The following is a 56,839-nucleotide window of genomic DNA, read 5'->3' as shown; positions in this document are numbered from 1 at the left end:
CCCCGACGCGGTACCCGTGCGGTGCTACGGCTACGTGCGGTCGGAGCCGGGTGGGCCGGACGTCGACACAGGCGACCTGTGGATCGGCACCACCGCCGCCGCGCACCTCGTGGTGCACGAGGCCCAGCCGGGCTGCGTCTACGGCATCAAGTGGGAGTGGGAGTAGCGGCCCTCGCTCGCTACTCCCACGACTGCACATCGAGGGTTCTGTTCCCCTAGTTCCCGATGTGCAGCAGCCTGTTGGGCGAACCGGCGCGGAGGTCGCGGAGGTTGGCCGTCGTCGTCGCGTTGTTCACGAGCGCGTCGCGCACCTGCTGGTGCGTCGCGTTCGGGTTCGCGCCCAGGTGCAGCGCCGCAGCACCGGCCACGTGCGGGGTGGCCATGGACGTACCGCCCCTGGTCTCGGTGACGAGGTCGCCCCTGGCCGAAGCGGCCTGGACGTGCCCGCCCGGCGCCCAGATGTCGACGCAGCGGCCGTGGTTCGACGACTCGCGCCAGCTGAACACCGCGCGGATGTCGTTGCGGTCGGTGGCACCGACCGTGATCGCTTCCTCGATACCCGCCGGCGAGTACTGGCATGCGTCCTGACCGTCGTTGCCGGCCGCCACCACGTAGGTGAACCCGGCCGCGATCGACCGCCTGAGCGCATCCGTCTGACCCTGGTCCTGGCCGAAGCCTCCGACGCTCATGTTCACCACGGCGGGGCGCACACCGTGGTCGGTGACCCAGTCGATGCCGGCGATGATGCTGTCGCCGACCGAGAAACCGTTGCAGTCGACCGCTTTGACGCCGATGACTCGTGCCTGCTTGGCCACGCCGTAGGTCCTGCCGGCGATCGTGCTCGCGACGTGGGTGCCGTGCCCGTTGCAGTCGTCCGCGATCGGGTCGTTGTTGACGACGTCGTATCCGTGCGAAGCGCGCCCCTGGAAATCGACGTGGGTGGTGCGAATTCCGCTGTCGATCACATATGCCCGCACGCCCGCGCCCGCTTGATCGGGATAGGTGTAGCGGCCGTTGAGCGGCAGAGCGCGCTGATCGATTCTGTCCAGGCCCCACACGGGGTTGAACTGGTTCTGCTGGATCTTCGTCCGGAGGTTGCGCTGCACGTAGGAAACCCGTGAGTCGGCCGCCAGTCGCCTCGCCTGCGTCTCGGACATGTCGTGCACGGAGAAACCGTTGAGCGCGGCGCGGTAGGTGTGCTTCAGCGTGCCCTTGTACTTGCTCAACAAGGTCTGCGGGGAGGCTTTGACGCCGTCCTTCAGCACGACGATGTAGCTGTTCGCGACGGCTTCACCGGTGCCGATGACGTCCTTTTCCGCATTGGCGGTGGGAGTGCTGACAACGGTCGCGATCAATGCCGCAGCAATGCAGATCTTGGTTCTCATCGAGTTCCTCCTGGCAGGGTTGAACGCGATGAAACGTAACTTCACGTGTGGGTGAAATGACAGGTGAGAAAATTTGGTCCCCAATACTGTCAAATCTGTGGCGAGCTGGAGCAGCTCCACGTGGCACAATGCCGCGCCGCGAGGCAGGGTGGAGGACATGGAATACACCCACCTCGGCCGCAGCGGCCTGTCCGTCTCCCGGCTGTGCCTCGGCACGATGAACTTCGGCCCCGAGACGTCCGAGGCCGACAGCCACGCGATCATGGACCGCGCGCACGAACACGGCCTGAACTTCTTCGACACGGCCAACGTCTACGGCTGGAAGCAGGGCGAGGGCGTCACCGAGCAGATCATCGGCCGGTGGTTCGCGCAGGGCGGTGGTCGTCGAGAGAAGACGGTCGTCGCCACCAAGCTCTACGGCAGCATGGGTGACTGGCCGAACGACAACAAGCTGTCGGCGTTGAACATCCGCCGCGCCGCCGACGCCTCGTTGAAGCGCCTGCAGACCGACTACATCGACCTGTACCAGATGCACCACGTCGACCGGGACACGCCGTGGGACGAGATCTGGGAAGCGTTCTCGGTGCTGCGCCAGCAGGGCAAGGTCATCTACTTCGGCTCGTCGAACTTCGCCGGCTGGCACCTCGCGCAGGCCCAGGAAGCCGCTCTGGCGCGGAACTTCCTCGGGCTCGTGTCTGAGCAGTCGATCTACAACCTGATGACCCGCTGGGTCGAGCTGGAGGTCCTGCCGGCGGCCAAGCACTACGGCCTCGGCGTCATCCCGTGGTCGCCGCTGCACGGCGGTCTGCTCGGCGGTGTGTTGCGCAAGCAGCGCGAGGGCGGCGGTTCTCGTTCGTCGTCCGGACGTTCCGCGGACGCGTTGGAGAAGTACCGCGACCGGATCGACGCCTACGAGAAGCTCTGCGCCGAGCTCGGTGAGGACCCGGCCAACGTCGGCCTCGCGTGGTTGCTGCACCAGGAGGGTGTGACCGCGCCGATCATCGGCCCGCGCACCGCCGAGCAGCTCGACAACTCGTTGCGTGCGGCGGAGCTTCGGTTGGACGCCGAGGTGCTCGGCAAGCTCGACGAGCTGTTCCCGGCGCCCGCGCCGAACGGTTCCAAGCCGGCCCCGGAGGCTTACGCCTGGTAGGGGCCTAACGCGGGCGTGGGCGCCACCAACTCGCACTTGGTGGCGCCCACGCCCGTTTGTCAGGTCAGACCTTGTTGCGCGTCCACTGCTGCGGAGCTCCGCCCCAGCAGCGCCACTGCCAGATCTTGCCGCCGTTCCAGTTCTCGTTCGGGTTGGCGTCCAGGCACCTCAGGCTGTGCTCNTGGGGGCCCCCCACGCCCGTTTGTCAGGTCAGACCTTGTTGCGCGTCCACTGCTGCGGAGCTCCGCCCCAGCAGCGCCACTGCCAGATCTTGCCGCCGTTCCAGTTCTCGTTCGGGTTGGCGTCCAGGCACCTCAGGCTGTGCTCGTTCTGCAGCGTGCCGGGCAGGCCCGGCGCCTGTGCCCACTTCTGGAACGAGGTGCCGTTGCACTGCCAGACCCAGACCTTGCCGCCGTCCCAGTTCTCCTTGGGGTCGGCGTCGAGGCACATCGAGGTGTTCAGCATCGGCCTGATGGTGCGGTCGTCGTAGAACATCCACTTCTGCTGGTTGGCGTTGTCGCGGGCGTACTGGATGACCTTGCCACCGTTCTTGCTGACCTCGTTGGGAAGAACCTCCAGGGCCCGGCCCGGCGGAGTGCCGACCGTGAGCACGAAGGGACCGTCGATGGCCTGCGCACCCACCGGCGCCGCGGACGCGACGGCCGGCAGTGCCGTCAGCGCGAGTGTCGCCGCAGCGATCATGATCTTCTTGAGCAAGACTCCCCCTCAGGAGTTCGTTGATCGAACGAATCGATCATCGCTAGGCCCGAGGGGGAGCGCCTGAGCATCGGGATGCTCAAAAACGTTGGCAAATAGCCAAAAGCTGCCAAAAGGTCAGGACACGGCTCAGGGCACCTTGCCGCCGTTCTGGTGCACGGTGTCCGGGTGCGCGTCCAGCAACGGGCACGGCGACAGCCCCGGTCTGCAGGTACTGCGCCGGTACCGCGTTCGCGGTGCCTGGCAGGGCGAGTGCGGACGCCGCGAGAACGTCCGTCGTCTTCCTGAAATGATCAAAAGGTGAGGCCTGGGGCGAGACTTCGTCAGTCCTCGAAGTCGTCCTCGTCGTCGCGCGCCAGGTAGGTGGCGAGCCGCTCGACGGCCGTCTCGAAGTCCGGGTTGGCGTCGACGAACGAGCGGAGCTTGTCGGCGAGCCACGCGAGCGTGACCTCTTCCTCGCCGCGCCGCTTCTCGAGCTCCTCGATGCCGCGATCGGTGTGGTACATGCTCAAAACTCCTGTGTAGTCCTAGAAAACGAGCCGCCGGACCCTTCAGGAGGGCCCGGCGGCTCGGTTCGGTCAACCAGTGATCACTCGAACGCGCGGGTGATGATCTCGCGCTGCTCGACCTCGTGCACCTTGCTCGAACCGGCCGACGGAGCGGCCATCGGGCGGCGCGACACGCGGCGGACGGTGCCCAGGTGCTCGGGCAGCAGCTCCGGCAGGGCCAGACCGTAGAACGGCCAGGCACCCTGGTTCGCCGGCTCCTCCTGCACCCAGCGGACGGTCTTCGCGTTCGGGTAGCGCTCCAGGGTCTCGGTCAGCTTGCGGGCCGGGACCGGGTAGAGCTGCTCGACGCGCACGATCGCCACCTCGCCGCTGCCGCGCTTCTCGCGCTCGGCGTGCAGCTCGTAGGAGATCTTGCCGCTGCACAGCAGGACGTTCGTGACCGCGTTCGGGTCCTTGATCGTCGGGTCGTCGATCACGGACTGGAAGCGGTCGTTGATGAACTCGTCCGTGCCGGACACCGCGGCCTTGAGGCGCAGCATCGACTTCGGCGTGAACACCACGAGCGGCCGGTCCACACCGTCGAGGGCGTGGCGGCGGAGCAGGTGGAAGTAGTTCGCCGGGGTCGACGGCACCGCGACGGTCATGGAGCCCTCGGCGCACAGCTGCAGCCAGCGCTCGATGCGGCCCGACGTGTGGTCGGGGCCCTGGCCCTCGTGGCCGTGCGGCAGCAGGATCACGACGTCGGAACGCTGACCCCACTTGGCCTCACCGGACGAGATGAACTCGTCGATGATCGGCTGCGCGCCGTTGACGAAGTCACCGAACTGCGCCTCCCACAGGACCAGTGCCTGCGGGTTCGCGACCGAGTAGCCGTACTCGAAGCCGAGCGCGGCGAACTCCGACAGCACCGAGTCGTAGACCATGAACTTGCCCTGTTCGGGCGAGAGGTGCTGCAGCGGCGTGTACTCGTCGCCGGACTTGCGGTCGATCAGGGTCGCGTGGCGCTGCACGAACGTGCCGCGGCGCGAGTCCTGGCCGGCCAGGCGGATGTTGCGGCCCTCGAGTGCCAGCGAGCCGAACGCGAGCAGCTCGGCGAACGCCCAGTCGATGCCGCCCTCGCGCGCCATCTTCGCGCGGCGCTCCAGCACCGGCTTGACGCGGGCGTGCGGCGTGAAGCCCTCGGGCAGGTTCACGTGCGCGTCGGCGATGTACTCCAGCGTCTCGCGGGAGATGCCCGTGGGCAGCTTCGCCGGGATCTGCTGCTCGGCCTCGACCGACGGGCTGACCGTGACCGGGTGCTTCTCGAGCTCGCGGACCTCGTTGAAGACGTGCTCCAGCTGGCTGGAGAAGTCCTGCAGCGCCTTCTCGGCCTCTTCGACCGTGATGTCGCCGCGGCCGATCAGGGCCTCGGTGTAGGTCTTGCGGACCGAGCGCTTCTGGTCGATCACGTCGTACATCGCCGGCTGCGTCATCGAGGGGTCGTCGCCCTCGTTGTGGCCGCGGCGGCGGTAGCAGACCATGTCGATCACGACGTCCTTGTGGAACGCCTGGCGGTAGTCGACGGCCAGCTTCGCGACCCAGTAGCAGGCCTCGGGGTCGTCGCCGTTCACGTGGAAGACCGGCGAACCGATCATCTTCGCGACGTCGGTCGAGTACTTCGAGGACCGCGAGTGCTCCGGCGCGGTGGTGAAGCCGACCTGGTTGTTCACGACGATGTGGACCGTGCCACCGGTGCGGTAACCGCGCACCAGCGCCAGGTTCAGCGTCTCGGCCACGACACCCTGGCCCGCGAACGCCGCGTCACCGTGCAGGGCGACCGGCAGGACGGGGAAGAAGTCGCCGCCGCGGTCGATCAGGTCCTGCTTGGCGCGCACGATGCCCTCGAGCACCGGGTCGACGGCTTCGAGGTGCGACGGGTTCGCGGTCAGCGACACCTTGGTCTCGCCGTCGCCGAACATCCGGAAGTACTTGCCCTCGGCACCGAGGTGGTACTTCACGTCGCCGGAGCCGTGCGCCTGGCCGGGGTCGAGGTTGCCCTCGAACTCGCGGAAGATCTGCGAGATCGGCTTGCCGACGATGTTCGCGAGCACGTTCAGGCGACCGCGGTGCGGCATGCCGATGACGACCTCGTCGAGCTCGTGCTCGGCGGCCTTGTCCAGCACCGCGTCGAGCAGCGGGATGACGGTCTCGCCGCCCTCCAGCGAGAAGCGCTTCTGGCCGACGTACTTGGTCTGCAGGAACGTCTCGAACGCCTCAGCCGCGTTCAGCTTGCTGAGGATGTACTTCTGCACGGTGGCCGGCGGCTTCTCGTGCGGAACCTCGACGCGGTCCTGGATCCAGCGGCGCTCTTCAGGCTCCAGGATGTGCATGTACTCGACGCCGACCGTGCGGCAGTACGAGTTGCGCAGCACACCCAGGATGTCGCGCAGCTTCATCCGCTCCTGGCCGGCGAACCCGCCGACCGGGAACTCGCGGTCCAGGTCCCACAGCGTGAGGCCGTGGCTGAGCACGTCCAGGTCCGCGTGGGAGCGCTGGCGGTAGTTCAGCGGGTCCGTGTCGGCCATCAGGTGGCCGCGGGTGCGGAACGCGTCGATCAGCTCGATGACGCGGGCCGTCTTGTCGACAGCGCCCTCGGGGATGTCGGCGACCCAGCGGATCGGCTCGTAGGGCAGCCGCAGCGACGCGAAGATGTCGTCGTAGAAGCCGTCCTCGCCCAGCAGCAGCTGGTGGATGCGCTTGAGGAACTCGCCCGACTCCGCACCCTGGATGATGCGGTGGTCGTACGTGGAGGTCAGCGTGATGATCTTGCTGACACCCATGTCGGTCAGGGCCTGCTCGCTGGTGCCCTGGAAGTGCGCGGGGTACTCCATCGCGCCGACGCCGATGATCGCGCCCTGACCGGCCTGCAGTCGCGGCACCGAGTGGTTCGTGCCGATCGTGCCGGGGTTGGTCAGCGAGATCGTGGTGCCGGAGAAGTCGTCCGTGGTCAGCGAGCCGGAGCGCGCCTTGCGGATCAGGTCCTCGTAGGCCTGCCAGAACTGCGTGAACGTCATGTTCTCGCAGCCCTTGACCGACGCGACGACCAGCGTGCGCTGCCCGTCCTTGCCCGGCAGGTCGATCGCCAGGCCGAAGTTCACGTGCTCCGGCGTGACGACGAACGGCTTGCCGTTGTCCTCGGCGTAGTGCCGGTTCATGTTCGGGTACGCCTGCAGCGCCCGGACCACCGCGTAGCCGATGACGTGCGTGAAGGAGACCTTCCCGCCGCGCGTCCGCTTCAGGTGGTTGTTGATGACGATGCGGTTGTCGGCCAGCAGCTTGGCGGGCACGGCACGCACGCTGGTCGCGGTCGGAACGGTGAGCGAGAGCTCCATGTTCTTCGCGATCGCGGCGGCGGCACCGCGCAACTGCTTCTGCTCGGGCTGCGCACTCGGCTTGACCGGCGCGGCCTTCGCGGCCTGCTGCGGCGCCGGCTTCCCGGTCTGCGGCAGCGAGGCGGCGGGCTTGGGCTGCGGCTTCGCGGCGGCGGGCGCGGCGGTGCCGTTGTCCGCTGCGGGCGGCGTCACGGTCGTGGTGGTCGTCGTACCACCCGCGCTCGCCGTGGCGGCGCTGCCGTTGCCGCCGGCACGCTTGTAGTCGGCAAAGAAGTCATGCCATGCCGGGTCTACTGATGACGGGTCCGCGAGGAACTGCTCGTACATCTCCTCGACGAGCCACTCGTTCGGCCCGAATTGTGACGCAGGACTGCTGCTGGACACGGCTGGCGCTCGCCTCTATCCATCTCGCTCTTGGTGTTGACTCATGCGGTAGTCAGGCTAGTCCCCCTGGCCCCGGCCTTCACACGCTGGAGGCACCTGGCAAGGAGTGCTCAGTCACAGGATCGATCAGGACGGGCCTGGCGTCACCCGCAGTTGAGCAATTCTTGATGTGCGTCTCACTACGTCGCCTCCCTTTCGGGCAATGTCCACTGGGCTGTTGGACGGGCATACGCACCGAGAGCAGTGATCAGTTCACGATAGGTACAACAACGGCACTCCGCCGATTGATCCTGTCGATCTTGTCGGGTGGCCGGGTGCCGGTTCAGAGGTTCAGTTCCTGGTTCAGGTCAGTGAACGGCGGATCGAGTCGGTCATGGCTTTGACGAACCTCTGCCTGGTTTCGTCGCTGGTGCGGTCCAGGGACAGGTACGGGTTGAGGTCTTCCAGCTCCACGAGCAGCAGGTCTCCTGCTTTTGTGCGGCAGGCGTCCACCCGTTGGATGCCGTGGTCGAGGGTGTTCCAGTCGATGAACTTCTGTGCGAAATCCAGGTCTGCCGGGGTTGGGGTGCAGGCCGTCAGTTCCCAGCGGTGAGCCGGGTCCGGGGCGTGGAGGGCGTACTGGAAGTCGTGGTCCACGAAGTAGAACGAGACCTCGTACTCGAAATCGATCTTCGGCTGGATGAGCAGGTCTCTGGTGTCTGTGTTGTTCAGCCTCGCTGGGAGGGCGTCGTGGGGGACGAACTCCAGGCCGTGTGAGTCTGCGCCGGCTTTGGGTTTCACGACGTACTCGGCTGATGCGGGGAGGCGGGGTAGGTCTTCGCGGTGGTCGACGGTGGGGATCACCGGGTAGCCCTCGGTGGTCAGGTCGACCAGGTACTGCTTGCCGGCCATGTCCGCCTTGCCGGTCAGGGGGTTGTAGATGCGGTGGTTGGTGCGCTTGGCCTGGGTGCGGAAGTTGGCGTAGGCCTCTGGGTAGTCGATCACTGGGCCGCTGTTGCGGACGATCACCGTGTCGAAGTTCGCCATCAGGGAGGCGGCGTCTTCCGGGTGGCAGATGGCCAGGTCGAAGTGGGGTCTCAGGTTTTTGGTCAGGTAGATGTCCTCGTCGCAGTAGCGCCTGCCCTTTGCCGGGTAGGCGAGGTCTGAGACGTAGAGGAGTTTGGGGCGGGGGGTGGAGCGCGGTGGCATGGCGGGGACTCCTTTGACCTGCGGCGGTCTGGGGAGTGGTTGTACGTCATGGGTGGGGGTGGCGACGAGGGTTCGTGTTCTGGGCCACGGGGTGGCCTGGTGCGCGCATTGAGGTGGTGTGCGCGCAGTAGTCGTGCGGGTGGTCGCCTTGCGGTGGCGGGCTCGCGGTAGTCGGCCGGGTGGTCGCCTTGCGTTGGCGGGCGTCGGTTCCCTGGCGGGCGGGTCGGCTTGCGTGCGCTGGTCACGTTCCAGCGGAGGGGTCGCGTGGCGTGCGGGCGGTCGCCTTGCGTGCGTGGCTGGGCGGGTCCTTAGACGGGCCGGGTCATTTCATCGCCGCTTCGCGACGATTGCGATTGGGGCTTGACTTCGGGGCCCTTACGAGGCGCTGGTCGGCCTTAAAAAGCCGGGCTGATAAAGCGCCCGGCCGATCCGAACGGTAGCGCCTCGAACCCAAAGTCAAGCCCCAATCGCCGTCGTGCGTGGGCACGTTGACACCGGACGTCACCATCACCGCTACCCATGCGGGCAGCAGGCCCTTACGGGCTCGCTTCGCTTCGCCCCTGGCGGAAGGCGGTGGCTTGGCTTCGCCGTTGCCCTGCGTGGCAGCAGGCCTGTCCGGCTCGCTTCGCATCGCCACTGGCGGAAGGGCGGCTCGCCTTCGGCTTTGCCCTGCGTGACAGCAGGCCGTTTCGGGCTCGCCTTCGGCTTCGCGGGTGCGTGGCGCGCGGGTGCGTGGGGCGTGGGTCAGGCGGCGGCTTCTGGGGTTGTGCCGTGGCGCCACAGGCGGGCGTAGGTGCCGTTGGCGGTCAGCAGGTCGGTGTGGGTGCCCTGCTCGACGATCTTGCCGTTGGCCAGGACGACTATTCGGTCGGCTCGGGCTGCTGTGGCCAGGCGGTGGGCCACCACGAAGGTGGTTCTTGTGCCGGTCAGGTGGTCGCTGGCTGCCAGGACCGCTGATTCGGTGGACGGGTCCAGGGCTGCTGTGGCTTCGTCCAGGAGCAGGAGGTCCGGGTTCACCAACTCGGCTCTGGCCAGGGCGAGGAGTTGGCGTTGGCCTGCGGAGAGGTGGTTGCCGCGTTCGCCCACCGGTTGGTGGAAGCCGTTGGGGAGGGTGGCGACCATGGGGAGGGCGCCTACGGCTTCTACTGCTTGCTGGATTTCTGTTTTGGTGGCGGTGGGGCGGCCGTAGGCGACGTTTTCTGCCACGTCGCCGCCGAACAGGTGGGCTTCTTGGGGGACTACTCCCAGGCGTTGGCGGTAGGCGCTCAGGTCGTAGGTGCGGATGTCGGTGCCGTCGACCAGGACTGTGCCGTTGGTGGCGTCGTAGAAGCGGGCCACGAGTTTGACCAGGGTGGATTTGCCGGCGCCGGTTTCGCCTACCAGGGCGACTGTTTCGCCTGGGGTCACGTGCAAGGTGACGTTGTCCAGGGCTGGGTTGTCGGCCCCCGGGTAGGTGAAGGTGACGTTGCGGAGTTCCACCTCGCCGCGCAGGCGGGGTGGGACCGGGGTTGGGGTTTCTGGCGGTTCGACTGTGGTCGGGGTGCGCAGGAGGTCGCCGATGCGGCGTAGGCCCACGCGGGCTTGTTGGTAGCCGTCGAAGACGCCGGAGAGTTGCTGGACCGGGTTGAAGAAGAGGCCCAGGTACAGGAGGAAGGCCAGTAGGACGCCAGGGGTCAGGGTGCCGTCGGCCACTCGGTGGGCGCCTGCGGAGAGGACCAGGGCTTGGGCCACGCCGGAGAGCATTGCCACGAACGGGAAGTAGGTGGCGATGTAGCGCTGGGCTCGCAGGCGGGTGCGGCGGTAGGCGTCGCTGCGTTCGGCGAAGGCTTCTGCTGAGCGGCGTTCGCGGGTGTAGGCCTGGGAGACGCGCAGGCCCGAGACGTTTTCTTGGAGGTCGGCGTTCACCGCGCTGACGCGTTCGCGGGCTTCTGCGTAGGCGACGGAGGAGAGGCGTTGGAAGATCACCGTGGCGATCAGCAGGATCGGGAGCACGGCCAGGGCGATCAGGGCCAGGGACGCGTCGGTGACCACCAGGGCCGCGGTGATGCCCACGACCGTCAGCAGGCTGATCACGGCGGTGACCAGGCCGGTTTGCAGGAACGTCGAGAGGGCGTCGACGTCCGTCGTCATCCTCGTCATGATGCGGCCGGCCATCTCGCGCTCGTAGTAGTCGAGGCCCAGGCGTTGCAGGTGGGCGTAGCTGCGGACGCGCAGCAGGTAGAGCAGGCGTTCGCCCAGGCGGGCGGCGAAGATCGTGCTGCCCACCGTGGTCAGCCAGCCGGCCACCACCAGGCCCACGCCGAGCGCCACGGCCAGCCAGAGGGCGGATTCGGCGCCGGTCAGCACGCCGCCGTCGACGCCCAGGCGCACCAGCGCGGGCAGGCCCATGCCCACCAGGGCGTCCAGCACCACCAGTGCGCCTACTCCGGCCATGGCCCAGCGGACCGGGCGCAGGAGCCGGGCCAAGCGGAAGCCGGGGTCGGGGGCGCGTGGGTCTTCGCCGTGCAGGACCGGGGTTTCGGTTGCCGGGGGCAGCTTGCGGACCTGGGCCAGCAGTTCCGGGGTCGGTGGGCCGCCGGCCAGCGCGGACATCCCGCCGCCACCTCCGCCGCCACCGCCTCTGCGGCCTCCTGAGCCGCCCGGCGCGGGGGCCCTGGCCTCGTCGATCAGGCGCTTGTCCAGGTCTTCCCGGCTCAGCTCGGGCCAGAGCTCGCCGGTCACGGCCGGGGGCGTGCTCTCGATCGCCTCGTCCGGGCCGGCCAGCAGGTCGCGGTAGAGGGCGCAGCGCTCGGTCAGCTCTTCGTGGGTGCCGACGTCGATCACGCGGCCCTGATCGAGGACGGCGATGCGGTCGGCGAGCGAGAGCGTGGAACGGCGGTGGGCCACGAGCAGCGTGGTGCGGGTCGCGGTCACCGAGGCCAAAGTCGCGTGGATGGCGGCCTCGGTCGCGTTGTCGACGGCGGACGTCGCGTCGTCCAGCAGCAGGACGCGGGGATCGGAGAGCAGTGCGCGGGCCAGGGCGACGCGTTGGCGTTGGCCGCCGGACAAGGTCAGGCCGCGCTCGCCGACCACGGTCTCGTAGCCCTTCGGCAGGGCCTCGATGAAGTCGTGGGCTTCGGCGGCCTTGGCGGCGCGCTCGACGTCCTCCCGCGACGCGTCCGGGCGGCCGTAGGCGATGTTCGCGTACACCGTGTCGGAGAAGAGGAACGCCTCCTCGAACACCACGCCCACCGCGCCGCGCAACGACTCCAGGCGCAGCGTCCGCACGTCCGCGCCGCCCACCCGCACGGCACCGGCGTGAACGTCGTAGAACCGGGGCACCAGCAGGGAGACCGTCGACTTGCCCGAACCCGCGGTGCCGACCAGCGCCAGCGTCTCGCCGGGTTCCACGGCGATCGAGAAGTCCTGCAGCACCGGCTCGCTGCGCGTGTAGCCGAACGTCACGCCCGAGAACGAGATCCCGAGCGGGCCGTCCGGCACCTCGCCGGGGCCGTCGGTCACGTCCGGCTGCGAGTCGATCAGCTCGTAGACCCGCTCGACGCCGGCGCGCGCCAGCTGCGCGGACACCATCAGGCTCGACAGCAGCCTGGTCGGGCCGACGAGGTTGGCCACGTACGTCGTGAACGCCAGGAACGTGCCCAGCGTGACGTTGCCGTTCAACGCCAGCCAGCCGCCGAGCCCGAGCACCCCGACCTGGCCGAGCAGCGGCAGCGCCGTCACGGTCGCGAGCGGCCGCGACGACAGGCGGGCGGTGCGCATCCGTTCCGCGAACAGCGTGCGAGCGTGCTTCTCCAGCCGGGCGACCTCACGCGCCTCCTGGCCGAAGCCCTTCACCACGCGGACGCCGGTGACCGTCTCCTCGACGTGCTGCGCGAGATCGGCCGCCCGCTGCTGCGCCGACCACGTGGCCGGGAACAACGTCAGCCGCGTCCGCCCGGCCAGCCACGCCACCAGCGGCAACACGACCAGGGCGACGATCGTCAGCGGCACCGACAGGTAGAACATCGCGGCGAGAGCGGCCAGCGCGAACACCACCGTGCCCACCGCCAGCGGCGCCATCATCAGCAGCGACTGCACCAGCTGCAGGTCCGTGATCGACCGCGACACGATCTGCCCGGTCCGCATCTCGTCCTGCTTCGCGCCATCGAGCCGCTGCACCGCCGAGAACACGCCGAGTCTCAGATCGTGCTGCACGCCCAACGCCAGCCGGCCGCCCAGGTAGCGGCGTAAGAACGCCGACCCGAACGTCAGCAGCTCCAGCACGACCAGCACGACCGTCAGCAGCCACAACCGGTCCGTGCGGCCCGCCGTCGAGTCGTCGACCGCCGTCTTGAGCAGCAGCGGACCCGCCGCCTGCAGACCCACGCCGACGACCGCCGCGACCACCGACAGCACCACCAGTCGGGGGTGCTGCCAGCACGCGGCGATCAGTCGGCGGATCCAGCCCTTCGTCACGTGTCTCAGGCTACGGACGAGGTCCGACAGAAAATGGTGACCTTAGTGACCGCAGGTCAGGTGATGTCCTTGCGAGCCACCAGCGCCCAGCCGCCACCGAACACGGCACCGACCCAGCCGAGGAAGATCAGCCCGGACAGCCACCACGCCTGCGCTCCACCCGCGCCCGCGAACATCCGCAGCACCTCGATGGCCTCCGGCGGCACCACACCGGCCTTGGACAGGAACAGGTCGACGACCACCGATCCCGTCAGGCCGTCCACCGACCCGTTCGGCAGGAACCCGACGACCGTCTCCGGCACGCCGCCGATCCGCAGGCCGAGCTGCAGCGCGTTCTCGACCACCAGGAAGTACATGATCAGCAGCACGACCACGCCGGCGGTGTGCGGCACCAAGGCGCCCAGGCCGACGCCGAACATCGTCATCAGCACCGACGCCAGCACGCAGACCAGCGCGATCATCGCCCAGCCGCCCGCGTCGGGCCGCTGTCCGGGCTCGCTGGTGAGGATGACGCCGATCGCGACGGAAGCCATGATCGCCAGCCCGTAGATCGCGCCCCACAACGCGTAGACCAGCATCTTCGCCAGCATGGTGTGCATGCGTGACGGAGCGGTCAGGAACGTCGTGGTGATCGTCCGCTGACCGATCTCGCTGGAGATCGCCAGCGCACCGAAGATCAACGGGAACATCGTGGCGAGGTTGATCGACCGGGCGATGCCGAACAGCGAGAACTTCCACTGGTCCGGCGTTACCCCGAGCATGTCCGAGAGCTGCTCGGCGTCCGAGGTCGACGTGAGATCGACGAACCACTGGCCGATCAGGCCGGAGAGCTGGCCTCCGCCGAACGCCACCAACACGGTGGGGATCAGCAGACCCCACCACAGTCCGGTCGTCGTCGTCTTGCGGAGCTCCGCCTGTACGAGGTTGCCCATCAGGCCCAACCACCCTGCTGTTGCTGCTGGTACGGCGCCGGGGCGTAGCCGGCGTACTGGCCACTGGTGAGCTGGAAGAACAGCCGTTCGAGGTCGACCTGCTCCTCCTGGATGCCGTAGACGGACACGCCCGCGCGCAACGCGACGTCCGCGACGTGCTTCGAGTCCACTCCGGACACCGCGAGCCGGCCGTCCTGGAGCTGCTCGATGTGCTGGACGCCGTCCTCCCGCAACGCCGCCGCCAGCGCGTTGATGTCCGACGGCTGCACGAGAACGCGGCGTTGTTGTTGCTGGCGAAGGTGATCCAGCGGCCCGTAGTACATGGTCTGCCCGCGGGAGATGATCACGACCTGGTCGACGGTCTGCTCGACCTCTGCCAGCAGGTGGCTGGAGATCAGCACCGTGCGGCCCATGCGCGCGTACGACTGCAGGAACGTGCGCAGCCAGGCGATGCCCTCGGGGTCGAGGCCGTTGGCGGGCTCGTCCAGCACCAGCACCTGCGGGTCACCGAGCAGCGCAGTGGCCACCGCCAGCCGTTGCTTCATGCCCAGTGAGAACCCACCCACGGAACGGTCGGCCGCGGAAGCCAGGCCGACCAGGTTGATGACCTGGTCGGCCTGCGAGTCCGGCACACCGATCGCGGCCGCGTAGACCTTGAGGTGGTTGCGCGCGGTCCGGCGGGGGTGGAACCCCTGCGCCTCCAGCACCGCGCCCACCACCCGGCCGGGCTGGCCGAGCTGGTGGAACGGTCGCCCGTTGATCGTCGCGGTGCCACTGGTCGGCGTCACCAGTCCCAGCAACATCCGCAGGGTCGTCGTCTTGCCGGCGCCGTTCGGGCCGAGGAAGCCCGTCACGCTGCCGGGGGACACGGTGAAGCTCAGGTTCTGCACCGCGGTCACCGAACCGAACTGCTTGGTCAGGTTCTGCACCGCGATGAGGCCGCTGCCGTCATGCATGCAGCCCATCCTGCCTGATGGCTCAGTCCGGCAAGGCGTGCTTCGGCCGTGTCACCACCGGTGCGCGATGCACCACGGGCGGTGCGTCGGTCAAGATCGGCAGCTCAGCCGTGAGCTCGACCGGTGTCTCTTCCGGTATTTCGATCGTGCCCGATCGGGTGAAAGGGTTGCGCAACGGCTTGCGGCGCTCGCGATGCGGCAGACCCTCGCCGATCAGGTGCTGGTGCGCCATGTTCCAGACCTGGCACGGCCACCTGCGCCGTCGCAACCAGCCGGGACACGCCTTGCACCGGCCGTCCTCGTCGGGTTGGTGCACCGTGAGCAGCAGCCGCCAGCCGTCCGCCAGGCGGTGGATCTCCGCCCGTGCCAGCGGAACCAGCGCCTCGGCCTCGCCGTGCTCAGCGACTTTGTCCAGCAGCGCCAACCTCTGCAGCACCGCGTCTCGCAGAGCTTCGTCCATCACATCTTCGCCGTGGCCTGGTCGAGCAAAGAGCCCAGCCGACGCGTCTGAGTGGCGGACATCACAGCGGTCTCGCCCGGTGGCGTGACCAGCAGAACTCGGTCGTTCTCGACCAGAACGGTCATCGATCTGTCCCGACCGAACGGGTCGTGGCAGTGGATCCATCCCTGTGGTTCAGCCATGGAATCTCCCTTCGAGGGACACCCGACTCCGTGTTCATCGGCCGTTGGCCCTGCTCGCCGCACCGCGCATCCCGGAATTCACTCGTTTGCTGGACCGTGTGAACACGGGCAGTGGTCCAGTCGGGGAAACTTTTCGGTCGCGTTTGGGCGGGGGTGCTGGGCGCGGCTGCCTGAAGCCCGCTATATTTGGTGACGGCGGCCCCGCTCCCAGTGACCCCCAGGCTGGTTGAGCGCGGCCGCCCTTTACGTGGCGGGCCGAGGCGGGCTTTCCTGCTCGTTGGCCTTCGGCCAACTTCGCCGGAGCCCGCAGTATTTGTTGGAGGGACGACCCCTCAAACCCCCGAGGCTCAGGCGCGTTGCGCCTGCGCGACTCGTTTAGCCCCTTCGCGACTCGTTAGCCCCTTCCTCTCTCAGTGAAAACGGCTTGTGTGCGTGTGTCTCGTACGCTGTATGGTCCTCGTACATCGTAAGGGGGACTGATGACGACTGGGGTGACCGAGAAGGTCGGGGTGCAGCCGCACCCACAACGCTGGGCCGTGCTCGGCGTGCTCTGCCTGTCCGTGATGGTCGTGGTGCTGGACAACACCGTGCTGAACGTGGCGATCCCGTCGATCTCCACCGGTCTCGGCGCGAGCACCGCGGACATCCAGTGGATGATCAACGCGTACTCGCTGGCCCTGGCCGGTCTGCTGCTCACGACCGGCGCGCTGAGCGACAGGTTCGGCCGCAAGAGGGCCCTGCTGGCAGGCCTGGTGCTGTTCGGTGCCGGCTCAGCGGTCGCGGCTTACGCGGGCTCGTCCGAGGCGTTGATCGCGGCCCGCGGCTTCATGGGCATCGGCGCCGCGATGCTGATGCCGGGCACGCTGGCCGTGCTGATGCAGTTGTTCGACGAGAAGGAACGCCCGAAGGCAATCGGCATCTGGGCCGCGGTCACGAGCCTCGGCTTCGCGGCGGGCCCGGTGATCGGCGGCGCGCTGATCAAGCACTTCTGGTGGGGCTCGGTGTTCCTGATCAACGTGCCGGTGGCGGTCCTCGCGATCGCGGCCGTCGCAACGCTGGTGCCGGAGTCGAAGGACCCGACCGTGCGCAAGCCGGACGTCCTCGGCTCGGTGCTGTCCGTCGTCGGCATGGTGTCGATCGTGTACGCGGTGATCTCGGTGCCGGAGCACGGTTTCGGTTCTGCGGAGTTCGGTGTGCCGATCGCACTGGGACTCGTGGCCATGACGGCGTTCGCCTTGTGGGAACGGCACACCGCGGAACCGATGCTCGATCTCGGCTTCTTCGCCGACCGTCGTTTCACCGGCGCGGTGGCGTCGGGCGTGCTGGCGGCGTTCGGCATGGCGGGCTCGCTCTTCCTGCTGACGCAACACCTTCAGGGCGTGCTCGGCTACAGCCCGCTGGAGGCAGGCATCCGCGTGGCGCCGATGGCGATCGCGTTGCTCGTCACCAGCAACACCCTGGGCCAGCTCGTGATGAAACTGGGCGCCAGCAAGGCGATGCTGCTCGGCATGACGATCGTCGCGGGCGGCGTGGTGCTGCTGTCGATCGGCACCAACTACCCGCTGACGCTCGCCGGACTGATCCTCATCGGCGTGGGTGTCGGTGTGGCACAACCGGTTGCGGTCAACGCGTTGATGGGCTCAATCCCACCGGAACGGGCCGGCATCGCGTCCGGGTTGTCGGGCACGCTGTCCGAGCTGGGTTCCTCGTTCGGCATCGCGGTGCTGGGCGCGCTGCTGTCCGCGCGGTTCGTGGCTTCGCTGCCCGACGGCGTTCCCGGACGTTCGCTGTCCGAGGCGTTGGGGAGCGGTGCGGACCTCACGGTCGTGCGCGACGCTTTCTCTTCGGGCATGAGCGTCAGCCTGTTGATCGGTGCTCTGGCCGTGTTCCTGGGAGGTGTTGTGGCCAGCGTGTTGCTGCGACGTGCCTAGGATCGCTGCTGTGGACAGCGTGTGGTTCAGCAAACCCAGGCCCAGCAGCGGTCAGCCCCTCGGCCTGAGCCGGGAGGCGATCGTCCGCAAGGCCCTGGAGATGCTGGACGAGCACGGCCTGCAGAAGCTCTCCATGCGCAAGCTGGCGGCGGAGCTGGGCGCGGCCCCGATGTCGTTGTACTGGCACGTGCCGACCAAGGACGCGCTGATGGAGCTCTGCCTGGACGCGGTGTTCGCCGAGCTGGAGCCGCCGGACCCGGACGTCGACTGGGAGACCGCACTGCGCGGGATGATGCACTCGATGCGTCATCTCGCGCTGCGGCATCCGTGGTGGGTGCGGACCATCGGCGAGTACATGAGCATCGGGCCGAACGCTGTGGGGATCTCCGACGCGATGCTCGAACCCATGCGCAACGCTGGGTTGACGCCCGTTGAGGCCTCGCAGTCGGTGTCGACGATGTCGAGCTTTGTGATCGGGTTCGCGCTGGCCGAGGTGAACTTCGGGGATCGGGGGCGGCTTGATGTTCCGCCGCCGGACGTGGCTCGGTTCGCTGATCTCTACCGGGACCGGTTTCCGCGCTATGTGGAGATGATGAACGAGCCTGAGCTGTGGTCGCTGGACCGGCAGTTCGAGTTCGGGTTGGACTGCGTGCTCAGCGGGATCAAGGCGAGCGTCGGCGCGCTGCGGTCATGAGCTGGAGCGTCGACGGCTCGATCCGGCGCCCGATCGAGGTTTCCGCACTTCCGCGGCGTGCCCGCGAGGTGCCTCGACGACAGGCCAGAACTCGCCGGATAGGCGAAACCCCCGCAGCGTGATCGCGTGCGGGGGCCTCATTCATTCAGTTGGCCTTAGATGACGGTCTCCAGCGGCGTGTGCGCGAGGCCGACAGCCTCCGCCACCGGCCCGTTGGTCAGCTGACCGGCGTGCACGTTGAGGCCGAGCGCCAGCGAGCGGTCGTCCTTCAGCGCCTGCGTCCAGCCCTTGTCGGCCAGCGCGACGGCGTAGGGCAGCGTCACGTTGGTCAGCGCGTACGTCGAGGTGCGCGGGACGGCGCCCGGCATGTTCGCCACGCAGTAGAACACCGAGTTGTGGACCTCGTAGGTCGGTTCGGCGTGCGTGGTGGGACGCGAGTCCTCGAAGCAGCCGCCCTGGTCGATGGCGATGTCCACCAGGACCGAGCCCGGCTTCATGTCGGCGACCAGTGCGTTCGAGACCAGCTTCGGGGCGGCGGCACCCGGCACCAGCACGGCGCCGATGACCAGGTCGGCCTCGCGGACGGCCTGCTCGATCGCGAAGGAGTTCGACGCCAGGGTGCGCAGGCGGCCCTGGAACTGGGCGTCGATCTGGCGCAGGCGGTCGACGTTCGTGTCGAGGATCTGCACGTCGGCGCCCATGCCGACGGCGATGGTGGCGGCGTTGATGCCGGCCACGCCGCCGCCGATCACGACCACGCGGGCCGGGGCGACGCCGGGGACGCCGCCGGGCAGCACGCCGCGGCCGCCGGAGGGCTTCATCAGGGAGAACGCGCCTACCTGCGGGGCCAGGCGGCCCGCGACCTCGGACATCGGGGCCAGCAGCGGCAGCGAACGGTTCGGGAGCTGCACGGTCTCGTAGGCGATGGCCGTGGTGCCGGAGGCCAGCAGGGCCTCGGTCAGCGGCTTGTCGGCGGCGAGGTGCAGGTACGTGAAGAGGGTCTGGCCGGCGCGCAGGCGGGGGTACTCCTCCGCGATGGGCTCCTTGACCTTGAGGACGAGATCGCCCTCTGCCCAGACGTCGTCGGCGGTCGCGAGGATCTTGGCGCCCGCGGCGAGGTACTCCTCGTCGGTGATGGCGGAACCGAGGCCGGCGCCCTGCTCGACGAAGACGTCGTGGCCGCGGCTGGTCAGTTCGTGCGCACCGGCGGGGGTGAGAGCGACGCGGTACTCGTGGTTCTTGATCTCGCGGGGAACTGCGATCCGCACGATGACTCCTCCGTTCGGGGCTGGCCTCTGTCTCACAATGTGGGGCAGCCGGAAGGTCATGTCACCGTGCGGATCGCACTATCCGGTAACCCTGGAGTTGTTCACCTAGGACAAAGCGACCTGGGTCACAGCTGCGTGCGAGTCACCCGCGAGTAACCCTCCGACCACCGGATTTCCACCCGACCGGGGCCACTTCCCGACCCCGTGACACACCGACGAGGAACTGCCGGAGCGCTGACCACGTGGTGTGACCACGGCTCGCCCGACGAGGTGACGTGCCGCGTTGACACTCGGCACCGGCCCCACTTAGCGTTCGCGGTGTCCAGAACTGAATACGGCCGCGATGCCGCACGGCATCAGAACCCGAGTGGGAGAGACCTCGACGCACGAAGTCGGGGCGCCGAAGGGGCAAGCTCCCGCACACTCTCAGGCAGCAAGACCGCTCGGGGTAGGCAACTCTGCACGGCGGAGGGGGCGTTAGTTGTCCTGACCCGTCACAGCCAGAGGAGTCGCCGTGGAGTTCCCCGAGAACCTGCTCTACACCGTCGAGCACGAGTGGGTGGACTGGACACCGGGTACCCAGGACCCACTGACCTGCGGAATCACCGAGTACGCGGCCGATGCCCTCGGCGACATCGTCTTCGTGCAGCTTCCGGAGGTCGGCGCCAAGGTCGTGTCGAACGAGGTCTGCGGCGAGCTTGAGTCCACCAAGTCGGTCAGCGACCTGTTCTCCCCGGTGACCGGCGAGGTGATCGAGGTCAACGGCGCGGTCGTCGACGACCCGGCCGTCATCAACAACGACCCGTACGGCGCGGGCTGGCTGTTCAAGGTGCGCGTCGAGTCGGCGGAGAACCTGCTGACGGCGGCCAAGTACGCCGAGCTCACCAAAGACTGACTGACCTCCCCACCGCGAAGGACTGATCAGTGGCGATCAGCGTTTTCGACCTTTTCTCCGTCGGCATCGGACCGTCGAGCTCCCACACGGTCGGCCCGATGCGTGCGGCGGCGATGTTCGTCGAGAAGCTCGGGGCACGGGCGTCCGAAGTGGACCGCGTGCACGTCGAGCTCTTCGGCTCGCTCGGCGCGACCGGGCACGGCCACGGCAGCCCCAAGGCCGTGTTCCTCGGCCTCGAAGGCAACCTCCCCGAAGAAGTCGACCCCGCGGTCGCAGCCGCCCGTGTCGAGGAGATCGTCACGAGCGGACGGCTCAAGCTCGGCGGCGTGCACGAGATCGACTTCGTGCACGACCGCGACCTCGTCATGCACCGCCGCAAGTCGCTTCCGCTGCACCCCAACGGAATGAGCTTCGAGGCGTACCAGGGCGAGGAGTCCGTCGAGCACGCCGTCTACTACTCGATCGGCGGCGGCTTCGTCGTCGACGAGAACGCCAGCGGCACCGACCGGATCAAGCCGGACACCACGCCGTTGCCGCACCCGTTCCTGACCGGCGACGAGCTGCTCGCGCGCTGCCGGGAGACCGGTCTGTCGATCAGCGAGATCATGATGGCCAACGAGCAGTCGTGGCGGACTGAGGACGAGATCCGCCAAGGACTCCTGCACATCTGGCACGTCATGCAGGAGTGCGTGGAACGCGGCTGCACCGAGCACGGCATCCTGCCCGGCGGCCTCAAGGTCCGCCGCCGCGCCGCCGAGATGCGCAAGCGGTTGGAGGGCGAACACTTCGCCACCGATCCGCTGCGGGTCATGGACTGGGTGACGCTCTTCGCGTTGGCGGTCAACGAGGAGAACGCGGCCGGTGGCCGGGTGGTCACGGCACCGACCAACGGCGCGGCCGGCATCGTGCCCGCGGTGCTGCACTACTACACGAAGTTCGTACCCGGAGCGAACGACGACGGGGTCGTCCGCTTCCTGCTGACGGCGGCCGCGATCGGCGTGCTGTTCAAGGAGAACGCCTCCATCTCCGGCGCCGAGGTCGGGTGCCAGGGCGAGGTCGGCTCGGCCTGCTCGATGGCCGCCGGCGGACTCGCCGAGGTGCTCGGCGGCACGCCGGAACAGGTCGAGAACGCCGCCGAGATCGCCATGGAGCACAACCTCGGCCTCACCTGCGACCCGATCGGCGGCCTGGTGCAGATCCCGTGCATCGAACGCAACGCCGTCGCGTCGATCAAGGCGATCACCGCGGTGCGCATGGCGTTGCGCGGAGACGGTTCGCACTTCGTGTCGCTCGACAAGGTCATCAAGACCATGCGGGACACCGGCAAGGACATGTCGGTGAAGTACAAGGAAACCGCTCGCGGCGGCCTCGCCGTCAACGTCATCGAGTGTTAAACAGGACAAGTTCAGGCGGAGCGCGCGTCTCAACAGCTCATGTGCACTTTCGTGACGCGCGCTCGCTGCCACACTCGGCCTTTGTGTCCACCGCGTACGAACCTCTGAACTCGCAGCACATCGCGAACCCGTACCCGCTGTTCGTGCACCTGCGGGCGAGCGAACCGGTGTTCTTCAGCGAGGAGAACGGGTACTGGGTCGTCAGCCGGTACGAGCACGTCGCGCAGGTGTTGCGGGACCCCATCTTCGTCGCCCGCTCGCACCACCTCGATCCCCAGGTGCGCAAGGCACTTCAGGCCACGTTCTCGCCCCGGCGCATGATCAAGCTGGAACCCCTGGTCCGCGACTTCGCCAACCGCCTGATCGACGGCTTCCCGCGGCACGGGTACGGCGACTTCGTGCAGCTGTTCGCGGACCCGTTCCCCGCCATGGTGATGCGCGTCGCGATCGGCACCCTGTCACCGGAGGAGCAGGAACCGTTGGCGGAGTTCGACATGACCGTCAACGTGCTGGCGCTCGGTCTGCGCTCGTTGCTGGGGGAAAGGCGCCGGCACTGGATCGGTGTCGTCAACGATCCCGCCACGATCCCGTCCGTCATCGAGGAACTGCTGCGCTACGAGGGCCCGATGATGAGCCTTTTCCGTTACGCCACCGAGGACGTGGAGATCGGGGGACACCTGGTACCGGCAGGGGCGAAGGTGCAGCTGCTGCTCGCGGCGGCGAACCGCGACGAAGCCGTGTACCACTGCCCGGAGTCGTTCGACCCGTCGCGGCAGATGCCGAGCGTGCACCTCTCGCTGGGAGCTGGTCAGCACTTCTGCGTCGGCGCGCCGCTCGCACGCATGCAAACCCGTGTGGCGCTTGAACAACTGACGTCCCGGCTGCCCGGACTGCGGCTCGCACCGGGCCAGGAGATCACGTTCCGGCCGGACCTGCGCACGCGCGTGCCGGCCCGGTTGATGGTCGAGTGGTGACCCTGCCTTGTCGTGTCAGCGAGCGTCGTACGCCTGCTGCGCCTGGAGCACGTCCGGCATCCGCGCCTCCAGGTGGTGGATCAGCGCGAGCAACAGCTCGGCCGTCTCCTGCCCGAGCGGCGTCAGGGTGTAGTCGACGCGCGGAGGGTTCGTCGGCTGGGCGTCGCGGTGCACGAGCCCGTCGCGTTCGAGCGCCTGCAGCGTCTGGGACAACATCTTCTCGCTGACCCCGTCGACCCTGCGGCGCAGCTCGTTGAACCGCAGCGGACCGTTCACGAGCGCGCCCATCGTCAGGCTGCCCCACCTGCCGGTGACGTGCTCCAGCGTCGGGCGTGACGGACACGCCTTCGCGAACACGTTGTACTCCACACCTGCATACTAACCGATAGTTAGTGCATTTATGAAGGGCTCTTTTGTCCACCTCAAGTGGACGAAGGGCCCTTCATGCTCAAACGGCAAGGTGGCGTTCTGGCCTTGACCTCGGGAGCGCCTAACCTTGTTGCCTTCGCCGTCATGACCTCGGGCCACGTATGGGACCGTTCGCTCCCGTTTCATCGAGAGGTGAGCCTTGCCTGCTCCGCGTGTCGATCCACATCCATGTGAACGCTGTGGGACAACTACGTGTAACCCGCGCTTCTGCAGTAATGCCTGTCACCTCAGTGGTACCCAGGAACAGCGATCGGCACGGCTGCGCAAGCCGCAACCAACGTGCCCTCAGTGTGGTGTCGGCGCCGTCGTGCGCGGTGCGAAAACGTGTAGCCGACCGTGTTCAGACGCGATGCGCCGTCGTCAGCCCGACCCATGCCGCCGATGTGGTTCACGCGAGCGGGTCGGGCGTCGTCGTGGAGGGCCGTACTGCTCATGGGCATGTTTCAACGAAGACCGGTACGAACGCACTGGCTCGTTCGCCAGGTGGATCACAGCGTGGACCTCGGGTCAGGTCTCAGGGACGACTGAGAACGGGAAGCCCGACGACCGAGTGCGGCAAGCACTCGTGTTCCTTCGCGGACAGCAGTGCGAGGAATGCGGGTGGGCCGAGATCAACCCGACGAGCGGACGAGTTCCACTGCATGTTGACCACGTCACAGGTGACCGACAAAGAAACCAACCGCACGAGGTGCGATTGCTTTGCCCCAACTGCCACTCGTTGACGGCAAACTACCAGCACCTCAACAACCCCAACGTCGCGCCAGTTCGCGCGCGGCAAAGCCGGAGGTATCGAGAAACATGGCTGAGCTCTACTCCAACGGCATCCGTTCAGTCATGACTTCCCCGATCGTCAAGGATAAGCGGCTTTGTCGATTGAATGCGCCAGCGATTTATGGCGCCGTCTTCACGAGCCGCCGCAGCAGGTAGAAGAGGCCGACTGTCAGCAGGAACCCGACCGCGCTGATCATCACGATCTGTTCGACGGTTTCCGCGTGCGACCCCGCGAACACGTAGGCGCCGCAGATCGGCACGGTGCCGATGAGCGTGAACAACATGAAAGTCCGGAACGACACCCGCGACACGCCGGCGGACACCGACACCGTCTCCGCCATCATCGGAATGCCGCGCGCCACGCCGAAGAACCACGGCCCGAACTGCCGGCCCCAGCGCCGCATTTCGGTTAGTTCCTCAATGGTTACAACGCGGCGCACCAACCACGGACCGGCATACCTCCCGAGCGCGTATCCTGCGGCAGAGGAACCCAGGGATCCGATGACCGCGAGTGCCAGCCCGAAGGGCAGGCCGAGTGCCGTTCCCGCCAGCACGATGAGCGGAGTGGACGGCACGGGCAGCAGCACGTCCACGACGAGCAGGGCGAAGATCGCCACCGCCGCCCACACCGGGTCGATGCCGCGCACCCACGCCACGACTCCTTCGAAGTCGATGAGGTCGAGCGCCTCGAACACGAGCCAGCTCAGCAGCACGAACGCGAGCACGACGAACGGAATCCACTTCCACCGAACGCCCGTCTCATAACTCATCGGGTGATGGTCGCCCACCTCGATGCGCCGGACAATCCGCCAGTGGCGCAGGTTCCGCGAAGGAGACACACATGAGTGACGACCTCGTGCCGTTTCTCGGCCACTGGGTGCTCGATCCCGCGCGCTCCGCGTACACCGGCGGAACCCCGCCCAGGAGCGGCCACTACAACCTGCGCCTCGACGGCGACAGGCTCGTCGTCGACATCGAAGGAGTGCTGGGATCGGGTGATCCCATCCGCACCGGGTACACATTGGACCTGTGGCAGGACACGCCGATGAACGTCGGCAAGGTCGACCGCGTGCGCACGGTCGTCGAGCCGCGGAAGTTCTGCACGATCGCCTTCGCCGGCTCGCAAGCGGTTGCGCGAGCTTGGCGAATCCTCGGCAACCTCAACGAGATGACGATCGTGCAGTCCGCCCCTGACCAGTTCGGAGTGTGGCGCGACGACGTTTCCGTGTACCGCAGGCAGTTCTGACGCCCGGAACTAGCGACTGTCGTGCCGCTCCAGCAGTGCCCGCAACGCCGCCATCTCCGCGGCGAGGGCGGTGCGGCCGGCGTCGGTGATGTGCAGCCACGTCTTGGGGCGCTTGCCCTCGTAGCCCTTCTCCACCTCGACCAGGCCGGCCTGTTCCAGCACGGTGATGTGCCGCGACAGGTTGCCCGCGGTCAGCTCCAGTGCCGACTTCAGGTACGAGAACTCCACCCGTTTCGTCTCGGCCGCGATGGTCAGCACGCCGAGTCGGTGTCGCTGGTGGACGGTGTCGTCCAGGCCCGCCGTGGGGTTCTCGCTCATCGCGCCATCTCTCGGCGCACGGACCCGATGATCCCGCCGACCAGCAGCACGAGCGCGGGCAGGGCGGTGCTCGCGAAGTCTTCCACCGCGTACGGCCAGTAGAAGAAGAACCGGCCGGCCTCGTTCACGAAGAGCACGGTGGCGCTGAAGATCGCCACGGTGACCGTGCACACCACGCTGCGCTCCAGGTAGGCGAGCCCGGCCAGGCCCGCGGCCAGCACGAACATCGGCCCGTACGGGTAGAACGTGACGAAGTGCGCGAGAGCGAACAGAGCGAGCACCGCGAGCGTGAAACGGACACTGCGCACGCGCCACGTCGCCGCCACGATCAGCAGCACGGTGATCGGCAGCGCGATCTGCCAGCCGAGCCGGCCGAAGACCAGCTCGCTCAGCACCGGGACACCGATCAGCGGCAACAGCAGCATGAAGATCGTGACCTGGGCGTAGAGCCTGGTCGGCGTCTCCACCCCGACCTGCGCCGCGCGCCACCGGTACCACCAGACGACCGCGAGATAGCCGCACAGCAGCGCGATGATCCAGTAGATGTCGGCGGCGACGCCCGGCTGGTGGAGGCCGAACACCGGGCCGCTCATCTGGCCGGTCGGGTGCAGCCAGTGGTAGAGCCACGGCTGGTCCGCCGAGCTCCACGAGCACACGGTCGGCTCCACCAGCTCCGGGTTCTGCCCGCCGTCCGCGCACAGCATCGGCCCGTAGAACGGCGTCGCCCCCAGCGTGATCAACCCGAACAGCAGGAACGGCAGCCAGTAGCCGTGCCGGTCGACACGGGCGCGCTTGCGCAGGTCGCCCAGCTCGGCGAGCAGACCTTTCGGATCCTCGGTCATCATCAGTCCCCCAACTGCACTCGACTGCAATCAGGTTTGCATTACAAACCTGATTGGTCAAGCGCGGGGCCGGAACACGGTGACTACGACGCGCAGACCCAGCAGGACGCTGATGATCAGCAGGTTGTAGCCGAGCACCTGGTAGAACCCGATGTCCTGCGACACCTGCGGTCCACCGGACGCGCCGAGCAGCAGCACCGACATCACCCCGGCGGCCGCGCCCAGCGCCGTGAGCATCACCTGGTGCAGCAGGCCGGTGATGAACGACCGGTCGCGCTCGTCGGCGAAGAGCCGCATCGACATGCTCAGCCGGCCCTGCTCCATCGCGCCGGTGATCCGGTCGATCCGGCGCGGCAGGCGGCGCAGCATCGGCAGCACGGCCTGGAGCTCCTCGGCCATCGTGCGCTTCACCGACTCCGGCGTCAGGCGTTCGGAGATCTGCTCGGTCGCGAACGCCCGCGACTCCACCACGATGTTGAAGCCCGGCGCGAGCACGCCCAGGGTGCCTTCCAACGTCGCCAGCGCACGGAACACCGCCGCGATCTCCGGCGGGACGCTCAGCCCGAACCGCGACACGATGAGGAACAGGTCGCCGAACATCTCGACGTCCGGACGCATGCCCGCGCCCAGGTGCCGGGCCATGAACTGGCCGAGCGTGCGCTCCAGCCGTTGCTCGTCGATCTCCTCCGGGCGTGAGGTCAGCTCCAGCAACGCGTCCGTCAGCCCGGCGGGATCGCTGCGGTCGATCGCCAGCAGCAGCCGTTGCAACGCCGAGCGCAGCGCGGAGTCGATCCGGCCGACCGATCCGAAGTCGAGCAGCCCGAGCCGGCCGTCCGACAGCAGGAACACGTTGCCGGGGTGCGGATCCGCGTGGAAGACGCCGTCCAGCATCACCTGGCGCAGCACGAACCGCAGCAGCGTCCGGGCCAGGCCCTCGTCCTCGATCGCGCCCTTGAGCGGCACGCCGTCGAGCCGGTCCATCACCAGCACGCGCGGAGTCGACATGTGGACATGTGGCAGGCCGACCGAGGCATCGGCGGTCGCGGACACGGCCGCGATGTTGCGCGCCTCCACCCGGAAGTCCAGCTCCTCGCGCAGCGCCGCCGCGAACCCGGCCGCGAGGTCCCGCACCCCCAGCGCCGAACCCCACCGCGTGCGCTGCAACGTCTCCGCCAGGCGCGACACGATGTCCAGGTCGCCCTCGGCCACCGCCCGCACGTCCGGCCGCTGCACCTTCACCACGACCTCGGCGCCGGTCTTCAGCACGGCCTTGTGCACCTGCGCGATCGACGCGGCGGCCAGCGGCGTCTCGTCCACCGACGCGAACTGGTCGAGCCCGATCTCCGCCTCCAGCACCGCGCGGACGTTCTTCCACGGCGCGGGCGGCACCTTGTCCTGCAGCAGGCTGAGCTCGTCGACGAAGTCGGGTGGCAGCAGGTCCGATCGCGTGGACAGCACCTGACCGAGCTTCACGAAGGTCACGCCGGCGTCCTGCAACGCGAGCCGCAGCGACCGCGCGAGCCCCTCACCGGACCGTTCGCGGCCGCGCAGGTACGGGCCCAGGCCGTGACGGAAGGCGATCGCGGTGATGCGCGAGTAGCGCCGGGTGCGCTTGATGCGGCGGCGCAGCATGCCCCACCACTCCGTCGGCGGAGGGATCGAGCCGGTGGGCACGATGATCTCCGCGAACGCCAGCACGCCGATCACCGCGAGGATCGCGAGCCCCAGCTGGAGGGTGGCGAGGCCTGCCGACGGCTCGACGGTGGTCTCACCGAAGGCGCTCGACGCGATCGACATGGCCAGCAGGCACGCCAGCGCCGTGCGGATCAGGCCGATCCGCAGGCCGAGAATCCGGCGCGCGGCCAGCGCCATGCCCATGACCAGCACCAGGAACGTGATCGGGAAGCCGATCGTGTAGACGAGGAAGTCCCCCATGATCGAAGCCTAGACACGGGTCTTGACTCAGGCAGACCGGTCACGAAAGATCCGATGAATCGCCGCCCGCGTGGACCTGACCGCACACTGAAGTGAGGTGCCCAAACGTGGTCGAACTCAACCGGCGCACGCTGATCGGAGGCGCGTTGGCCGGGGTAGCGGGCAGTGCGCTGCTCCCTGGCATCGCGTCCGCGGGTGACGATTTCAACTGGCGTGACTTCGTCGGGTCATCGGATCTCATCTGGAAAAAGATGCCCGCCACCTGGTTCGAGGGCCCGTACCTCGGCAACGGATACCTGGGTTCCGGCATCTACGCCGAACCCGGGGCGAACGCCATCAGATTCAACGTCCAGCACTCCCAGGTGCAGGACCACCGGCCGGAGTTCGGGGCGCTGTTCGGCCTCGCCCGGCTGCCCATCGGCTACTTCACGCTCGAACCCGTCGGCGCGATCACCGGCGTCGACCTGCGCATGGACCTGTGGAACGCCGAGCTCACCGGCACGATCACCACCGCTGCCGGAAGCTTGCGGATAAGAGCGTTCATCCACACCAAGCGCGACCTCTACGCGATCGACATCCAGGCCAGCGAGGGCGAGCGCGCGTTCAAGTGGGTCTTCCACCCGCTCAAGGCGATCAGCCCGCGGGTCGACCCGAAGTGGAACCGCCCGGCCCCCGCCGGCTTCACCGACAATCCGCCGGTGCAGCTGACGAGTTCTGGTGACGTGCAGCTCGCGGTGCAGCCGTTGAACGCCGGTGGTGAGCACGTGACGGCGTGGCGCGAGGTCACCCGCGGCACCCGGCGCACGCTGTTCACGAGCGTTGCCTGGTCGCATCCTCGGAAAACCGCTGTGCGCAAGGCGATCGGCAACGTCCGGTGCGGTTCGATCGAGGGCCTCGCGGTCGACCACCGGCTGTGGTGGCACGACTTCTACCGCAAGAGCTTCCTGTCCATTCCGGACAAGCGGCTGCAGGCGTTCTACTGGATCCAGCTCTACAAGTTCGCCTCCGCGGCCCGCAAGGAGGCGCCCGCGATCGCGACCTGCGGGCCGTGGCTGGAGAACACGCCGTGGCCGAACACGTGGTGGAACCTCAACGTGCAGCTGGAGTACTGGCTGATCCACGGCTCCAACCACGTCGACTTCGACGCCGTCACGTACTCGGTCGACCGGTACCGCGACGTGCTCGTCGAACAGGTGCCGGCCGAGTACCGGCACGACTCCGCGGGCATCCCGCGCACCACCGACACCGTGCTCAACAACGGCGCGGGCATCGGCAACTCCGGTTACGGCGTGGGCATTCCCGGCAAGGACGTGCCGACGCCCGAGGTCGGCAACCTGACCTGGACGCTGCACAACGTCTGGCTCACGTACCGGCACACGATGGACGACCGGGTGCTGCGCAACGTGCTGTTCCCGTTGCTGCGCAGGGCCATCAACTACTACTTCCACTTCCTGACCAAGGGCGCGGACGGCAAGTGGCACCTGCCGATCACGTTCTCGCCCGAGTACGGCGTCAACGCGCCGGACTGCAACTACGACCTCGCGCTGATCCGGTGGGGTTGCCAGACGCTCATCGAGTCCGCGAAGTCGTTGCGCATCAACGATCCTCTCGTCGGCAAGTGGCAGGACACGCTCGCGAACCTCACGCCGTACCCGGTGGACAAGAACGGGTACATGATCGGCGCCGGGGTGCCGTTCGCGAAGTCGCACCGGCACTACTCGCACCTGCTGCAGATCTACCCGCTGTACGAGATCACGTGGGAGGACCCGGCCCAGCGCTCGTTGATCGAGACGTCGCTCAACCACTGGATCAGCTTCGAGGGCGCGCTGCAGGGCTACACGTTCACGGGCGCGGCGTCGATCAGCGCGCAGATGTTGCGCGGTGACAAGGCGGACTTCTACCTCGGCGAGCTGATGCGCCGCTACATCAAGCCGAACACGATGTACCAGGAGTCCGGCCCGGTCATCGAGACGCCGTTGTCGGCGGTGCAGTCGATGTACGACATGCTCTGCCAGAGCTGGGGCGGCGTGATCCGGGTGTTCCCGGCCGTTCCCGCCACCTGGCCGGAGATCTCGCTCGACAACTTCCGGACGCAAGGCGCCTTCCTGCTCTCTGCTTCACGGCAGAAGGGCGCGACGCGGTGGATCAAGCTGCGGTCCGAGGCCGGTGCGCCGTGCGTTGTGCGCACGGACATCAAGGATCCGGTGGTGCGGGACCGCTGGGGTCGTCCGAAGCGTTTTTCGGTGCTGCCCAACGGAGATCTGCGCATTGAGCTGCGGCGCGGCGAAGAGGCCGTCATTCACCGGTCCGGTGACAAGCCGGACTTGAAGGTCGGCCCGGTGATCGGTGCTCCGGCGCCCTCATGGGGTCTGCCCTAGCTCCAGCGGACGACGCCGGCGCGGTCGACGAGCACGAGAGCACCCGTCTCGTCGAACCGCGCGTCGTCCACGCCGGTCTCCCGCTTGAGCACCTCGCCGGTCAACGTCGACGCCGTGGCGGTACCCCCTGAGACAACCGCCACGGCGTCGCTACGGGCATCGGCGCGCACCCGTGCCTCCACGCCGAAGTTCTTGGTCGTGAGCAGCTTTCCGTCCGCCGAGACGGTCACCACCTTGCTGCCGCGCAGGTCGTTCTGGACGATCACCGCGCCGTCCCGGTTGAAGGCGCACTCGCTGCCCGCCTCCAGTTCCGGAATCGGCCGATCGCCTTCCTTCGTGCGCAACGTGGGCGACGGCATCGCGAGGATCACCGCGGCACGATTCGCCGCGGTGCAGCCGAACTCGGTGGCAGCGGTCCACGCACTGCTCTCGTCGAACGCCCAGCCGGACGGCTCGCGAACATAGCGACGCACCTGGACATCGTTCTGCCGCGGGATCATCGCGAGTGCCACCGAGTCGTCGCTCGTGGGTTGCCACGCCGAGGATCCCGCGACCGGGGCGGTGTCGTGCACGGCCGGGCAGCGCTCTTCGCACACGACGGGCGTGTCGGATGCGGGTTTCTCCCAGGCAACTCGGCCGGATCTGTCGACACCACGGATCATGAGCGGAGTTCCGCCGATGACGATCGCGCCGCTGGAGTCCGCGTCGAGCAGGTACCAGGTGTTGGCGCGTTCGGGGCTTTCCGTCCCGGTGCAGCCCGTGAGCGCTGCGGCGAGCAATGCCGCGGTCAGAGCTCTGATCATGACGAGTCTCCTCGGACAGACCGGCTGCGACGCCTGCCGCAGCCGGTCGGGTCAGCGCTGGATCAGATCTTCCTGGTCGACGCGTAGCACTCCGGGTCGAACTGGAAGGGCTCGTCGAACACGGCGCGGAACACGACGTACTCCTCGTAGCCGCCGTACGTGCGCACCTGCTTCGTGTTGGGCGTGTTCTTCCAGACGTTCGGGGGAACCTCGGTGTCGCCGCCGGAGTAGGCGTCCTCACCGCCCGCCTTGATCGTCCAGAACACGTCGCTCTGCGGACCGAGCTGGCCGCCGCTCACCCTGTACGACATGGACGTCCAGACGTGGTACGCCCCGCTGTTGACGTAGTGCGCCTTCGCGTTGAGGGTGTGTCCGTCCTTGACGCAGAAGGCGGTCTCTTCCGCTGCGTGCGCGGCCACGGTCGTGGTGCCGACCGCTGCCAGTGCGATGCCGATCGCGACGGCCGCGTTGCGGATGTTGATGCTTGCCATCGAAGAAGTCCCCTTGTGTCTGTGGAGCAATTGGTTCGTGCACAAGGTGAGATGGCCGTGGCGGCAAGTCTGTTAGTAACGGAACGATAACGTCATCGGAGGCGGGCGGTCTGGCTGCTCGCGTAGCAGTCGGTCTCGGACGGATGCGGGCTGCGGCAGACCTTCGCGCGGGCGAGGAAGGTGTGCCGGGCGTCGGAACCGTCGATCTTGGGGCTCCAGCAGGTGGTCTGGCCGGCCTTCACGAAACCGCTGCCGCCGTCTTCGGTCCTCCAGCAGGTGTACGCACCGACGTACTTGCCGTCGGTCCAGAGCTCCAGATAGGCGTTGGCCCAGGTGCCCTCGGGAAGCGGTGCGTGCAGCACGACGTAGGCCCAGTACTTCTGTGCGCTGTCCCGGCAGAGTTGGACCGACCCGAGATCAGTCCCTTCCGGTTGCTGCTTCACGAGATTCGCCGATTGGTACTTGCCGCTGCCCTGGGTGTGCTGGCAGTTGGCCAGTGTGCCGCGCGGTGCCGCCGGCGGGGTCTGGGACGGTGGCGGAGGGACGGCCGGGTTGCTCGTCTGCGTGCGCTCGCTGGTCTCGCTGGTAGGCGGAACCTTCTTGTCTGCCAGCGGAATCGCGGACGCACTCGGCGATGCGCTCGTGGATTCGGGGGCAGGGGTGGTCGTCGACGTGATGGTCACCGTCGTCTGAGCCACGGGTGTCTGCGTCGCAGGTGCCCAACGCAGGGCCGTGAAGCCTGCCAGCGCGAGCACACCGATGAACGCCGCCACGAGTACCGCGGAGGCCCGGATTCGCTTGTGTGGCGCGGGGATCCGGCTGTGGTTGAGCAGGCCGTCGAGTGCCTCGGCGAAAGCGGCGGCACTTGGCCACCGGTCGTCCGGGTTCGCCGTCAACGCCCGCAGGAGCACCGTGTCGGTGCCTTCCGGCAGGCCGGGGCGCAGGCTGCTGGGCGGTGCGGGCGGCTGGCTCGGCGTGCGGCCGGTCAGCGCGTGGTAGATGGTGGCGCCCGCTCCGTAGACGTCGGCTCGCTCGTCGAGCACGCGTTCTGGATCGTCCTGTTCCGGCGCCATGTAGCCGGCGGTGCCGACCGGCAGCGTGAACCGCGAACCCTGGGACAGCTCGCGCGAGAGGCCCAGGTCGGCGACGAGCAGTGAGGGTTCGCCGGAGCCGGAGCGGAACAGCACGTTGGACGGTTTGACGTCTCGGTGCAGCACGCCCGCGGTGTGCAGGTCCTCCACGCCCAACGCGAGCTCGACGCCGTACCGCAGTGCCTGCTCGACCGGCAGCGGGCCGTCCTGAAGCCGGTCGGCGAGGCTGCCGCCGTCGGCGTACGTCATCACGAAATAGGGGCGGCCGTCCGGCAGTTCGTCGATGTCGAACACCTCGACGACGCGGTGCGAGCGGGTGCGGCGCAGCACCCGTGCCTCCTGCTCGAAGCGCTGCCGGACGTCGAGCCGCTCCGCCCAGTTCTCGGCGAGGACCTTGATCGCCACCCGGTCGTGCAGCCGCTCGTCCTCGGCGAGCCAGACGACGGCGAACGCACCCGTCCCGAGCAGGGCGTGCACGGGGTAGCGACCGATCTTCGAAGGTCTTCGCACGTGCCTATGATGGCCGAACAGCGCTGGTGCAAATGGGGGTTTGGGTGATCCCGGTCGAGGTGGACGCCGTCGCCACGCGCGCGGCGGCGGGGGACGGGCAGGCACTCGACGAGCTGCTGAGGCTGATCCAGCCGTCGGTGCTGCGGCGGTGCGGGGCACTGCTGGCCCATCGCGCGGACGCCGAGGAAGCCTGCCAGGACGCGTTGCTGCAGGTGGCCCGCTCGGTGCACACCTTCGAGGGGCGCGCCGCGTTCACGACCTGGTTGCACGTCGTCGTGTCGAACTGCGTGCGGGAGACATACCGGTCGTTGCGCAGGCGGGCGGCCGACGTCACACCTGACGAGGTGCTCGCGGAACGGCCGGATCCGCGCACCACGAGCGTGATCGCCGGGGCGCGCATCGACGTGCTGGACGCGGTGGAACGCCTGGAACAGTTCAATCCGGACCTGGCGGCGGCGTTCGTGCTGCGCGACTTCGCCGACCTGGAGTACGGCGACATCGCCGCGCGCCTGGGCGTGTCCGTGAGCACTGCTCGGTTCCGGATCCACGAGGGGCGCAAGTTCGTGCGCGGCCGCCTCAACGACAGTGCTTCTCGTTAGCACTGCTCGTTAACAGCGAGGAAGAAACGCCACCGGTGCTCCAGCGCGACGGCGGTGCGCTGGAACACCGGTGACGCGGTCTAGAAGTCGAAAACCTTGCCCGTCTTGACGAGCATCAGGCAGCGGTTGGAGTACACCTCTTCGAAGACGACCTTCTTCCCGCGCCACTTGCCGCGCAGGGTCGCCTTCGTCGGGTTGAGCTCCATCGTGCAGGCCGCGTCGGGGTTCTCGATCTTGGTGAAGTCGCCCTCGTGCGGTGTGAGGGCGGCGCACGCTTCCTTGGCGTGCTTGTGCAGGCCGCCTGCGGGTTCGCAGTTCAGCTGCGTGGTGCCGAGCGTGCCCATCTCCGACCGCGTCGACAGCACCAGGCCGCTCGCGGGAAGAGGCGCTGACAGTGGTGCCGCTTGGGCCGTCGCGGGGACGAGCGGCGTTGCGAGCGCGAGGCAGGCAAACAGAAGTCGGGTCCTTGCCATGCCAACAGAGTGGCGCGGCAAGGACCCGGAATTCCAATCAACTCAGCGGTAACACCAGATCGTGTAAACCGCCTTAACTCGGTGCAACTAGACGGTCGTGAGTTCCGTCCCGGCCAGTGCCGCGGCGACCTGCTTACCCACCGCTGCCATGCCACTGGCATTCGGGTGAACCGGGAACGCCAGACTGGTCGGGATGATGCCCTCGACCCACTTCGTCCACGGCGCCGCGCACGTGTCGCGGCCGAGGCTGATGTCGTACGGGTTCACGAAAGAGGCACCGGCGGCCTTGGCCTGGGCGCCGAGCATTCCGTTGAGCTGTTTCTGCACGTTGTCGAGATACGGGACGTCGCCCTTCGAGATGGGCACGATCGGCCAGCAGCCCTGCGACGGTGGCAGGATCCGCAGGTAGCCGACGACGACGATCTTGGCGTTGGGGGAGCGCTGCTTGATGCCCTTCAGGACCTCGGCGACCTTCGGGGCGGTGGCGGCGACGCGCTGGGCCAGTTCGTCGCCGTAGTTCGCCTTGCAGGGTGCGCCGTGCGGGTCGAGGACGCTCTTGCCGGCGCAGGTCAGGATGATGTCCATGAAGCCGATGTCGTTGCCGCCGATGGACAACGTCACCAGGTCGGTGTCCGGCTTCAGCGCGGACAGCTGCGGCACGGACTGACCAGGGATGCCGCTCTGCACGCCGGCCATGTCCTTGGTCTGCGCGCCACCGCAGGAGATGTCGGTGAAGTTGGCGATGCCGAGCTTCCTGGCGATGACCGACGGGTAGTTCTGCGTCGACTTGAAACAGCTCAGCGGATCAAGCCGTTGCAGCGGGATGAACGGTCCGGAGACGAACGAGTCGCCTAGTGAGACGTAGTTCCGATACTTCGGCGCGGCGGTGGCGGAGGGGACGAGAAGTGCCGCGATCAGGGCGGTGAGCAGGGAAACAACAGTCACTCGGCGCGTCATTGCTACCTCGTTACTGAAGAGTAGGAACGTAGGACGAAGGGTGACCGGGCCATTGCGCAGTGTCAATCCCTCGACCAGGCTGGAACGATGACGGGGGTACGCAAAGTAGCTGTGGCATCCGCGGTCGGTAACACGATCGAGCTGTACGACTTCCTGCTCTACGGCACGGCCTCGGCGCTTGTGTTCGACAAGATCTTCTTCCCGCAGTTCGACTCGCGCGTGGGCGTGCTGCTGGCGTTCGCGACGTTCGGTGCGGGCTTCCTCGCGCGACCGTTGGGCGGCGCGGTGATCGGGCACCTCGGCGACCGGATCGGGCGGCGCTCGATGCTGGTCCTGACGTTGTCCGTGACCGGCCTGTCGACGGCGTTGATCGGGCTGCTCCCGACCTATGCACAGGTCGGGATCCTCGCGCCGCTGTTGTTGGTCCTGCTGCGACTCGTGCAGGGCTTCTTCATGGGCGGCGAGCAGGGTGGCGCGTCGCTGATGGCGGTCGAGCACGCGCCCGCGGGCCGTTGGGGCTGGTACGGGAGCTGGGTGTTCATCGGCTCGCCGGTCGGGCTCGTGCTGGCGAACCTGGCGATGTACCTGTCGTCGCGCGCGTCCGGGCCGGAGTTCTTGAGCTGGGGCTGGCGGGTGCCGTTCCTGTTCTCGATCGTGCTGGTCGGGATCGGTCTCTATATCCGGTTGCGCGTCACGGAGTCGCCGCGGTTCGCCTCGGTCGAGAAGTCCCGGCTGCCGATCGCCGAGGTCCTGCGCACCCGGTGGCGCGTGGTGCTGCTGGGTGCCGGCGTGAACCTGGGCTTCACGATCTTCATCTACGTGCTGAGCGTGTTCATGATCGGGTATGGGCGCACCGCGTTGAAGATCTCCGCCGACGACCTGCTGATCGCGACCGTCGTCGGCTCCTTCGCCCAGGTGATCGCGGTGCCGGCGTTCGCGTGGCTCTCGGACCGGGTCGGCCGGTTGCCGGTGATGTTCGGTGGCGCGGTCTTCCAGGCGGCGTTCGCGTTCCCGTTGTTCTGGCTCACGGACTCGGGCTGGTTCACGTTCGCGATGGTGCTCGGTTTCGTGGGCTCGGCGGCGTTGTTCGGCCCGTCCGCCGCGTACTTCGCCGAGCTGTTCCGCACTCGCGTGCGCTACAGCGGCGTGGCTTTGAGCTTCCAGCTCGGCGCCGTACTGGGTGGCGGGCTGGCGCCGTTGGTCGCGCAGTCGTTGCTGCGCACCGGAACCTGGGCGATCGCGGTGTACCTGATTGCCGGTGCCGTGCTGTCCGGCGTGTGCCTGCTGGTGATCGGCTCAGCACACGAGGCGGAGCCGGCGGGAGGCGAGTCCGACGCTGAGCCGCTGACCCCAGCCCAGGCGTAGCGCGTCGCTCTCGATGCCGTCGCCGAACGCCACCAGCCCGTCGGACTCCACGTCGATGTGGAGGCTTTCGCTGGTGATCTCGCCTTCGGTGTGCTCGATGCCGGTGCTCGGCGACGGCCACGCCTCCCTCACGAACCAGACGAGCCTGTGCTCGGTGGGGGCGGGGAGTCGTATCGCGCTGTGGCGTTCGCGATGGGCTGACGAGCACCAGCCCGTCGCGCCGGTGCCGCTGCCGATCAGGATGCCGGACGACGCCTGCCGTTCTGCGTGTATCCGGTACCGGCTGGTCTGGTGGCTCGGGTGGCCGACGTAGATCTCGTTGAGCGCACGCAGGGTCTGACCGTCGTCGGTCCTCGCCTCGACCATCGTGCGGTCTTCGGTGTTGTTGGTGCTGTGCAAGAGTTCTTTGGCGTCCTGAGGGGCGTGCTTGGCGAGCACGCCGCGCTCCGGGTTGATGCCGATCACGGGCTGGCCGTCGAGGTACTTCGCGACGTTCGCGACCAGCCCGTCCTGCCCGACGATGACGACTACGTCCTCGGGCGCGAACAGGAACCGCGACAGGTCTTCCCTCTCGACCACGCCACGGCGCCAGTCCAGCGGGATTGCGGCGCCGACCTCTCCCAACGCTTTGCGGGTCTGCTGGTCACGGTCCACCACCTCGGTGAGGGTTCTGTTGCGGGACTTCAGGAAGAACTCGACCTGGCCTCTGGTGCCGTGTCGTGCCAGCAACTCTGTCAGCTCGGTGCGTCTGTGCACCAGCACAATTCTCGGGGCGAGGCTCATTCCGCCAGCTTTCGCAGGACCGGGGCGAGCATGTCCGGGGTGATGGTGATGCTGCCGATCTCCGGAAGGTGGCCCGCGAGTTCCTTGGCTGCCATCGCCAGGAGGGTTCCTTGGGGGATCTCCTTGTAGGCCTCCAGGCGCGCCTTCTCGCCGGCTGCTTCGGCTTCGGCCAGCTTGCGGATGCCCTCGGCCTTGGTGTCGTCGTAGATTCGGCTCGACCTTGCGTGGTCTTCGGCCTTCTTCAGGGCGTTGGCTCCCTTTTGGACTACCAGGAGCTCTTCGCGCTTCGCCAGCTCGATCTGGTTCTGGAGCTCGTTCTCGCTGATCGCTCGCTCGCGTTCTACTGCCAGGGCACGGCGTTCGTAGGTGGCCTTGTCGGCTTCCTGCTGGACTCTTTCTCTGATGGTGGTTTGCAGGGCCTTCTCCATGTCCGCGTCTGGACGGATGGCCACTACGCGGACGTCGATGATGTCCAGGCCGATGTGTTCGGCGGTCAGGTTCGTGCTGACTGCCTCCTTCACGCGTTCTACGCCGGTGCGCAGGGCCGTTTCCAGGTCGATGGTGGCTAGGACTTTGAGAGCCAGTTGCTGGGCTCGTTCGGTGAGCATGCTCGCCACCTGGCTCAGCGGGTCCTGGCGCCAGGTGCCGGTGTCCGGGTCGATCGAGAAGTCGATCCGTGCTGTTGTGGTTTCCGGGTCGGTGCAGCGGTAGGTGACGGTCAGCTGGACGGTCACCTGCTGGTAGTCCTCGGTGCGGGCGTGGAAGAGGGTGGGGAGTTCTCGGTCGTCCACCGGTACCTCGCTCAGGACTGCTGTTCTTGGGCGGAACCAGAAGCTTTGGCCGGTGCCCTCGTGGATCAGCTTGCCCTTGCGGACGTGTCTGATGTGGACCGTGGGGGCTCCCCGCAGGTGGCGGAGGCCTGGGTAGCTGCTGATGTCGGCCATGTCGGTGGCTCCTTGTTGTCGGGCCGCCGGCGGGTGGTCGGCGGACTTATCGTCGTCTTGACGATAAGTCTATGCTCAGGGGTGTGTACTCGCCAAGTGATTTCCCTCCCTTCGCTGTCACGGTCGACCTCGTGGTGCTGACCGTGAGGGCTGATGCGCTGTGTGCACTGCTGGTTCGGCGGGGGGAGGCACCGTTTCGGGGGCGGTGGGCGTTGCCTGGAGGGTTCGTTCAGGTGGCTGAGTCGGTGGATGACGCGGCTGTGCGGGAGCTTGGTGAGGAGACCGGGGTGTCTGGGCTGCACCTGGAGCAGCTTGGGACGTACGGGGAGCCTCGGCGGGATCCTCGGATGAGGGTGGTGTCGGTGGCTTACTTGGCGTTGGCGCCTGACTTGCCGGTTCCTGTTGCCGGGACTGACGCGGCTGCGGCCTCTTGGGTTCCGGTGTCGGAGGTTGGGTCACTCGCGTTCGATCACGCGCGGATCCTTGAGGACGGTGTGGAGAGGGCTCGGGCCAAACTGGAGTACACGCCTTTGGGGGCGGAGTTCTGTCCGGCCGAGTTCACGGTGGCCGAGTTGCGGCGGGTGTACGAGATTGTTTGGGGGGTTTCGTTGGATGCCCGGAACTTTCATCGGAAGGTGACCGGGGTGGAGGGGTTGTTGGTTCCCACTGGGGAGAGCACTGCTCGGGACGGGGGGCGGCCTGCTGCGTTGTATCGGCGTGGTTCGGCCGCCGTGTTGTATCCGCCGTTGGTTCGGGCGCCGGTTCAGAGTCCGTAGGTGGTCCCGTCACGAGTCGCGCCAGGAGCTGTGGCACGACTCGTGACGGGACCACGCCACCCGGCCCGTTCGGGAAGAACGGCTCGCCTTCGGCATCGCATAAGAGCAGTCGGCTCACCCGGCACGTAAGGGCGGGGGCGGCAGGGCGGCTCGCCTTCGGCTTCGCGGGATGTGCGTTAGAGCGTGACGGAGTCGCCTGTCGTTGCCGACTGCTTGGCGGCTTCGATCACTTCCAGGCCCGTGACCGCGTCTTGCGGTGAGACCGGAGCCGTTCCGGCTGCTACTGCGGCGTAGAAGTTCTGGTACGCGCCCGGTTCTGTGCGGTGAGGCTTGCCGCCGAGGGTGCCCCAGGCGTCCTCCGGCTCCTCGCCCCAGCCTGGGCCGGCGGGGGTATCGCCTGCCTTCAGGAGTTCTTCCTGGGGGTCCATGCCGTACTTGACGTAGGCGGCGTCGTGGCCCAGCACTCGGAAGCGTGGGCCCAGGTCGGCGGCCAGGGCGCTCATCCAGAGGTGGGAGCGGACGCCGTTTTCGTGGGACAGGGAGAGGAAGACGTCGTCGTCGGCTCGGGCTCCGGGGCGGACGGTGGCGATCTCTGCGTGGACTGAGAGCGGGCGGCCGAACAGGGCTACGGACTGGTCTACCAGGTGGGTGCCCAGGTCGAAGAGGATGCTGCCGAGGTCGGCTGGGTCGCCTGATTCTTTCCAGGAGGACTTGATTTCTGGGCGGTAGCGCTCGAAGCGGGACTCGAAGCGGTGGACCTTGCCCAGGGTGTTGGCGGTGAGGAGGTTCTGGACGGTCAGGAAGTCGCCGTCCCAGCGGCGGTTGTGGAACGGGACGAGCATCAAGCCGCGGGAGGAGGCGATTGAGGCCAGGGCTCTTGCTTCTGCTGCTGAGCCTGCGAAGGGTTTGTCGACTACGACGTTGAGGCCGTGTTCCAGGACCTGGCGGGCGTGGGTTGCGTGGAAGCGGTTCGGGGTGGTGATCACTACCAGGTCGAAGTTGCCTGACCAGACTTCGTCCAGAGAGGACAGGAGGCGGGCGTTGGGGTAGCGCGCTGACACCTCGGCTTGGCGGGCTGGGTTCGAGGTGACCACGGCGGAGAGGGTCAGGCCTGGGGTTGCCTCGATGAACGGGGCGTGGAAGGCCGCCCCACCTAGTCCGTAGCCGACGAGTGCTGTGCGCATGAGGGTCAGCCTAAGCGGTCTCACCTGGTGGACGGGGTGTTGGAGTGCCCGGTGGACCCCTACGTTCGTGGCATGAGCAAGCTGCTGGTCAGTCGGCGCCACGTGGATTACGTGCGCGTCACCAGCATGGCTTGTTGTTGCTCCCGGTGATCTGAGAACCCCCCGGTCAGCCGACAGATGGAGCACAGCCATGTCCTGGTCCTTCGAGACTGCTCAGATTCACGCGGGCGCTGCGCCCGATCCGGCCACTGGTGCTCGTGCCACGCCGATTTATCAGACGACTTCGTACGTGTTCAGGGATGCGCAGCACGGGGAGGATCTTTTTGCGCTGACTGAGGCTGGGCACATCTACACGCGCATCAACAACCCCACGCAGGACGTGTTGGAGCAGCGCGTTGCGGCGCTTGAGGGTGGGGTGGCCGCTGTTGCGTTCGCGTCGGGGCAGGCGGCTGAGACTGCTGCGATCTTGAACCTTGCTCGGGCCGGCGATCATCTGGTGTCCAGTGCGTCGTTGTACGGCGGGACGTACAACCTGTTCCACTACACGTTGCCCAAGCTGGGCATCGAAGTGTCGTTTGTGGATGATCCGGACGACCTTGAGGCGTGGCGGCGGGCGGTCAGGCCCAACACGAAGTTGTTCTTCGGGGAGTCGTTGGCCAATCCGCGCAGCCATGTGCTTGACGTCGAGGGGATTGCGGCGGTCGCGCACGAGAGTGGCATACCGCTGGTCGTCGACAACACGGTGCCCACTCCGTACCTGCTCAAGCCGCTGGAGCACGGCGCGGACATCGTCATCCACTCGGCCACGAAGTACCTGGGAGGTCACGGAACGGCCGTTGCCGGTGTGGTGGTCGACGGAGGGAAGTTCGAGTACGGGGCCGAGAGGTTCCCGGACTTCCATGAGCCGGACCCGAGTTATCACGGGCTGGAGTACTGGCCGGCGTTGGGACATGGGGCGTTTGCGGCGAAGTTGCGGGTGCAGGGGCTCAGGGACACGGGCGCGGCGATTGCGCCGTTGACCAGTTTTCTGGTGATTCAGGGGATTGAGACGTTGTCGCTGCGGATCGAGCGGCACGTGCAGAACGCGCAAGCGCTTGCGGAGTGGTTGGAGGAGCGGGACGAGGTCGAGCGGGTTCACTACGCCGGGTTGCCGTCTTCGCCGTTTTACGAGAGTGCGCGGAAGTACTTGCCCAAGGGGGCGGGTGCGGTGGTCAGTTTTGAGCTCAGGGGTGGGGCTGAGGCCGGGCGGGCGTTCGTGGACGGGACGAGTTTGTTCAGCCACCTGGTGAACATCGGGGACGTGCGGTCGTTGATCGTGCATCCCGCCTCCACCACGCACAGCCAGTTGACGCCGGAGGAGCAGCTCGTCACCGGGGTCACGCCTGGTCTGGTGCGGTTGTCGGTCGGGTTGGAAGGGCTGGAGGACCTCAAGGCTGATCTGGAGGCCGGGTTCCGCGCGGCCAAAGCGGAGTTGTAGTGGGCGGCTGGCGGTTCGGGGATCCGAACGGGCGGCGGAAGTGGTTCAGCCACGCCGAACCGTTCGCGGGACTGCCGGGATTTCAGCTCGCGTATGAGACGTGGGGGACCTTGAACGCGGAGGCCTCCAACGCGGTGCTCGTGCTTCACGCCCTCACCGGTGACAGTCATGTCGCCGGGGGTGTGGAGCCGGGTCACCCGACGCCGGGCTGGTGGGACGCGCTGGTGGGGCCTGGCAGGCCGCTCGACGGGTTCTTCGTGGTGGCGCCGAACGTGTTGGGCGGGTGTCAGGGGAGCACCGGGCCGTGGCAGTACCCGGACTTCCCCGGTCTCACGATTCGTGATCAGGTGCGGGCCGAGGTTCACCTCGCGGACTTCCTCGGGGTCGAGCAGTGGGCGGCTGTGCTGGGCGGTTCGATGGGTGGCATGCGGGCCGTCGAGTGGGCTGTCGGTGAACCGGACCGGGTGAAGTCGTTGCTGTTGCTGGCTACCACGGCGGCGGCGTCCGCGGAGCAGATCGGGCTGGCCAGCGCTCAGCTGCACGCGATCAGGGCGAACTCTGTTGAAGGGCTTGGGGTTGCGCGCCGGATCGCGCACATCAGCTACCGGACCGAGCAGGAGTTGCAGGCCAGGTTCGAGAGAGGGCGGCAAGAGGACGGGCGGTTCGAGGTCGAGTCCTATTTGGACCACCACGCGGCGAAGCTGACCAGGAGGTTCGACTCCGCCAGCTACGTCACGCTGACCGAGGCGATGAACTCGCACGACGTCGGGCGTTCCAGGGGCGGCGTCAAGGCCGCTCTGCGACGGGTCAAGGCGCGCACGTTGGTGGCCGGGGTGGACTCCGACCGGCTCTATCCGCTGGCGCAGCAACGAGAACTGGCGGCGGGCATACCGGGGGCGGACGGCCTGCGGGTGATCGCGTCGCCGTACGGGCACGACGCGTTCCTGATCGAGAGCGAGCAGGTCGGGGCGTTGGTCAGGGAGTTGGTTCCCGTGCGGTCAGGTAGTCGCTGAGCCGTGCGGAGGCCGTGATCATGGCCAGGCCTTGGGCGGTCAGGCGGCGGCGCCAGTCGGTCAGGGTCGCGGTCAGCGTGTCGGTGCTGCGCGCGGTGCGGAGTTGCTGGACCACCAGAGCTATGCGGGCCTACGGATAGCCGCCGCGGCGGAGCAGGTGGGCCAGTTCGGCGGCGCGGACGTCCTCGGCGGTGAAGGTGCGGTAGCCGGTGCGTTCTCGCGACGGCACGAAGATGCCGGCTTCCTCCCGCGCGCGAAGCGTTGCCGGGTGACGTCGGGGCGGTGGGCCAGTTCGCCGATCGAGCGCGGTTCCAGGACCGGTTCGCAGTCGGCCAGGTCGTGGACCGCGCGGCTGACCGAGTTGAGCGTTTCGCGGTCGTGGAGGAGCTGTTCGTGGCGCGCCTGGGTCGAGATGCCGTGCCCGCGGGCTAGGCTGGCTGGACGTACGGTTGAGACTTTAGAACAGAAGTACGTGTAAAGCGCGCCAAAGTCTCAACGGACGTTTCAATGTTACGGTTGAACCACATGAGCCAGGACATTCGTGAGTTCATCAGCCCCTTCACCGAGATCTTGGCGTTCGGCGAGCCGACGCACCTGGAGCACGCCCACACCTGGATCCGCAACGAGCTGTTCGAGCAGCTGGCCGCGCTGGGCTACCGGTCGATCGCACTCGAGAGCTGCCGCGTCCGGGGCACCGCGGTCAACGACTTCGTCCAGCACGGCATGGGCGACCTCGACACGGTCGTGAAGGAAGGCTTCTCGCACACGTTCGGGGAGAACTGGCCCGCCAACCGCGAGCTGGTCGCCTGGATGCGCGAGTACAACGAAGGCAAGCCGAAAGAGGACCGGCTGGCGTTCTACGGCTTCGACTTCCAGACCGAGACGTCCAGCGCGCCCAGCCCGCGGCCGTACCTGGAGCACGCGCGTGACTACCTCGGCGAGGACGTCGATCTGAGCACCGACGACGAGAAGTGGAGCCGGGACGAGGCCGTCATGGACCTCACCCGGTCGCCGGGCAAGTCGGAGGAGGCGATCAGGTTCCGGGAGATCGGCACCGGCATGCTCAGGCGGCTGCACAAGCGCATGCCCGAGCTGGTCGCCGACACGTCGTACGAGGAGTGGAACGCCGCCGAGCTGCACCTGACGGCCGGGCTGAGCCTGCTCCGGTACCACCGGGAGTGTGCGGAGCCCAACCCCCTCGGCGTGCGCCTCAACCGGCTGTGCCAGATGCGTGACGGGGTGATGGCGCGGAACCTGCTGGAGATCCGCCGGCTGGAGGCGGGCAGGGGACCGACGTTCGTCCACGCGCACAACGCCCACCTGCAGCGCACGAACAGCAGCATGGAGATGGCGGGCGAGCGGATCGAGTGGTTCTCCGCGGGCGCGCTCGTGGCACCGGTGCTGGGTGATCAGTACACGGTCATCGGAGGCGCTCTCGGCCGCAACGACAGCTTCGGACTGGGTGAACCGGACAGAGACACCCTGGAAGGCTCACTGCAGAGCCGGTTCACCACCTGGGGCATCACCGAGGACAAGCCGCAGGGCAAGACCAGGGAGGACGCGAAGCAGGTGTGGGCGTACTTCCCGCTTGATCAGCATCTGATGGCCGGAGTGGACGCGCTGCTGCACGTCAGGGTTGGTCGTCCAGTGACGCGGTGATCCACGGCGCGACGGGCAGGTCGCGCGTCTCGCACTCGATCGCCAGCTTCAGGGTCCACCGCAGGGCTTGTAAAACGACCGTCGCGAGCTCCTGCGGTTGCCCGTTGGCCAGCGCGATCTCGATCTGCTCGGAGGCCGCGTCCTGGTCGCCGTGCACCTCGGCCAGCAACGCGCGGATCGCCGTGCGCACGGGCGGGTCCGCGTCGTCGATCTGGACCTCGCGGCCCTCCTCGTCGAAGACCTGCATCTTCACCGGTGTGGCACCGCCGGAGCCGAGCGCGCCGACCATGCTGCTGCACTCGGCGAACAGCAGCAACACGAGCTCGCGGATCTCCTCGTTGCCCTCTGGCGACCCGCTGAGGTAGCCGGTCACGAGATCCACCGCCACAGCGTCCTCACCGGCCCTGGCGGCAGCCAGCGCCTCGCCGGCCACGGCGGTCAGCCGTGCCCAGCGATCTGGATCCTGTGGTGGTCTCACTGGTACTGCCTACCGCGCCGTGTGACGCATTCGCAATGCCCCATCTTGATCAGAGTGCTACCCGGGTATGTCACTCCGCAGGTCAATGTGGGAATCAACGGATCCACCTAGCATCGGGTCGTGTTTCGCACGCTGTACCGAACGTTCGTCGGCCCTGACCGCACGCGGGTGCTCGTCACCGCGCTCGGCCGGTTCCGCGTCCCCTTCCACGCCGCGCTGATCATCTACGGGTTCGTCTTCGCGATCGTCGGCAGCGTCCAGTACGCGGATCACGAGCAGCCGGTCGGCTGGTGGCCGGCCGTGTTCGCCTCGATGCTCGTGCCGTACGTGCTGCTGATCTGGTCGCCGCTCTACGCGTGGCGGCTGTCCGCGGCGGCGTTCTGGCCCGTTGCGGGGCTGATGGACTGGACGGGCGTTCCGTCCTTCCAGTACTGGGCCGCGCTGCCGTTGATCGTGCTGGTCGCGGCCTTCTACTCGGGCGGGATCGTCATCACCGTCGCGCTGGTCAGCATGCTGGTGGTCGCGAACTCCGACGGCGTCAACGCGGGGATGGCGTTCGCCGTGCCGATGGTCATGGCTGTCGTTTATCTGTTCGGCGCGCGCGGACGTGCGGAGAAGCGCCTCGAAGAAGAACAGAACGCCAAAGCCGCGTTGGAAGAACGAGCCCGCATCGCGCGCGAGATGCACGACGTCGTGGCGCACCACATGTCGATGGTCGTCGTCAGGTGCGAGACCGCGCCCTACCGCCTCAAGGGACTGAGCGAGGAGGCCGAGCAGGAGTTCGCGGAACTCGGCACGGCCGCGCGTGAAGCCATCACCGACATGCAACGGCTGCTGGGCGTGCTCAGGACCAACGGCGACGCTCCCGAACGTGAACCGCAGCCCGGCATCAGCCGTATTCCGGAGTTGGCGAGGCCCGGCGACGAGGCCGAGGTCGACGTGGACGACGTGCCGGAGGCGGTCGGGCTGACCGCGTACCGGATCGTCCAGGAGGCGCTCACGAACGCGACCAGGCATGCACCTGGCTCGAAGGCGTCCGTCCACGTGCACAAGAACGACGACCAACTCGACGTGCTGGTCATCAACACCGCCGGTGGACCGTCCATGGGCGGTGGCAGCGGGCAGGGCCTGGTAGGCATGCGTGAGCGCGTCGCGGTGCACGGTGGGACGCTGACCGTGAAGTCGACGGAAGACGGCGGGTTCATGGTGCGCGCCAGGATTCCCTTGGGGGACAAGTGATCAGGGTGGTCGTGGTCGACGACCAGGAGATGGTGCGCGAGGGTTTCTCCGCGCTGCTCAACGCCCAGGACGACATCGAGGTGATCGGCTCCGCGGGCAACGGTGTGGAAGGCGTCGCCCTCGCGCGCGGCGTCAAGCCCGACGTCGTGCTGATGGACGTCCGCATGCCCGAGATGGACGGCCTCACCGCGACCCGCCTGCTGCTCAACGGATCGGTCGAGACCAAGGTCCTCGTGCTCACCACGTTCGACCTCGACGACTACGTCTACGAGGCGCTGGTGGCCGGCGCGAGCGGGTTCCTGCTCAAGCACGCGCCCGCCCGTGAGCTGCTCAACGCCGTCCGCGTGGTGGCCGCCGGCGAAGCACTGCTGGCGCCGTCGATCACGAAACGCCTGATCGAGGACTTCGTGAAGTCCCGCCGCACCGAACGCGTGCGGCCCGCCCAGCTCGAGGTGCTGACCGAACGCGAGACCGAGATCCTCGTGCTGATCGCGCAGGGCATGTCGAACACCGAGATCGCCGCGCACCTCGTCCTCGCCGAGCAGACGGTCAAGACGCACGTGAGCCGCGTGCTCACCAAGCTGGGGTTGCGGGATCGGGCCCAGGCCGTCATCGCGGCCTACGAGAGCGGCCTCGTAGTACCGGGGTAGCAGCGGTAAAACGGCACGTCAGAGGGATGATCGGCGACCCGTCGTCCTCCTAGCTTCGGTTCATGCGCCGAGCTGTCCTGTTCCTCCTGCTGATCGCCGTTCCCGCGGTCTCGCCGTCGATCGCCGAATGGCGTGCCGACGTCGGCCGCCGGGTCGCGATCGTCGGTGACCTCGCCACCGCACGTGATGTCGTGGTCGTGGTGCCGGGGTCCGACGTGGACGTCGACCGGTTCGACCGGACGGTCGGGAGGATGGCGACGAACCTCTACGAACAGGCTGGGCGTGCCGATCTCGCGGTGGTCGCGTGGCTCGGTTACCGCACGCCGCAGGGGCTCGGCGTGGACGCGGCCACAGGCGGGCTTGCCCGCCAGGGAGCTGCCGCGCTCGTGGAGTTCGTGCGGGCCTTGCAGACCAACGCGCGCATCCACGTCTTCGGGCACAGCTACGGGTCTGTGGTGGTGGCGCTGGCGGCGCACGAGCTGGAGGTGGACGACATCGTGTTCACCGGGAGTCCTGGGGTGCGGGCGGATTCGGTGTCGGAGCTGGGGACGCGGGCGAAGGTCTGGGCGCTGCGGTCCAGCGGTGACTGGATGCGGTTCGTGCCCAGCGTGCGGCTGTTCGATCTGGGGCACGGCACCGATCCGGCTTCGGCCGGCTTTGGCGCCACGGTGTTGCGGTTCGAGGGCGGGAAGCACGACACCTACTACGAACCAGGTAGCGCAACGCTCAGCGCGCTCGTCCAGATCGCGACGGGGGAAGAGCAGTGATGGGGGAAATGAACATGTGTAGGAATCCATTTGTGGACGCCGTGCGAGCCATCGCCGTCGTCACCGTCGTACTCGGTCATTGGCTGGTGACCGCGCTGGTGGACACGCCCACCGGTATGTACATCGACAGTCCGCTCAAGCACTTACCCGGCCTCACACCGGTTTCGTGGGTCCTGCAGACGCTCGGCCTGTTCTTCTTCGTGGGCGGCTATGCGGCCGCGCACTCGAAGACGCCGTTCTTCGTGAGGCTGAAGCAACTCGCAACGCCCACGTTGCTGATGCTCGGCGCCTGGGCCGCTGTCCTCTTCGGACTGATGATGCGCGGAGTCGACCAGGGCACCGCCTACAACATCGGCTATCTGGTCACGACGCCGTTGTGGTTCCTCGGCGTGTATCTGGTTCTGCTGGCGATGAAACCTTTGGTGCGCAAGCTGGACGAGTACTCGTGGGGTGTGCTCGTCCCGATCGCGCTGGTGCTCGTGGTGCCGTACGCGGTGTGGTGGGCGGCTTGGCAGCTCGGCTACTCGTTGGCGCGCAGGAGGATTCCTGGTCCGCCGCTGCTCGCAGTCGGAGTGGTCGGCTACGCGATGCTGACGACGTTCGGCGGTTACCCGACGTCCGCGGTCGGCATCCCCGGCGAGGCCGTCTCGAACCTGAACCCGCCGAACTACGCCACGCTGGCGTTGGCACTGGCGCAGATCGGCCTGGTGCTCACGATCGCACCGCTGCTGACCCGGATCGGCACGACGAAACCCGTGCTGTGGCTGAACAAGCGGGCGCTGGGGATCTTCCTGACGCACCAGAGCGCGTTGATCACCGTGACGCTGGCGCTCAGCGCGTGGGGGCCGTTGCCGGGACTCCAACTGCCACCAGATCATCCGGGCTGGGTGTGGCAACGACTGCTGTGGCTGCCGGTGTGCGCGGCCGTGACCTGGGGATGGCTCCGAGCACTGCGAGGGCGATCGCCGCGGCGTGCAGCACCACCACCGGCGGAGTCGGATCCAGCGCCAGCATCGGTGGAACGCACGCCAGCGCCGTGAGCAGCCACGGCAACCGGGTGTCGCAGCTGCCGGTGCGGGCGGTGTGGATCAGGTACCAGCCGAGCAGCAGGTGGATGAGGTTCTGCAGCGGGTCCACCGGCAGCAGCACCAGCACCCCTTCGCCGAGGAACCCGCTCACCACGAACCCGAGCACGCCCAGCGTCCCGAACACCACGCCCATCGCGGTCGCGAGCCGGGTCCGGTGCGACTCGTGCGAGAGCCGGGGGAACCGGACCTTCCGCGCCTCGAACCGGTGGAACAGCAGAACCAGCGGCAGGAGGACGAACACGAACCAGATCGGCGCCTGCGTCAGCCCGAGCAACCCGACGACCGCGCCGACCCCGGCCAGATAGGCGAGGTAGACCGTCATCGGTGCGCGGCGCGCGAAGTTCACGACGTGCCAGGACCGGCCTTCGAGCCACGCGGTCACGCGGCCGCGGGCGAGCAGCGCCAGGCACACCTGCGCCACCCCGAGCACCATCATCGAGCGCGGGTAGTCGCTGAAGAACACCAACGCGGGCAACGTGATCGCGCCCAGCGCTGCCAGCACGCGGCGGGAGACCTTCTGCAGCGTGCCGTCCGCGTAGAAGAACCCGATCTGCTGCATCAGCAACGCGCCGACGATCAGGTTCACGTACCCGCCGGTCTTCCAGTCCGTCGACGTGCGCGCGACCTCGACCGTGAGCGTGAGCAGCATCAGCACGAACGGCGCGGCGCGGCGGAAGTGCTGGTGCAGCCACGCGGCGGCCGGAGTCGCGGCGACCGCGAGCAGGTAGACCCCGAGGAACCACAACGGATGCGTGATCAGCCGGCTGTACGCCTCGACCTTCACGTCCAGCAGGTTCAGCGCCGCGAACAGCACCACCCACAGCAGCACGAACGCCAGCACCGGCCGCAGCAGCCACGACGTCCGCGACGACACCCAGCAGCCGAAGCCGCCCTCATGTGCTTGCCACGAACGGAGGTTCGCGTGCCCGCCCGCGAAGAAGAACAACGGCACGGCTTGCAACGCCCACAGCCACGGCGGGCTGGAACCGCGGAGGTGAGCCAGCGTCGCAACGGTCTCGCCGAGCACGAGCAGGGCGACGCTGAGGAGCCGCAGGAAGGTGGCGTACCGGTCCTGTTCGGCGTCTGCCTGCACCAGCGGCAGGGAGTTCGCAGCGCTGCCCTGCGCGGGCAGCGAGCGCGGCAGATCCTCGCGGCGCCGGCCGTGCAGGCGCGCCAGCAGGAGGAACACCACGATCGCGCTGCCGAACGCCCACGCCACCACGGGTTCGTGCCCAGGCGGCCCCCACCGCTGCCGCCACGAGTTGAACTTGAGCCCCATCGCATAGGTCTCGGCGACCGCGTGGCAGGTCTGCTCGGCGCTGCGGGGGTTCACCCGGCACTGCGTGTGCAGGTCCGCGGCGAGCCGGTCGTCCAACGCCTTGCGCGCGTCCTGCCCGAGCGGATGTCCCTTGTGCTCGGCGTAGCGCAGCAGGTCGTAGCCCAGGTCGTGCGCGCGGCAGGCGGTGCTGAAGTCCCACTCGGTGTCGCCGGCCGGCCCCGAACACCCGCCGCCGGCGTCGACCGCCCGCAGCGTCCCGTCCGGCGCCTGCACCGTCTTGGGATTGCGCCCGGTCTCGCGTGCGAAGTCCGACGGGAGGTTCAGCCGCGGGTCGTGGGTCGCGGACGGCGCCGCGAACGCCTTGACGGCGTTGGCCGCGGCGACCACGTCACCGTTCTGCGGCACCCCGTCGTCGCCGTTCGCCGGGCGTGAGGCGATCACCCCGCAGACGAACACCGCGAGCGTGATCACCGTGAACCGGAACCAGGCCGGGAGCCGGAGGAGGAGTGTGCGCGCGCCCATTGTCGCGTCAGGTTACGGAACGGTCTCGGCTGATCGCCAATCTACGAGGTCACAACCGCGGGCGTGAGCGAGGCGAGTGCCATTCGCGCCAGCAGCGCGGCCATCTGGTCGCGGTCGAGGTGCGCGCTGTGCGGGGTCGAGTTGATCAACCCGAACACCGCGTGCGCCGCCGCCCGCGCGGTCGGTTCGTCGAAGTCCGGCACGGTCCGCCGGATCGTCTCGACCCACACCTCGACGTAGCGGCGCTGTAACGCCCGCACGCGCCTGCGGTCCGGGTCGGTGAGGTTCGCGAGGTTGCGCATCTGCACGGTGATCAGCGCGGGGTCGTCCAGTGCGAAATCGACGTGCCAGCCGACCAGTTCCCGCAACGCCTCCTCGGCGGTCGACGCGGCGTCCACGCGTGACTGGCCGCCGTCCAGCAGCCGCTCGGAGATCGACGTCAGCATCTCGCCGAGCATCGCGTCCTTGCTGCGGAAGTGCCGGTAGAGCGCCGGGCCGGAGATTCCGACGGCCGCGCCGATGTCGTCGATGCCCACCCCGTGGAAGCCGTGCCGGGCGAACAGTTCCGCCGCGGCGTTGAGGATCTGGTCCCGACGTGAGGGTTTCTCGGCCACACCGGGAGGTTAGCAGGCGTTTACCTAGGCCGAGTCCGGCAAATCCGTCCGCGACAGTCGCGCCCGAGGGGCGTTCTGACGGCACCGCCGCGACCCCCGAACACGCCCGGTATGAGGGGGACGCGGCGGCACCGTCAGAACACCTCTCGGACGTGACTCTCATCGAACGGATTTGCCGGACGCGGCCTCGCCCGATGGGTGGAATCTCCGCAGGTGCAAGCCCTGAATGTTGACTCTTCACGAATACTTCACACGGGTCTTACTCGTGGGTAACCATTGGCGTGCAATGCATCACATCCCTGCGGCCCCTTCGGGAGTCTTCGATGCGTCCTGCTCACTTCCTCGCCTCGGTGGTCACCGCCGCCGCGGCCGTCATCGCCCTCGCCAATCCCGCGAGCGCGGCACCCGTCAACTACGTCGCGCTCGGCGACTCGTACGCCTCCGGGCTCGGGACCGGCAGTTATGACGGTTCCAGCGGCAGCTGCAAGCGCGGCCCGCTCGCCTATCCGGCGCTCTGGGCGGCGGCGACGGCGCCCGCGAGCTTCAAGTCCGTCGCCTGCTCCGGCGCCCGAACATCCGACGTGCTCAACGGCCAGGTGGCGGCGCTGTCGGCGTCGACCACGCTGGTCACCCTCCAGGTCGGCGGGAACGACGCCGGCTTCACCGACGTGATCACGACCTGCACGTTCGGTTCGGACCAGGACTGCGTCAACCGGGTGAACCAGTCGAAGTCCTACATCCAGAACACGCTGCCCGGGCTCCTCGACAACGTCTACAGCTCCGTGAAGTCGAAGGCGCCCTCGGCTCGGGTCGTCGTCCTGGGGTACCCACGTATCTACAAGGTGCCCGGCACGTGCAACGTCGGGCTGAGCGACACCAAGCGGGCCGCGATCAACTCGGGTTCCGACGCGCTGCACGCGGGCATCAGTGCGCGGGCCGGCGCGGCCGGGTTCAGCTACATCGACGTGCGGCCCGCGTTCACCGGGCACGAGATCTGCTCGTCGAGCTGGTGGCTGAACAGCCTCAGCTGGCCGGTCGAGGAGTCGTACCACCCGAACCGCGCCGGTCATCAGAGCGGCTACCTGCCCGCGTTGCGGGCGGTCGTCGGTTAGGTTGATTCCGGAACGTGAGAGTGCCTGATGTGGTGCTTGACCTGCGTTCTGGTCACTCTCCAGCTGTTCCGGTGGACCACTAGGTGAGCGGGCGTTAACATGAGGAAGTTAACGCCCGCTAACCTGAGGTCTGGGGAGCATGGACGCACCGGTCCTGCGCAGCGCCGCCGAGCCATCGGACCGCTACGCCAAGGAGCACACCGCGCTCGTCGACGAGCTGCGCGGCAAGCTCGCCACCGCCGCACTCGGCGGCCCTGAGAAGGCACGTCAGCGCCACGTCGACCGCGGCAAGCTGCTGCCGCGTGAGCGCGTGGACACGCTGGTCGACCCCGGCTCGCCGTTCCTGGAGCTGTCGCCGCTGGCCGCGAACGGCATGTACGGCGACGAGGCACCGGCCGCGGGCATCATCACCGGCGTCGGGCGGGTCTCCGGCCGTGAGTGCGTGATCGTCGCGAACGACGCCACGGTCAAGGGCGGCACCTACTACCCGATCACGGTCAAGAAGCACCTGCGCGCGCAGGAAGTGGCGTTGCAGAACAACCTGCCGTGCGTCTACCTGGTCGACTCCGGCGGCGCGTTCCTGCCCAAGCAGGACGACGTGTTCCCGGACCGCGAGCACTTCGGCCGGATCTTCTACAACCAGGCCACGATGTCGGCGCGCGGCATCCCGCAGATCGCCGCCGTGCTGGGCTCGTGCACCGCGGGTGGCGCGTACGTGCCGGCGATGAGCGACGAGGCGATCATCGTGCGGAACCAGGGCACGATCTTCCTCGGAGGTCCGCCGCTGGTGAAGGCCGCGACCGGTGAGGTTGTCAGCGCTGAGGATCTTGGCGGCGGCGACCTGCACTCGCGCACGTCCGGCGTCACGGACCACCTCGCGGAGAACGACGCGCACGCGCTCAGGATGGTCCGCTCGATCATCTCGACGCTCGGCCCGCGCGTGCAGCGGCCGTGGGACGTCGCGCCGGTCGAGGCCCCGGCCGTCACCGACGATCTTTTCGGTGTGGTGCCGACGGATTCCCGGACGCCCTACGACGTGCGCGAGGTGATCGCGCGGGTCGTGGACGGCTCGAAGTTCCAGGAGTTCAAGAAGGAGTACGGCGCGACGCTCGTGACCGGCTTCGCGCGCATCCACGGGCACCCGGTCGGGATCGTCGCCAACAACGGCATCCTGTTCGGTGAGTCCGCGGTGAAGGGCGCGCACTTCATCCAGCTGTGCGACAAGCGGTCCATCCCGCTGGTGTTCCTGCAGAACATCACCGGCTTCATGGTCGGCCGCGAGTACGAGGCGGGCGGCATCGCCAAGCACGGCGCCAAGATGGTGACCGCGGTGGCCTGCGCCCGCGTCCCGAAGTTCACCGTGATCATCGGTGGCAGCTTCGGCGCCGGCAACTACTCGATGTGCGGCCGGGCGTACTCGCCGCGGTTCCTGTGGATGTGGCCGAACGCCCGCATCTCCGTCATGGGTGGCGAGCAGGCGGCTTCGGTGCTCGCGACGGTTCGTCGCGACCAGCTGGGCGACTCCTGGTCCGCTGACGACGAGGAGGCGTTCAAGGCTCCGATCCGTCAGCAGTACGAGGACCAGGGCAACCCGTACTACTCGACCGCACGGCTGTGGGACGACGGCGTGATCGACCCGCGCGACACCCGCATGGTGCTCGGGCTGGCGTTGTCCTCCGCGGCGAACGCCCCCATCGACGATGTTTCCTACGGCGTCTTCCGGATGTGATCATGTTCGACAGCGTTCTGGTGGCGAACCGCGGGGAGATCGCGGTCAGGGTGATCCGCGCGTTGCGGTCGCTCGGGATTCGTTCCGTCGCCGTGTACTCCGACGCGGACGCCGAGGCGTTGCACGTCCGGCTGGCCGACGAGGCCGTGCGGATCGGGCCCGCGGCGGCTCGCGAGAGCTACCTGTCCATCGAGAAGATCGTCGCGGCCGCTGTTTCCACTGGCGCCCAGGCGATTCACCCCGGTTACGGCTTCCTGGCCGAGAACACGGCGTTCGCGGCCGCCTGCGCCGAAGCGGGGATCGTGTTCGTCGGACCGCCCGCGTCGGCGATCGACGCGATGGGCGACAAGATCCGCGCGAAGCTGACCGTGTCGGCGGCCGGTGTGCCTGTTGTTCCTGGGCGGACAAAAGAAGGCATGTCGGACGACGAGATCGTCGACGCCGCGCTGGAGATCGGTTTTCCGGTGCTGCTCAAGCCTTCCGCGGGCGGTGGCGGCAAGGGCATGCGGCTGGTGCACGAAGAATCCGCGCTGCGTGAGGCCATCGAGTCGGCACGGCGGGAGGCGCGCGGGTCGTTCGGTGACGACACGCTGCTGATCGAGCGGTTCATCACGAACCCGCGGCACATCGAGATCCAGGTCCTCGCCGACTCGCACGGCAACGTGATCCACCTCGGTGAGCGCGAGTGCAGCCTGCAGCGCCGGCACCAGAAGATCATCGAAGAGGCACCGTCGCCGTTCCTCACGCCCGAGGTGCGCGACGCGATGGGTTCAGCGGCCGTCGACGCGGCCAAGTCCTGCGGTTACGTCGGCGCGGGCACCGTCGAGTTCATCGTGGACGGTTCGACCGGCGACTACTTCTTCATGGAGATGAACACCCGGCTGCAGGTCGAGCACCCGGTGACCGAGATGGTCACCGGCGTCGACCTGGTCGAGTGGCAGCTCCGCGTGGCTTCCGGTGAGGTGCTGGATCTCGAGGTCGAGTTGACCGGCCACTCGGTCGAGGCTCGTGTCTACGCCGAGGACCCGTCGCGCGGCTTCCTGCCGACCGGCGGGCGGGTGCTGGCACTCGGCGAACCCACGTCCGTCCGCGTGGATTCTGGTCTGTACGAAGGACTTGTCGTCGGCTCGGACTACGACCCGATGCTCGCCAAGGTGATCGCGCACGGCCGCACCCGCGAGGAAGCGTTGCGGCGCCTGGATCACGCTCTCGGTCAGATGGTGCTGCTCGGCGTCACGACGAACATCCCGTTCCTGCGGGCACTTCTGCGGGATCCCGACGTGCGTTCCGGAGCGCTGGACACCGGTCTGGTCGAGCGGAAGCTGGACTCGTTGACCTCGACCGAGATCCCGGACGAGGTGTACGTGGCGGCCGGCCTGGAACGGTCCCTGGAGCCGCGCGGCGACGACCCGTGGGACCAGCTGTCCGGCTGGCGCGTCGGCGAGCACGCGTGGACGACCTGGCGGATCAACGACGTCGACGTGCGCGTTCGTGGCGACGAAGTCGTTGTGGGCGCTGGAGAACCGGTCCGCGCGCGGGCTCGCCGTGAAGGCGCCGATCTGCTGGTCGGCTCGCGCCGGTACGCGATGGCGCGCGACGGCGATGTGCTGTGGCTCGGTCACGACGGCGCCTCCTGGGCGTTGACCGAGGCCGAGTTCCTGGTGGGCGCCGCCGCGGGTGGCGCCGCCGCCTCCGGTGGTCCGGTGAAGTCGCCGATGCCCGGCACCGTGCTGGTGGTGCGGGCCCGCAACGGCGAGGAAGTGACCGCCGGTCAAGCGTTGTTCGTGGTCGAGGCCATGAAGATGGAGCACACCGTGACCGCACCGGTCGACGGCGTGCTCACCGAACTGAACGTGCAAGCAGGTCAGCAGGTCGCACTCGACCAGGTGCTGGCCGTCGTCGTCTCTCACGAGGAGTGACACAGATGTTGGACTTCCGGCTCCCGAGCGAGTACGAGGACCTGCGCAAGACCGTAGAGGAGTTCGCCCGCGACGAGGTGGCCCCGGTCATCGGCGAGTACTACGAGCGCACCGAGTTCCCGTACCCGATCATCGCCAAGATGGGGCAGATGGGCCTGTTCGGCCTGCCTTTCCCCGAGGACTTCGGCGGCATGGGCGGTGACTACTTCGCCCTCTGCCTGACGCTGGAGGAGCTCGCCCGCGTCGACTCGTCGGTCGCGATCACCCTGGAGGCCGCGACCTCGTTGGGCGCCATGCCGGTCTACCGCTTCGGCACCGACGAGCAGAAGGCCGAGTGGCTGCCCTCGCTGACCTCCGGCGAGAAGCTCGGCGCGTTCGGCCTGACCGAGCCGGGCAGCGGTTCGGACGCGGGTGCTCTCGCGACGACCGCGCGACTCGACGGCGACGAGTGGGTCATCAACGGCACCAAGGCGTTCATCACGAACTCCGGCACCGACATCACCGGCCTGGTGACCGTCGCCGCCGTGACGGGCACCCTGCCGGACGGCCGCAA

General features: G+C 67.9%; 52 protein-coding genes, 1 pseudogene and 1 riboswitch (2 of these 54 cut by a window edge). Of the genes and pseudogenes, 24 read left to right on the top strand and 29 right to left on the bottom strand.

Annotated elements, in window-relative coordinates:
- A protein-coding gene (locus tag LFM09_RS04560) for an XRE family transcriptional regulator (RefSeq protein ID WP_414094974.1) crosses the window boundary here: on the top strand, positions 1-166 show its end. It extends 719 nt beyond the left edge of the window; only the last 166 of its 885 coding nucleotides appear in the window; its start codon lies off the left edge, out of view; the stop codon is at positions 164-166.
- A gap of 49 nt (positions 167-215) precedes the next feature.
- On the opposite strand, the gene LFM09_RS04555 is transcribed toward LFM09_RS04560, so the two are convergent.
- Complete coding sequence (locus tag LFM09_RS04555) at positions 216-1,385, bottom strand: S8 family peptidase (RefSeq protein WP_414094973.1); 1,170 nt, start codon at positions 1,383-1,385, stop codon at positions 216-218.
- A 157-nt stretch (positions 1,386-1,542) separates the two neighbouring features.
- On the opposite strand from LFM09_RS04555, the gene LFM09_RS04550 reads away from it, so the two are divergent.
- Positions 1,543-2,535: an aldo/keto reductase gene (locus tag LFM09_RS04550; RefSeq protein WP_414094972.1), complete on the top strand. Its 993-nt coding sequence runs from the start codon at positions 1,543-1,545 to the stop codon at positions 2,533-2,535.
- Between the two features lie 210 nt (positions 2,536-2,745).
- Here LFM09_RS04550 and LFM09_RS04545 read toward each other — a convergent pair whose 3' ends face one another.
- The 9 genes from LFM09_RS04545 to LFM09_RS04505 form a co-directional block, all read right to left on the bottom strand.
- Positions 2,746-3,252, bottom strand: coding sequence for an RICIN domain-containing protein (locus tag LFM09_RS04545; protein ID WP_414094971.1), 507 nt, complete (start codon positions 3,250-3,252; stop codon positions 2,746-2,748).
- Between the two features lie 323 nt (positions 3,253-3,575).
- Positions 3,576-3,758, bottom strand: coding sequence for a DUF6104 family protein (locus LFM09_RS04540; RefSeq protein WP_109639288.1), 183 nt, complete (start codon positions 3,756-3,758; stop codon positions 3,576-3,578).
- A gap of 83 nt (positions 3,759-3,841) precedes the next feature.
- A complete protein-coding gene (locus tag LFM09_RS04535) occupies positions 3,842-7,516 on the bottom strand; it encodes a multifunctional oxoglutarate decarboxylase/oxoglutarate dehydrogenase thiamine pyrophosphate-binding subunit/dihydrolipoyllysine-residue succinyltransferase subunit (protein WP_414094970.1) in 3,675 nt (1,224 codons plus the stop codon).
- 342 nt (positions 7,517-7,858) lie between these two features.
- A complete protein-coding gene (locus LFM09_RS04530) occupies positions 7,859-8,704 on the bottom strand; it encodes a hypothetical protein (RefSeq protein WP_414094969.1) in 846 nt (281 codons plus the stop codon).
- A gap of 744 nt (positions 8,705-9,448) precedes the next feature.
- Positions 9,449-13,159 carry an ABC transporter ATP-binding protein gene (locus tag LFM09_RS04525; protein WP_414094968.1) on the bottom strand — a complete coding sequence of 1,237 codons (3,711 nt, stop codon included), beginning with the start codon at positions 13,157-13,159 and terminating at the stop codon, positions 9,449-9,451.
- Positions 13,160-13,215: 56 nt separating this feature from the next.
- On the bottom strand, positions 13,216-14,091 hold the full coding sequence (locus tag LFM09_RS04520) for a hypothetical protein (RefSeq protein WP_414094967.1): 876 nt from the start codon (positions 14,089-14,091) through the stop codon (positions 13,216-13,218).
- The gene (locus LFM09_RS04515; protein WP_414094966.1) at positions 14,091-15,047 is read right to left on the bottom strand and encodes an ABC transporter ATP-binding protein; all 957 of its coding nucleotides are present in this window, start codon (positions 15,045-15,047) and stop codon (positions 14,091-14,093) included. Before LFM09_RS04515 ends, LFM09_RS04520 begins: the two co-directional genes overlap by 1 nt.
- 22 nt (positions 15,048-15,069) lie before the next feature.
- Complete coding sequence (locus LFM09_RS04510; protein WP_414094965.1) at positions 15,070-15,507, bottom strand: hypothetical protein; 438 nt, start codon at positions 15,505-15,507, stop codon at positions 15,070-15,072.
- Positions 15,507-15,689: a hypothetical protein gene (locus tag LFM09_RS04505; RefSeq protein WP_045312139.1), complete on the bottom strand. Its 183-nt coding sequence runs from the start codon at positions 15,687-15,689 to the stop codon at positions 15,507-15,509. The genes LFM09_RS04510 and LFM09_RS04505 overlap by 1 nt, the downstream gene beginning before the upstream one ends.
- A gap of 479 nt (positions 15,690-16,168) precedes the next feature.
- On the opposite strand from LFM09_RS04505, the gene LFM09_RS04500 reads away from it, so the two are divergent.
- Both LFM09_RS04500 and LFM09_RS04495 read left to right on the top strand, forming a co-directional pair.
- Positions 16,169-17,620 (top strand): MFS transporter, encoded by a 1,452-nt coding sequence (locus tag LFM09_RS04500; protein ID WP_414094964.1) that lies wholly within the window; start codon positions 16,169-16,171, stop codon positions 17,618-17,620.
- 10 nt (positions 17,621-17,630) lie between these two features.
- Positions 17,631-18,314: a TetR/AcrR family transcriptional regulator gene (locus tag LFM09_RS04495; protein WP_414094963.1), complete on the top strand. Its 684-nt coding sequence runs from the start codon at positions 17,631-17,633 to the stop codon at positions 18,312-18,314.
- Positions 18,315-18,469: 155 nt separating this feature from the next.
- Here the strand turns inward: LFM09_RS04495 and ald are convergent, their stop codons facing one another.
- A complete protein-coding gene (gene ald, locus LFM09_RS04490) occupies positions 18,470-19,582 on the bottom strand; it encodes an alanine dehydrogenase (protein WP_414094962.1) in 1,113 nt (370 codons plus the stop codon).
- A 358-nt stretch (positions 19,583-19,940) separates the two neighbouring features.
- Positions 19,941-20,034, top strand: a riboswitch (glycine riboswitch).
- 62 nt (positions 20,035-20,096) lie between these two features.
- Here ald and gcvH point away from each other — a divergent pair.
- The 3 genes from gcvH to LFM09_RS04475 all read left to right on the top strand — a co-directional run bounded on the left by gcvH (position 20,097) and on the right by LFM09_RS04475 (position 22,845).
- On the top strand, positions 20,097-20,477 hold the full coding sequence (gcvH, locus tag LFM09_RS04485; protein WP_414094961.1) for a glycine cleavage system protein GcvH: 381 nt from the start codon (positions 20,097-20,099) through the stop codon (positions 20,475-20,477).
- A 29-nt stretch (positions 20,478-20,506) separates the two neighbouring features.
- Entirely contained in the window at positions 20,507-21,871 is a 1,365-nt protein-coding gene (locus LFM09_RS04480) for an L-serine ammonia-lyase (RefSeq protein ID WP_414094960.1), read from the top strand.
- A gap of 83 nt (positions 21,872-21,954) precedes the next feature.
- Positions 21,955-22,845: a cytochrome P450 gene (locus LFM09_RS04475; protein ID WP_414094959.1), complete on the top strand. Its 891-nt coding sequence runs from the start codon at positions 21,955-21,957 to the stop codon at positions 22,843-22,845.
- Between the two features lie 15 nt (positions 22,846-22,860).
- Here LFM09_RS04475 and LFM09_RS04470 read toward each other — a convergent pair whose 3' ends face one another.
- Entirely contained in the window at positions 22,861-23,214 is a 354-nt protein-coding gene (locus LFM09_RS04470) for a winged helix-turn-helix transcriptional regulator (protein ID WP_414094958.1), read from the bottom strand.
- 950 nt (positions 23,215-24,164) lie between these two features.
- Positions 24,165-24,815, bottom strand: coding sequence for a TVP38/TMEM64 family protein (locus LFM09_RS04465; protein ID WP_414094957.1), 651 nt, complete (start codon positions 24,813-24,815; stop codon positions 24,165-24,167).
- Positions 24,816-24,886: 71 nt separating this feature from the next.
- On the opposite strand from LFM09_RS04465, the gene LFM09_RS04460 reads away from it, so the two are divergent.
- Positions 24,887-25,291 carry a hypothetical protein gene (locus LFM09_RS04460; RefSeq protein ID WP_414094956.1) on the top strand — a complete coding sequence of 135 codons (405 nt, stop codon included), beginning with the start codon at positions 24,887-24,889 and terminating at the stop codon, positions 25,289-25,291.
- Between the two features lie 9 nt (positions 25,292-25,300).
- On the opposite strand, the gene LFM09_RS04455 is transcribed toward LFM09_RS04460, so the two are convergent.
- Genes LFM09_RS04455 through LFM09_RS04445 form a run of 3 tightly spaced genes read right to left on the bottom strand, consistent with a single transcriptional unit; the run spans position 25,301 to position 28,386 of the window.
- Positions 25,301-25,609 carry a winged helix-turn-helix domain-containing protein gene (locus LFM09_RS04455; RefSeq protein ID WP_414094954.1) on the bottom strand — a complete coding sequence of 103 codons (309 nt, stop codon included), beginning with the start codon at positions 25,607-25,609 and terminating at the stop codon, positions 25,301-25,303.
- Complete coding sequence (locus LFM09_RS04450; RefSeq protein ID WP_414094953.1) at positions 25,606-26,451, bottom strand: hypothetical protein; 846 nt, start codon at positions 26,449-26,451, stop codon at positions 25,606-25,608. Before LFM09_RS04450 ends, LFM09_RS04455 begins: the two co-directional genes overlap by 4 nt.
- Before the next feature lie 57 nt (positions 26,452-26,508).
- The gene (locus tag LFM09_RS04445) at positions 26,509-28,386 is read right to left on the bottom strand and encodes an ABC1 kinase family protein (RefSeq protein WP_414094952.1); all 1,878 of its coding nucleotides are present in this window, start codon (positions 28,384-28,386) and stop codon (positions 26,509-26,511) included.
- 107 nt (positions 28,387-28,493) lie between these two features.
- Between LFM09_RS04445 and LFM09_RS04440 the strand changes: the two genes are divergently transcribed.
- Complete coding sequence (locus tag LFM09_RS04440) at positions 28,494-30,764, top strand: glycosyl hydrolase family 95 catalytic domain-containing protein (RefSeq protein WP_414094951.1); 2,271 nt, start codon at positions 28,494-28,496, stop codon at positions 30,762-30,764.
- On the opposite strand, the gene LFM09_RS04435 is transcribed toward LFM09_RS04440, so the two are convergent.
- The 3 genes from LFM09_RS04435 to LFM09_RS04425 form a co-directional block, all read right to left on the bottom strand.
- On the bottom strand, positions 30,761-31,567 hold the full coding sequence (locus LFM09_RS04435; RefSeq protein WP_414094950.1) for a hypothetical protein: 807 nt from the start codon (positions 31,565-31,567) through the stop codon (positions 30,761-30,763). The genes LFM09_RS04440 and LFM09_RS04435 overlap by 4 nt on opposite strands.
- 62 nt (positions 31,568-31,629) lie before the next feature.
- Complete coding sequence (locus LFM09_RS04430) at positions 31,630-32,058, bottom strand: hypothetical protein (RefSeq protein WP_414094949.1); 429 nt, start codon at positions 32,056-32,058, stop codon at positions 31,630-31,632.
- A gap of 92 nt (positions 32,059-32,150) precedes the next feature.
- Positions 32,151-33,659 (bottom strand): serine/threonine-protein kinase, encoded by a 1,509-nt coding sequence (locus LFM09_RS04425; protein WP_414094948.1) that lies wholly within the window; start codon positions 33,657-33,659, stop codon positions 32,151-32,153.
- Between the two features lie 32 nt (positions 33,660-33,691).
- On the opposite strand from LFM09_RS04425, the gene LFM09_RS04420 reads away from it, so the two are divergent.
- Positions 33,692-34,258 (top strand): RNA polymerase sigma factor, encoded by a 567-nt coding sequence (locus tag LFM09_RS04420; RefSeq protein ID WP_414094947.1) that lies wholly within the window; start codon positions 33,692-33,694, stop codon positions 34,256-34,258.
- A gap of 80 nt (positions 34,259-34,338) precedes the next feature.
- Here the strand turns inward: LFM09_RS04420 and LFM09_RS04415 are convergent, their stop codons facing one another.
- Both LFM09_RS04415 and LFM09_RS04410 read right to left on the bottom strand, forming a co-directional pair.
- Entirely contained in the window at positions 34,339-34,731 is a 393-nt protein-coding gene (locus LFM09_RS04415) for an SSI family serine proteinase inhibitor (RefSeq protein ID WP_414094946.1), read from the bottom strand.
- 87 nt (positions 34,732-34,818) lie between these two features.
- On the bottom strand, positions 34,819-35,688 hold the full coding sequence (locus tag LFM09_RS04410; RefSeq protein WP_414094945.1) for an SGNH/GDSL hydrolase family protein: 870 nt from the start codon (positions 35,686-35,688) through the stop codon (positions 34,819-34,821).
- An 87-nt stretch (positions 35,689-35,775) separates the two neighbouring features.
- Between LFM09_RS04410 and LFM09_RS04405 the strand changes: the two genes are divergently transcribed.
- Positions 35,776-37,053, top strand: coding sequence for an MFS transporter (locus LFM09_RS04405; RefSeq protein WP_414094944.1), 1,278 nt, complete (start codon positions 35,776-35,778; stop codon positions 37,051-37,053).
- On the opposite strand, the gene LFM09_RS04400 is transcribed toward LFM09_RS04405, so the two are convergent.
- Both LFM09_RS04400 and LFM09_RS04395 read right to left on the bottom strand, forming a co-directional pair.
- Positions 36,985-37,809: a hypothetical protein gene (locus tag LFM09_RS04400; RefSeq protein WP_414094943.1), complete on the bottom strand. Its 825-nt coding sequence runs from the start codon at positions 37,807-37,809 to the stop codon at positions 36,985-36,987. The genes LFM09_RS04405 and LFM09_RS04400 overlap by 69 nt on opposite strands.
- 23 nt (positions 37,810-37,832) lie before the next feature.
- Entirely contained in the window at positions 37,833-38,780 is a 948-nt protein-coding gene (locus LFM09_RS04395) for an SPFH domain-containing protein (RefSeq protein WP_414094942.1), read from the bottom strand.
- A 71-nt stretch (positions 38,781-38,851) separates the two neighbouring features.
- Here LFM09_RS04395 and LFM09_RS04390 point away from each other — a divergent pair, with 71 nt between their 5' ends.
- Complete coding sequence (locus tag LFM09_RS04390; RefSeq protein WP_414094941.1) at positions 38,852-39,556, top strand: NUDIX hydrolase; 705 nt, start codon at positions 38,852-38,854, stop codon at positions 39,554-39,556.
- Positions 39,557-39,732: 176 nt separating this feature from the next.
- Here LFM09_RS04390 and LFM09_RS04385 read toward each other — a convergent pair whose 3' ends face one another.
- Positions 39,733-40,740 carry a Gfo/Idh/MocA family oxidoreductase gene (locus LFM09_RS04385; protein WP_414094940.1) on the bottom strand — a complete coding sequence of 336 codons (1,008 nt, stop codon included), beginning with the start codon at positions 40,738-40,740 and terminating at the stop codon, positions 39,733-39,735.
- Between the two features lie 190 nt (positions 40,741-40,930).
- Between LFM09_RS04385 and LFM09_RS04380 the strand changes: the two genes are divergently transcribed.
- Complete coding sequence (locus tag LFM09_RS04380) at positions 40,931-42,217, top strand: bifunctional o-acetylhomoserine/o-acetylserine sulfhydrylase (protein ID WP_414094939.1); 1,287 nt, start codon at positions 40,931-40,933, stop codon at positions 42,215-42,217.
- Positions 42,217-43,230 carry a homoserine O-acetyltransferase MetX gene (gene metX / locus LFM09_RS04375; protein WP_414094938.1) on the top strand — a complete coding sequence of 338 codons (1,014 nt, stop codon included), beginning with the start codon at positions 42,217-42,219 and terminating at the stop codon, positions 43,228-43,230. The genes LFM09_RS04380 and metX overlap by 1 nt, the downstream gene beginning before the upstream one ends.
- On the opposite strand, the gene LFM09_RS04370 is transcribed toward metX, so the two are convergent.
- Both LFM09_RS04370 and LFM09_RS04365 read right to left on the bottom strand, forming a co-directional pair.
- On the bottom strand, positions 43,193-43,345 hold the full coding sequence (locus LFM09_RS04370) for a hypothetical protein (protein WP_414094937.1): 153 nt from the start codon (positions 43,343-43,345) through the stop codon (positions 43,193-43,195). The genes metX and LFM09_RS04370 overlap by 38 nt on opposite strands.
- Before the next feature lie 15 nt (positions 43,346-43,360).
- A complete protein-coding gene (locus LFM09_RS04365) occupies positions 43,361-43,459 on the bottom strand; it encodes a hypothetical protein (RefSeq protein ID WP_414094936.1) in 99 nt (32 codons plus the stop codon).
- A 53-nt stretch (positions 43,460-43,512) separates the two neighbouring features.
- Between LFM09_RS04365 and LFM09_RS04360 the strand changes: the two genes are divergently transcribed.
- Both LFM09_RS04360 and LFM09_RS04355 read left to right on the top strand, forming a co-directional pair.
- Positions 43,513-43,662: a hypothetical protein gene (locus LFM09_RS04360; protein WP_414094935.1), complete on the top strand. Its 150-nt coding sequence runs from the start codon at positions 43,513-43,515 to the stop codon at positions 43,660-43,662.
- A 93-nt stretch (positions 43,663-43,755) separates the two neighbouring features.
- Positions 43,756-44,889: an erythromycin esterase family protein gene (locus LFM09_RS04355; protein ID WP_414094934.1), complete on the top strand. Its 1,134-nt coding sequence runs from the start codon at positions 43,756-43,758 to the stop codon at positions 44,887-44,889.
- Here the strand turns inward: LFM09_RS04355 and LFM09_RS04350 are convergent.
- A complete protein-coding gene (locus LFM09_RS04350; RefSeq protein ID WP_166044205.1) occupies positions 44,861-45,367 on the bottom strand; it encodes a hypothetical protein in 507 nt (168 codons plus the stop codon). The two genes, LFM09_RS04355 and LFM09_RS04350, sit on opposite strands and share 29 nt — an antisense overlap.
- Positions 45,368-45,487: 120 nt before the next feature.
- Here LFM09_RS04350 and LFM09_RS04345 point away from each other — a divergent pair, with 120 nt between their 5' ends.
- The 4 genes from LFM09_RS04345 to LFM09_RS04330 all read left to right on the top strand — a co-directional run bounded on the left by LFM09_RS04345 (position 45,488) and on the right by LFM09_RS04330 (position 49,063).
- Positions 45,488-46,606 (top strand): sensor histidine kinase, encoded by a 1,119-nt coding sequence (locus LFM09_RS04345; RefSeq protein WP_414094933.1) that lies wholly within the window; start codon positions 45,488-45,490, stop codon positions 46,604-46,606.
- On the top strand, positions 46,603-47,256 hold the full coding sequence (locus LFM09_RS04340) for a response regulator (RefSeq protein WP_414094932.1): 654 nt from the start codon (positions 46,603-46,605) through the stop codon (positions 47,254-47,256). Before LFM09_RS04345 ends, LFM09_RS04340 begins: the two co-directional genes overlap by 4 nt.
- Before the next feature lie 62 nt (positions 47,257-47,318).
- The gene (locus tag LFM09_RS04335) at positions 47,319-48,023 is read left to right on the top strand and encodes an alpha/beta hydrolase (protein WP_414094931.1); all 705 of its coding nucleotides are present in this window, start codon (positions 47,319-47,321) and stop codon (positions 48,021-48,023) included.
- Positions 48,024-48,055: 32 nt separating this feature from the next.
- On the top strand, positions 48,056-49,063 hold the full coding sequence (locus LFM09_RS04330; RefSeq protein ID WP_414094930.1) for an acyltransferase family protein: 1,008 nt from the start codon (positions 48,056-48,058) through the stop codon (positions 49,061-49,063).
- 1,384 nt (positions 49,064-50,447) lie between these two features.
- On the opposite strand, the pseudogene LFM09_RS04325 reads toward LFM09_RS04330, so the two are convergent.
- A pseudogene (locus tag LFM09_RS04325) lies at positions 50,448-50,912 on the bottom strand (hypothetical protein); the annotation flags it as partial.
- Positions 50,913-50,953: 41 nt separating this feature from the next.
- Positions 50,954-51,526, bottom strand: coding sequence for a TetR/AcrR family transcriptional regulator (locus tag LFM09_RS04320; protein WP_414094929.1), 573 nt, complete (start codon positions 51,524-51,526; stop codon positions 50,954-50,956).
- A 323-nt stretch (positions 51,527-51,849) separates the two neighbouring features.
- Here LFM09_RS04320 and LFM09_RS04315 point away from each other — a divergent pair, with 323 nt between their 5' ends.
- From LFM09_RS04315 to LFM09_RS04300, 4 genes are all read left to right on the top strand, one after another.
- Positions 51,850-52,638, top strand: a complete 789-nt coding sequence (locus LFM09_RS04315; RefSeq protein ID WP_414094928.1) for an SGNH/GDSL hydrolase family protein — start codon at positions 51,850-51,852, stop codon at positions 52,636-52,638.
- Positions 52,639-52,777: 139 nt separating this feature from the next.
- Positions 52,778-54,367, top strand: a complete 1,590-nt coding sequence (locus LFM09_RS04310) for a carboxyl transferase domain-containing protein (protein ID WP_414094927.1) — start codon at positions 52,778-52,780, stop codon at positions 54,365-54,367.
- A gap of 2 nt (positions 54,368-54,369) precedes the next feature.
- Positions 54,370-56,286 carry an acetyl/propionyl/methylcrotonyl-CoA carboxylase subunit alpha gene (locus tag LFM09_RS04305; protein ID WP_414094926.1) on the top strand — a complete coding sequence of 639 codons (1,917 nt, stop codon included), beginning with the start codon at positions 54,370-54,372 and terminating at the stop codon, positions 56,284-56,286.
- Positions 56,287-56,291: 5 nt separating this feature from the next.
- Positions 56,292-56,839, top strand: partial view of an acyl-CoA dehydrogenase family protein gene (locus tag LFM09_RS04300; protein WP_414094925.1) — the start only. It continues 604 nt past the right edge of the window; the window shows 548 of its 1,152 coding nt (coding positions 1-548); the start codon lies at positions 56,292-56,294; the stop codon falls past the right edge of the window.

It is taken from the genome of Lentzea alba (genome assembly GCF_047445655.1).
GTDB lineage: Bacteria > Actinomycetota > Actinomycetes > Mycobacteriales > Pseudonocardiaceae > Lentzea > Lentzea alba_A.
The sequence above is the reverse complement of the archived record's forward strand: the minus strand, read 5'-3'. Positions and strand labels throughout refer to the sequence as shown.

Excerpts from the sequence above, each read along its gene's own strand:
- LFM09_RS04555 (WP_414094973.1), bottom strand. The coding sequence starts at position 1,385 with ATGAGAACCAAGATCTGCATTGCTGCGGCATTGATCGCGACCGTTGTC.
- LFM09_RS04550 (WP_414094972.1), top strand. The coding sequence starts at position 1,543 with ATGGAATACACCCACCTCGGCCGCAGCGGCCTGTCCGTCTCCCGGCTG.
- LFM09_RS04540 (WP_109639288.1), bottom strand. The coding sequence starts at position 3,758 with ATGTACCACACCGATCGCGGCATCGAGGAGCTCGAGAAGCGGCGCGGC.
- LFM09_RS04530 (WP_414094969.1), bottom strand. The coding sequence starts at position 8,704 with ATGCCACCGCGCTCCACCCCCCGCCCCAAACTCCTCTACGTCTCAGAC.
- LFM09_RS04520 (WP_414094967.1), bottom strand. The coding sequence starts at position 14,091 with ATGGGCAACCTCGTACAGGCGGAGCTCCGCAAGACGACGACGACCGGA.
- LFM09_RS04515 (WP_414094966.1), bottom strand. The coding sequence starts at position 15,047 with ATGCATGACGGCAGCGGCCTCATCGCGGTGCAGAACCTGACCAAGCAG.
- LFM09_RS04510 (WP_414094965.1), bottom strand. The coding sequence starts at position 15,507 with ATGGACGAAGCTCTGCGAGACGCGGTGCTGCAGAGGTTGGCGCTGCTG.
- LFM09_RS04505 (WP_045312139.1), bottom strand. The coding sequence starts at position 15,689 with ATGGCTGAACCACAGGGATGGATCCACTGCCACGACCCGTTCGGTCGG.
- LFM09_RS04500 (WP_414094964.1), top strand. The coding sequence starts at position 16,169 with ATGACGACTGGGGTGACCGAGAAGGTCGGGGTGCAGCCGCACCCACAA.
- LFM09_RS04465 (WP_414094957.1), bottom strand. The coding sequence starts at position 24,815 with ATGAGTTATGAGACGGGCGTTCGGTGGAAGTGGATTCCGTTCGTCGTG.
- LFM09_RS04460 (WP_414094956.1), top strand. The coding sequence starts at position 24,887 with ATGAGTGACGACCTCGTGCCGTTTCTCGGCCACTGGGTGCTCGATCCC.
- LFM09_RS04455 (WP_414094954.1), bottom strand. The coding sequence starts at position 25,609 with ATGAGCGAGAACCCCACGGCGGGCCTGGACGACACCGTCCACCAGCGA.
- LFM09_RS04450 (WP_414094953.1), bottom strand. The coding sequence starts at position 26,451 with ATGACCGAGGATCCGAAAGGTCTGCTCGCCGAGCTGGGCGACCTGCGC.
- LFM09_RS04445 (WP_414094952.1), bottom strand. The coding sequence starts at position 28,386 with ATGGGGGACTTCCTCGTCTACACGATCGGCTTCCCGATCACGTTCCTG.
- LFM09_RS04435 (WP_414094950.1), bottom strand. The coding sequence starts at position 31,567 with ATGATCAGAGCTCTGACCGCGGCATTGCTCGCCGCAGCGCTCACGGGC.
- LFM09_RS04430 (WP_414094949.1), bottom strand. The coding sequence starts at position 32,058 with ATGGCAAGCATCAACATCCGCAACGCGGCCGTCGCGATCGGCATCGCA.
- LFM09_RS04420 (WP_414094947.1), top strand. The coding sequence starts at position 33,692 with ATGGGGGTTTGGGTGATCCCGGTCGAGGTGGACGCCGTCGCCACGCGC.
- LFM09_RS04415 (WP_414094946.1), bottom strand. The coding sequence starts at position 34,731 with ATGGCAAGGACCCGACTTCTGTTTGCCTGCCTCGCGCTCGCAACGCCG.
- LFM09_RS04410 (WP_414094945.1), bottom strand. The coding sequence starts at position 35,688 with ATGACGCGCCGAGTGACTGTTGTTTCCCTGCTCACCGCCCTGATCGCG.
- LFM09_RS04405 (WP_414094944.1), top strand. The coding sequence starts at position 35,776 with ATGACGGGGGTACGCAAAGTAGCTGTGGCATCCGCGGTCGGTAACACG.
- LFM09_RS04395 (WP_414094942.1), bottom strand. The coding sequence starts at position 38,780 with ATGGCCGACATCAGCAGCTACCCAGGCCTCCGCCACCTGCGGGGAGCC.
- LFM09_RS04390 (WP_414094941.1), top strand. The coding sequence starts at position 38,852 with ATGCTCAGGGGTGTGTACTCGCCAAGTGATTTCCCTCCCTTCGCTGTC.
- LFM09_RS04385 (WP_414094940.1), bottom strand. The coding sequence starts at position 40,740 with ATGCGCACAGCACTCGTCGGCTACGGACTAGGTGGGGCGGCCTTCCAC.
- LFM09_RS04380 (WP_414094939.1), top strand. The coding sequence starts at position 40,931 with ATGTCCTGGTCCTTCGAGACTGCTCAGATTCACGCGGGCGCTGCGCCC.
- LFM09_RS04355 (WP_414094934.1), top strand. The coding sequence starts at position 43,756 with ATGAGCCAGGACATTCGTGAGTTCATCAGCCCCTTCACCGAGATCTTG.
- LFM09_RS04335 (WP_414094931.1), top strand. The coding sequence starts at position 47,319 with ATGCGCCGAGCTGTCCTGTTCCTCCTGCTGATCGCCGTTCCCGCGGTC.
- LFM09_RS04315 (WP_414094928.1), top strand. The coding sequence starts at position 51,850 with ATGCGTCCTGCTCACTTCCTCGCCTCGGTGGTCACCGCCGCCGCGGCC.
- LFM09_RS04310 (WP_414094927.1), top strand. The coding sequence starts at position 52,778 with ATGGACGCACCGGTCCTGCGCAGCGCCGCCGAGCCATCGGACCGCTAC.
- LFM09_RS04305 (WP_414094926.1), top strand. The coding sequence starts at position 54,370 with ATGTTCGACAGCGTTCTGGTGGCGAACCGCGGGGAGATCGCGGTCAGG.